Source organism: Erwinia sp. LJJL01 (assembly GCF_047300805.2).
GTDB classification, from domain to species: domain Bacteria; phylum Pseudomonadota; class Gammaproteobacteria; order Enterobacterales; family Enterobacteriaceae; genus Erwinia; species Erwinia aphidicola.
On sequence record NZ_CP178576.1, the window covers coordinates 2178640 to 2236310 of the forward strand.

Sequence of the window (57671 nt, forward strand, 5' to 3'; positions counted from 1 at the left end):
ATCTACCGCATGATGCGTCCTGGTGAGCCACCAACGCGTGAAGCGGCAGAAAACCTGTTCGAGAACCTGTTCTTCTCTGAAGACCGCTACGATCTGTCCGCGGTTGGCCGTATGAAGTTCAACCGTTCTCTGCTGCGTGACGAGATCGAAGGTTCCGGTATCCTGAGCAAAGACGACATCATTCAGGTGATGAAGAAGCTCATCGGTATCCGTAACGGTATTGGCGAAGTGGATGATATCGACCACCTCGGCAACCGTCGTATCCGTTCCGTCGGCGAAATGGCAGAAAACCAGTTCCGTGTTGGCCTCGTGCGCGTAGAGCGTGCGGTGAAAGAGCGTCTGTCCCTGGGCGATCTGGATACCCTGATGCCACAGGATATGATCAACGCCAAGCCAATTTCTGCGGCAGTGAAAGAGTTCTTCGGCTCCAGCCAGCTGTCACAGTTTATGGACCAGAACAACCCGCTGTCTGAGATCACGCACAAGCGTCGTATCTCTGCACTCGGCCCGGGCGGTCTGACGCGTGAGCGTGCAGGCTTCGAAGTTCGAGACGTACACCCGACTCACTACGGTCGCGTATGTCCAATCGAAACGCCGGAAGGTCCAAACATCGGTCTGATCAACTCCCTCTCTGTGTACGCACAGACGAATGAGTACGGTTTCCTTGAAACCCCATATCGTCGCGTGCGCGAAGGTGTGGTGACCGACGAAATTCATTACCTCTCTGCTATTGAAGAGGGTAACTACGTTATCGCTCAGGCTAACACCAACCTCGACGACGAAGGTCACTTCGTGGACGATCTGGTGACTTGCCGTAGCAAAGGCGAATCAAGTCTGTTCAGCCGCGATCAGGTTGACTACATGGACGTTTCCACCCAGCAGGTGGTTTCCGTCGGTGCGTCACTGATCCCGTTCCTGGAACACGATGACGCCAACCGCGCATTGATGGGTGCAAACATGCAACGTCAGGCGGTTCCAACTCTGCGTGCTGATAAGCCGCTGGTTGGTACCGGTATGGAACGCGCGGTAGCGGTTGACTCCGGTGTAACCGCCGTAGCGAAACGTGGTGGTACCGTTCAGTACGTGGATGCATCCCGTATCGTTATCAAAGTTAACGAAGACGAAATGTACCCGGGCGAAGCCGGTATCGACATTTACAACCTGACCAAATACACCCGTTCTAACCAGAACACCTGCATCAACCAGATGCCTTGCGTGAACCTGGGTGAGCCAATTGAACGTGGTGATGTGCTGGCTGATGGTCCTTCAACCGACCTCGGCGAACTGGCACTCGGTCAGAACATGCGCGTCGCGTTCATGCCGTGGAACGGCTACAACTTCGAAGACTCCATCCTGGTCTCCGAGCGCGTGGTACAGGAAGATCGCTTCACGACAATCCACATCCAGGAACTGGCGTGTGTGTCTCGTGACACCAAGCTGGGGCCGGAAGAGATCACTGCCGACATTCCTAACGTCGGTGAAGCTGCGCTCTCCAAACTGGATGAATCCGGTATCGTCTATATCGGTGCGGAAGTGACCGGTGGTGACATTCTGGTCGGTAAGGTTACGCCAAAAGGTGAAACCCAGCTGACGCCAGAAGAGAAACTGCTGCGTGCCATCTTCGGTGAGAAAGCGTCTGACGTTAAAGACTCTTCTCTGCGCGTACCAAACGGCGTGTCTGGAACCATTATCGACGTTCAGGTCTTCACCCGCGATGGCGTGGAAAAAGACAAACGTGCGCTGGAAATCGAAGAGATGCAGCTGAAGCAGGCGAAGAAAGACCTGTCTGAAGAGTTGCAGATCCTCGAAGCTGGCCTGTTCAGCCGCATCAAATACCTGCTGGTTGCTGGCGGTATTGAAGTGGACAAGCTGGACAAGCTGCCACGCGACCGCTGGCTGGAACTTGGCCTGACCGACGAAGAGAAACAGAACCAGCTGGAACAGCTGGCTGAGCAGTACGATGAGCTGAAGCACGAGTTTGAGAAGAAACTTGAAGCGAAGCGCCGCAAAATCACTCAGGGCGATGACCTGGCACCGGGCGTGCTGAAAATCGTTAAAGTGTATCTGGCCGTTAAACGTCAGATCCAGCCTGGTGACAAGATGGCAGGTCGTCACGGGAACAAAGGTGTTATCTCCAAGATCAACCCGATCGAAGATATGCCATACGATGAGAACGGTACGCCGGTCGATATCGTACTGAACCCGCTGGGCGTACCATCACGTATGAACATCGGTCAGATTCTTGAAACCCACCTGGGTATGGCTGCGAAGGGCATTGGCGAGAAGATCAACGCTATGCTTAAGAAGCAGGAAGAAGTGTCCAAGCTGCGTGAGTTCATTCAGCGTGCTTACGATCTGGGTAGCGATCTGCGCCAGAAAGTTGACCTGAACACCTTCACCGACGACGAAGTGCTGCGTCTGGCAGAGAACCTGAAAAAAGGTATGCCAATCGCAACGCCAGTGTTTGACGGCGCGAAAGAGAGCGAAATCAAAGAGCTGTTACAGCTCGGCGGTCTGCCTTCTTCTGGTCAGATTACCCTGTTCGATGGTCGTACCGGTGAGCAGTTCGAACGTCAGGTTACCGTTGGCTACATGTACATGCTGAAACTCAACCACCTGGTTGATGACAAGATGCATGCGCGTTCTACCGGCTCTTACAGCCTTGTTACTCAGCAGCCGCTGGGTGGTAAAGCTCAGTTCGGTGGTCAGCGCTTCGGTGAGATGGAAGTGTGGGCACTGGAAGCATACGGTGCCGCGTATACCCTGCAGGAAATGCTGACCGTGAAGTCTGATGACGTCAACGGCCGTACCAAGATGTATAAAAACATCGTTGACGGCAATCATCAGATGGAACCGGGCATGCCGGAATCCTTCAACGTACTGTTGAAAGAGATCCGCTCGCTGGGTATCAACATCGAGCTGGAAGACGAGTAAGCACTCGAATTTGTACTGGTTACAGGGCGCCCGGGTCACTCCAGGCGTCCCTGAGAAGTCTCACTCCGACGGGAGCTAATCCGTGAAAGACTTACTTAAGTTTCTGAAAGCGCAAACTAAGACCGAAGAGTTTGATGCGATCAAGATCGCTCTGGCATCGCCAGATATGATCCGTTCATGGTCTTTTGGTGAAGTTAAAAAGCCGGAAACCATTAACTACCGTACGTTCAAGCCTGAACGTGACGGTCTTTTCTGTGCGCGTATTTTCGGGCCAGTAAAAGACTATGAGTGCCTGTGCGGTAAGTACAAGCGCTTGAAACACCGTGGTGTGATCTGTGAGAAGTGTGGCGTTGAAGTTACACAGACCAAGGTTCGCCGTGAGCGCATGGGCCACATTGAGCTGGCTTCACCTACTGCGCACATCTGGTTCCTGAAATCGCTGCCTTCGCGCATCGGTTTGCTGCTGGATATGCCACTGCGTGATATCGAACGTGTTCTGTACTTCGAATCCTACGTGGTTATCGAAGGCGGCATGACCAACCTTGAAAAGCGCCAGATCCTGACTGAAGAGCAGTATCTCGACGCGCTGGAAGAGTTTGGTGACGAATTCGACGCTAAAATGGGTGCGGAAGCGATCCAGGCTCTGTTGAAAAACATGGACCTGGAGCAAGAGTGCGAGCAGCTGCGTGAAGAGCTGAACGAAACTAACTCCGAAACCAAGCGTAAAAAACTGACCAAGCGTATCAAGCTGCTGGAAGCGTTCGTTCAGTCTGGTAACAAGCCAGAGTGGATGATCCTGACCGTGCTGCCTGTACTGCCACCGGACCTGCGTCCGCTGGTGCCGCTGGACGGCGGTCGTTTCGCAACTTCAGATCTGAACGATCTGTATCGTCGCGTAATCAACCGTAACAACCGTTTGAAACGCCTGCTGGATCTGGCTGCGCCAGATATCATCGTACGTAACGAAAAACGTATGCTGCAGGAAGCGGTCGATGCGCTGCTGGATAACGGCCGTCGCGGTCGTGCGATCACCGGTTCTAACAAGCGTCCTCTGAAATCTTTGGCCGATATGATCAAAGGTAAGCAGGGTCGTTTCCGTCAGAACTTGCTGGGTAAACGTGTCGACTACTCTGGTCGTTCGGTTATCACCGTAGGTCCATACCTGCGTCTGCATCAGTGTGGTCTGCCGAAGAAAATGGCACTGGAGCTGTTCAAACCGTTCATCTACGGCAAGCTGGAGCTGCGTGGTCTTGCTACCACCATCAAAGCTGCTAAGAAAATGGTTGAGCGTGAAGAGTCAGTCGTCTGGGATATCCTGGATGAAGTGATCCGCGAACACCCGGTCCTGCTGAACCGTGCACCCACTCTGCACCGTCTGGGCATCCAGGCGTTTGAGCCAGTACTGATCGAAGGTAAAGCTATCCAGCTGCACCCGCTGGTCTGTGCGGCATACAACGCCGACTTCGATGGTGATCAGATGGCAGTACACGTTCCGCTGACGCTGGAAGCTCAGCTGGAAGCGCGTGCGCTGATGATGTCTACCAACAACATCCTGTCACCTGCGAACGGCGAGCCAATCATCGTTCCTTCTCAGGACGTTGTACTGGGTCTGTACTACATGACCCGCGACTGTGTTAACGCCAAAGGCGAAGGCATGGTGCTGACTGGCCCGAAAGAAGCTGAGCGTGTTTATCGCGCCGGCCACGCGTCTCTGCACGCTCGCGTTAAGGTGCGTATCACCGAGCACGAGAAAAACGAGCAGGGTGCATGGGTTGCTAAAACCAGCATCATCGACACCACCATTGGCCGCGCCATCCTGTGGATGATCGTACCTAAAGGTCTGCCTTACTCCATCGTCAACCAGGCGCTGGGTAAGAAAGCTATCTCCAAGATGCTGAACACCTGTTACCGCATCCTGGGCCTGAAGCCGACCGTTATCTTTGCTGACCAGACTATGTACACCGGTTTTGCCTATGCGGCACGCTCGGGTGCGTCTGTTGGTATCGACGACATGGTGATCCCAGAGAAGAAAGTGGAAATCATCACCGAAGCGGAAGCCGAAGTGGCAGAGATCCAGCAGCAGTTCCAGTCTGGTCTGGTTACCGCTGGCGAGCGCTACAACAAAGTGATCGATATCTGGGCTGCGGCCAACGAACGCGTTGCTAAAGCGATGATGGAAAACCTCTCTACCGAACTCGTGATCAACCGCGACGGTGTAGAAGAGCGTCAGGTTTCCTTCAACAGCATCTTTATGATGGCCGACTCCGGTGCGCGTGGTTCTGCAGCGCAGATTCGTCAGCTGGCCGGTATGCGTGGTCTGATGGCTAAGCCAGATGGCTCCATCATCGAAACGCCAATCACCGCGAACTTCCGTGAAGGTCTGAACGTACTCCAGTACTTCATCTCTACACACGGTGCTCGTAAGGGTCTGGCGGATACCGCACTGAAAACAGCTAACTCCGGTTATCTGACTCGTCGTCTGGTTGACGTCGCGCAGGACCTGGTGGTGACTGAAGATGACTGTGGTACGCACGAAGGCATCATGATGACCCCGGTCATCGAAGGTGGCGACGTGAAAGAGCCGCTGCGTGAGCGTGTACTGGGTCGTGTGACTGCAGAAGACGTTCTCAAGCCGGGTACTGCTGACATCCTGCTGCCACGCAACACGCTGCTGCACGAACAGCAGTGTGACCTGTTGGAAGAGCACTCTGTTGACAGCCTGAAAGTCCGCTCCGTAGTAAGTTGCGAAACTGACTTCGGCGTGTGTGCACACTGCTACGGTCGCGACCTGGCACGTGGTCACATCATCAACAAAGGTGAGGCCATCGGCGTTATCGCGGCACAGTCCATCGGTGAGCCGGGTACACAGCTGACGATGCGTACGTTCCACATCGGTGGTGCGGCATCTCGTGCGGCTGCTGAATCCAGCATTCAGGTGAAGAACAAAGGTACGCTGAAACTGATCAACGCCAAGTCGGTTACCAACTCCGCCGGCAAGCTGGTTGTTACCTCGCGTAACACCGAGCTGAAGATGATCGACGAATTTGGTCGTACCAAAGAGAGCTATAAAGTTCCTTACGGTTCTACCATGGCGAAAGGCGACGGCGAGCAGGTTGCAGCGGGCGAAACCGTAGCAAACTGGGATCCGCACACCATGCCGGTAATCACCGAAGTGAGCGGTTTCATTCGCTTCACTGACATGATTGATGGCCAGACCATTACCCGCCAGACGGATGACCTGACCGGTCTCTCCTCTCTGGTTATCCTCGACAGTGCGGAACGTACTGCGGGTGGTAAAGATCTGCGTCCAGCCCTGAAAATCGTTGATGCTAACGGTAACGACGTAATGATCCCAGGCTCCGATATGCCTGCTCAGTACTTCCTGCCGGGTAAAGCGATTGTGCAGCTGGAAGATGGCATCAAGATCAGTTCTGGTGACACCCTGGCGCGTGTACCGCAGGAATCTGGCGGTACCAAGGACATCACCGGTGGTCTGCCACGCGTTGCTGACCTGTTCGAAGCCCGTCGTCCGAAAGAGCCGGCAATCCTGGCTGAGATCAGCGGCATCATCTCCTTCGGTAAAGAGACCAAAGGCAAGCGTCGTCTGGTGATCACACCAATCGACGGTAGCGATCACTACGAAGAGATGATTCCGAAATGGCGTCAGCTGAACGTGTTCGAAGGTGAACGCGTAGAGCGCGGTGATGTTGTTTCCGATGGCCCAGAGTCTCCACATGACATCCTGCGTCTGCGCGGCGTGCATGCGGTGACCCGTTACATCACTAACGAAGTGCAGGAAGTTTACCGTCTGCAGGGCGTTAAGATTAACGATAAGCACATCGAAGTCATCGTGCGTCAGATGCTGCGTAAAGCTACCATCGCCAGCGCTGGAGGTACTGACTTCCTCGACGGTGAGCAGGTTGAGTTCTCACGCGTTAAGATCGCTAACCGCGATCTGGAAGCTAACGGCAAAATCTCTGCAACATTTGCACGAGACCTGCTGGGTATCACCAAAGCTTCCCTGGCTACCGAGTCGTTCATCTCTGCGGCATCGTTCCAGGAAACCACGCGCGTACTGACCGAAGCAGCCGTTGCGGGCAAACGCGACGAACTGCGCGGCCTGAAAGAGAACGTTATCGTTGGCCGTCTGATCCCAGCCGGTACCGGTTACGCTTATCACCAGGACCGTATGCGTCGTAAAGCAGCGGGCGAGGCACCCATCGTGCCAGTCGTCACTGCTGACGAAGCGTCGGCCAGCCTGGCTGAACTGCTTAACGCAGGCAACCTGGGCGGTAACGACGAGTAATCGTCAATCGCTTATGGCATAGTAAAACCCCGCTCCGGCGGGGTTTTTTTTGGCCTAAGGAAAAGTGACAGGGAGAAATGATGCAAAGCAAAAGGGGTTTCGTGGCGCTGGCGCTGCTGGTATTTAGCGCGGGGATTCAGGCACAAGAGTGGGTGAATGCGCCGGTACAAAAGGTGTTTAAAAACTGGCAGGTGACCTGCAACAATCTTAACGACTGCGACGTGCGCAATATGGACGAGGGCCTGCGCATCATTATCACGCGCGAGGCGGGCGTCAACGGTAAAGCCTCTCTGGCTTTCCAGGCTTTTGGCGAGCAAAAACCCGAAGGGATCTGGCTGGACGGCAAGCCCTGGCACTCCGATATTCCCATCACGGCGGCGGGTGAAAACGGCGATTTTGGCGGCGGCGGGACCGACAAACTGAGTGACATTCAGCAGTGGGTGCAGGCCAGCAAAAACGCGCTGGAAGTCTCTGTAACCGCTGATTCTGAACAGGGTGCGGCTTCACTGAGCGGATTAAACGCCGCGCTGCTGCTGGTGGACGACCGCCAGGGCCGGCTCAATAATCAGACCGCCTTACTGAAGGTCGGCAACAATGAGCCGGATTTAGTGCCGGCGCGCCCCGATGGCCCGGCATTGAATTTTTCGCCGCCAGCAGTGATGCCGCTAACCAATGAGGCCGCGCTGATTGATGGTGCTATCGCCGCGAACGGCAAGCTGTTGGCAGACCAGTACTGCGATCAGGATCAAGAGACGCGCGCACGCAGTCATGCGCAGCCGCTTAACGATCGTCAGGCGCTGGTTTTGGTCAACTGCGGCCTGGGCGCCTATCAATCTTCCAGCCTGCTGTTCATCAGCGCGCGCGCTAACCCGCAGGATGCAAAACAGCTGACCCTGCCGTTACCGCTCAAAGATGAGCAGGGTCAAGCGCAGATAGAGAGTATGTTTACTGAAGCAGATTATGACCCTAAAACCGGTGAGCTGTTCTTCTCCGGTCGTGGTCGTGGTATCGCTGACTGTGGTGAAAGTGGCGGCTGGAAATATGACGGCAAAACCTTCCATCTGACCCACTATAATAGCCAGCCCAGCTGTAACGGCGGAGAGCCGGGTGACTGGCCGTCGGTCTGGAGCAGCGCCGCGGCGAAATAAGTGCCCGGCAGTTTGTAGGAAATTTCACATATTTAGCCGCGAATTGGTGAGCTGCTGGCGTGGCTGCTATCTTCAGCGGGAATCTCACTATAAGGAAATCCTATGAAAGTCATGAAAGCTGTTTTGCTGGCAAGCCTTGCCGCCTGTTCATTACCGGCATTAGCCGCAGGTGAAGGCGTAAAGAATCCGCTGAGCGTGCACGTACTGAATTTGCAGACCGGCGTGCCGACGGCTGGCGTCACGGTTGAGCTGGAGCAGCAGCAGCAGCAGGGGTGGGTCAAACTGGCGTCTGGCGTAACCGATAAGAATGGCCGTATTGCTGCGCTTTACCCGGAAGGAAAAAGCATGGCAGAGGGTGATTACAAAGTGGTATTCAAAACCGGTGACTACTATAAGCAGCACAGTCAGCCCACCTTCTTCCCGGAGATCCCGGTGATCTTCCACGTGGAGAAAAGCGGTGAGCACTATCATATCCCGCTGCTGCTCAGTCAGTATGGCTACTCGACTTATCGCGGCAATTAAATAAAAAAAGGGCAACGGAGCCAGGACTGCTCCGTTGCCCGGGGTGCGAACGTTCACCCAAGCCACATCACTATAAACGTCGGACATCCTCGCAGGTCAGCCCGATATCTTTCAGCTGCGCAGCGCTCAGCCTTGATAAAATCTGTCGGGTGCAGGCGCGCAGTCGGCGTGCCTGCCAGCGTCGATAAGGCACAATAAAGATCGCTTTAATCAGTGCCCAGCTAAAAGGTTTCACTGCTCTGTTTGCTTCAAACTCCATTATTGCCCCCTCATCAATCCCGTTGTCTGACTGCTATTTTGTCTGTAATGTGATTCAGGATACAGATGCAAAAAACACATTTAATTGACATACAGAATGGGCAAAATTGGCTCTGAATGGTGATTTTCGCCGCCATCTGTACTGGTTTCTGGCGAAGTGATGGGCGAGGTAGGATACGATGACGCGTTATCAACATCTGGCAGAACTGCTGGCCCAGCGTATTGAGCAGGGGTTGTATCAGTCGGGGGAGAGGCTGCCGTCTGTGCGGGCGCTAAGTGCCGAGCACGGCGTCAGTATCAGCACCGTGCAGCAGGCTTACTACCTGCTGGAAGAAAAGCAGCTGATTACCCCGCAGCCGCGTTCCGGCTACTTCGTCACGCCGCGTAAGGCAGCACCGCCGTTGCCACCCATTACCCGTCCGGTACAGCGCCCGGTAGAGATTACCCAGTGGGATACCGTGATGGAGCTGCTTAATGCGCGGCTGGATAATGACGTTCTACAGTTAGGCAGCGGCACGCCAAATATCGACCCGCCAACGCTGAAGCCCCTGTGGAAAATCATCAGCCGCCTTGGGCAGCAGCAGGATCCGCGGCTGCTGAACTATGACAACCTGTATGGCGTGGCCGAGCTGCGTGAACAGATCGCCCGCCTGATGATTGACAGTGGCTGTCAGCTGGTGGCCGATGACGTGATTATCACCACCGGCTGTCATGAAGCACTGTCGGTTTCAATCCGTGCTATCTGTCAGGCTGGCGATATTGTTGCCGTTGAATCTCCGGCGTTTCACGGCACCATGCAAACTCTGCGCGGTTTCGGGATCCGCGCCATTGAGATCCCCACCGATTCCGTCAGCGGTATCAGCCTTGAAGCGCTGGAACTGGCCTTCGAGCAGTGGCCGATCAAAGCGGTAGTGGTGGTACCCAACTGCAATAATCCGCTGGGTTTTGTCATGCCAACCGCGCGTAAACAGGCGCTGCTGTCGCTGGCGCAGCGCTTCGATATCGCGATCATCGAAGATGATGTGTATGGCGAACTGGCGTTTGACTATCCCCGGCCAATAACTATCAAGTCGCTGGATACAGATGGCCGCGTGCTGCTGTGCAGCTCCTTTTCAAAAACGCTGGCACCCGGACTGCGGGTCGGCTGGGTCGTACCGGGGCGCTATTTCGACCGCGTACTGCATATGAAATATATCAGCACCGGCTCGACCGCCACCCAGACGCAGATGGCAGTGGCGGCATTTATTCGTCAGGGCCATTACCAGCCGCATCTGCGGCGGATGCGCAGCTTTTATCAGCGTAACCTGGAGACGTTTACCCGCCGGGTGCGGCACCATTTTCCCTGCGGGATCTGCGTGACGCGCCCGCAGGGCGGTTTTCTTATCTGGGTAGAGCTGCCGGAACCCTTTGATGCCTGGCAACTCAATCAGGATCTGCGCGCTTCCGGCGTTCAGGTCGCGATTGGTTCACTGTTCTCGGCCTCCGGTAAATATCGAAACTGCCTGCGCCTCAGCTATGCCCAGGCTTTCAGTGAACAGATTGAAAAAGCGCTGGAGATACTCGGCGCAGCGGTTGAGCGGGCGATGCTAAGCTGCCTGCCGGCGATGGAGGTGAAGGAAGAGGGCAGGGTCAGCGAGAAGGAACACAGCTGACCCTGGCGGGCGGCGTGAAGGCTGCCCACGCCGCCACTATAGCGCCCGTGCCGCGGGATAAAAGGCCGTGATTTCAACGTTGCGTAACGTCTTCACCGCTTTTCGACGCGGTTGCAGTGGGCGACATTTTATTGCGCGGCGCGCCCCAAATAACCATCCCAGTCTTTCCAGACCGGCTGTAGCCCGGCACGCGCCAGCGCTTCGGCCACCTGCTGCGGAGTGCGCGCATCGTGCGGGGCGAACTGCTCCAGCTCCGGTCGGTTATCGGCGTAGCCGCCCGGCTGCGTTTTCGAAAAGGCGCTGACGCTGTTGATCGCCAGCGGCACCACGCTGTCGCGAAACTGCGGGGATTCCCGCGTCGACAGCGAAAGCTCCACCTCCGGTGCGAACAGGCGGAACGCGCAAATCACCTGCACCAGCTGCGCTTCATCCATCATCGACGCCGGTTCAATGCCGCCCGCGCACGGGCGCAGCCGCGGGAAGGAGATAGAGTAGCGCGTCTGCCAGTAGTGCTGCTGTAGCCACAGCAGATGCTCCGCCAGCATAAAGCAGTCGGTGCGCCAGCTGTCCGACAGCCCAATCAGCGCGCCGAGGCCGATCTTGTCGATCCCCGCCCTGCCTAAACGATCCTGAGTCTCCAGCCGGTAGAAAAAGTCCTGTTTGTTACCCTTAAGATGATGCTGACTATAAACCGCCGGGTGGTAGGTTTCCTGATATACCAGTACCCCGTCAAGGCCCAGCGTTTTCAGCTCGGCATAGTCAGGCTCGTCCAGCGGTTGCACCTCCATCATCAGTGAACTGAAGCGCTGACGAATGGCGGGAAAGTGCTGGCGGAAATAGTCCATGCCGACTTTGGTCTGATGCTCGCCGGTGACCAGCAGCAGGTGATCGAAGCCCATGGCGCGGATCGCCTCGCACTCGCGGACGATCTCTTCGCCGTTCAGCGTCTTACGCTTAATGCGGTTGCTCATCGAGAAGCCGCAGTAGGTGCAGTCATTGGCGCACAGATTAGAGAGATAGAGCGGAACATAGAAGCTGACGGTGTTGCCAAAACGCTGGCGCGTCAGGCGCTGGGCCTTCTGCGCCATCGGCTCAATATAGGCGGCAGCAGCGGGGGAGAGCAGCGCCATCAGGTCTTCGCGGTTCATTTTGGCCGCGTTCAGAGCGCGTTCGACATCGGCGGCTTTTTTGCCGTTGATGCGCATGCGGATATCGTCCCAGTCGAGGGTTTCCCACTGCGATATAAAACTTTTCATGCGCCTGCTCCGGCTGAGAGAAACGCGGTCAGCGGGCTGCTGGCCACCGCCTGCGCCGCGATGCCGCCCAGGCCACTGCGCCGCGCCAGATCACCGGCTTCTACCGCCAGCTTAAAGGCGCGCGCCATCTGCACCGGATCTTGTGCGACCGCAATGGCGGTATTCACCAGCACGGCATCCGCCCCCAGTTCCAGCGCTTCGCTGGCGTGGCTCGGCGCGCCAATTCCGGCATCAATCACCACTGGCACACTGGCCTGTTCAATGATGATGGCCAGGAAATCACGGCTTTTCAGCCCCATATTGCTACCAATCGGCGCGCCGAGCGGCATCACTGCCGCACAGCCCACCTCTTCGAGCCGCTTGCAGAGTACCGGGTCGGCACCGCAGTAGGGCAGCACCACAAAACCCTCTTTAACCAGCTGTTCCGCGGCCTTTAGCGTTTCAATCGGGTCCGGCAGCAGGTAGCGCACGTCGGGGTGGATCTCGAGCTTCAGCCAGTGTGTGCCCAGCGCCTCACGCGCCAGGCGGGCGGCAAAAATGGCCTCTTCAGCGGTTTTTGCCCCGGAGGTGTTCGGTAAAAGCTGCACACCGAGCTGCTGCAACGGCAGCAGAATGCCGTCATCGCCGCCGCGCAGGTCTATCCGCTTCATTGCCATCGTCACCAGCTGCGAGCCGGAAGCGCGGATCGCTTCCAGCATCAGCGCCGGGCTGGCAAACTTTCCGGTGCCGGTGAACAGGCGTGATGAGAACGTTTTATCTGCGATCTGTAACATATTAACCTCCGGCGATGGCCTGAAAAATAACCAGTTCATCGCCCTCCTGTAAGCGGACGAGCGGCCAGCGCTCGCGTGGCACGATAGCCTGATTCAGCGCCAGCGCGGTGCCGGGCTGGTGGCGCTGCAGCTGTTGCAGCAGGTCGTTCAGCGTTTCATCCCCACCCAGCGTCAGGCTTTCATCATTCACCATCACCTTCATGCTGCGACCCCGCATACCGGGCAGCCAGAGCTGCGCGTCAGTACGAGGGTGCGCCAGGTCTGCTGGCGGCCATCGAACAGGCGCAGCTTGCCGTCGAGCGGTGAGGTTTCCCCGGCCAGCATCTTCAGGGCTTCCAGCGCCTGCAGCGTGCCGACGGTGCCAACCACCGGGCCAAGCACCCCAGCGGTGCGGCAGTTGCGCTGCGGTTCGCTGTCATCCGGCCACAGGCAGCAGTAGCAACCGTGGGCAAACGGCGGCGTCAGGACCAGCAGCTGACCGCCAAAGCCAACCGCGCTGCCGCTGATCAGCGCCGTATTGCTGGCAATACAGGCGGCATTCACCGCATGGCGGGTTGGCATGTTGTCGCTGCAGTCGAGCACCAGATCAACGCTGCTCATCAGCCCCGCCAGCGAATCGGCATCCAGCCGCTGGCTGAGGGCAATCGCCTCTATCTGCGGATTCAGCGCCAGCAGGTGATTTTTCGCCAGCTCCGCCTTTGGCTGCCCGGTTTCGCTGCTGCGGTAGAGGATCTGGCGCTGCAGGTTACTTATGTGCAGCTGGTCATCATCGGCCAGTAGCAGCTTGCCGACGCCTGCTGCCGCCAGATAGAGTGCAGCGGGAGCACCCAGCCCGCCGAGACCGACAATCAGCACGCTGGCTGCCTGGAGCTTCTCCTGGGCATCCAGCCCAAACTCTTCCAGCAGCAGCTGGCGGCTGTAGCGCAAAAAATCCTGGTCGCTAAGCATGAGGCGCGCCCTCAGGCTCCGCGAGGTCGAGCAGCCGGCGCGTGGCGTCACGCCAGTCGGCGGCCTGGGTGATTGCGCTAACGACGGCAATACTGCCGACGCCGGTCGCCAGCACCTGAGGCGCACGCGCCAGGCTGATCCCGCCGATCGCCACCGTGGAAATACCGCGCAGCCGCTGAATATGGCGCGTCAGCTCTTCCAGCCCCTGCGGATTGGACGGCATCTCCTTGGTCTGCGTTGGGAAGACGTGGCCCAGCGCGATATAGGAAGGGCGCTCGGCCAGCGCCCGATCCAGCTCGCTATCATCGTGGGTGGAGAGGCCCAGCCGCAGCCCGGCAGCATGAATGGCATCCAGGTCGGCGACATCAAGATCTTCCTGCCCGAGGTGCACGCCATACGCCTGATATTTGATCGCCAGCCGCCAGTAATCGTTAATAAACAGCCGCGCCTGGTAGCGCTTGCCGAGGGCGATCGCTTCGGCAATCTGCTGTTCTACGGCTTCATCCGCACGGTCTTTAATGCGCAGCTGGATAGTGCGGACGCCCGCCTCCAGCAGGCGCGCAATCCATTCCACGGTATCGACAACCGGGTAAAGGCCCAGGCGGGCGGCGGTTGCGGGAAAGGCTTCACGGCTCATATTTTTTCCTCTGATTTCAGGGCATCGGCGCGGTGGTAAAGCTCAGCGCCACGGTGGCGAAACTCTTCTGACATCTGCGCCATACCGACTTCGATCGGCTGCGCTTCAGCCTGCTGGCGTGCGGCGTATTCGCGTACTTCTTGGGTGATTTTCATCGAACAGAATTTTGGCCCGCACATTGAGCAGAAGTGCGCGACCTTACCGGATTCCTGCGGCAGGGTTTCATCGTGGTAGCTGCGTGCGGTATGCGGATCGAGCGCGAGGTTAAACTGATCTTCCCAGCGGAATTCGAAGCGCGCTTTGGACATGGCGTTATCGCGGATCTGCGCGCCGGGATGGCCCTTAGCGAGATCGGCGGCGTGCGCGGCGATTTTGTAGGTGATTAACCCCTGTTTGACATCTTCCTTGTTTGGCAGGCCGAGGTGCTCTTTTGGCGTGACGTAGCAGAGCATCGCGCAGCCAAACCAGCCGATCATCGCGGCACCAATGCCGGAGGTGAAGTGGTCATAACCGGGGGCAATATCGGTGGTCAGCGGGCCGAGCGTGTAGAACGGCGCTTCGTGGCAGTGCTCCAGCTGTTCGGTCATATTGACGCGGATCATCTGCATCGGGACATGACCTGGCCCTTCGATCATCACCTGTACGTCATACTCCCAGGCAATTTTGGTCAGTTCCCCGAGCGTGCGCAGCTCTGCAAACTGTGCTTCATCGTTGGCATCCTGAATTGAGCCGGGGCGCAGACCATCCCCGAGCGACAGCGATACATCGTAGGCCGCGCAGATCTCGCAGATTTCACGAAAATGCTGATACAGAAAACTTTCCTGATGATGTGACAGGCACCACTTCGCCATAATCGAACCGCCGCGTGACACAATGCCGGTCAGGCGTTTGGCGGTCATTGGAACGTAGCGCAGCAGCACGCCAGCATGAATGGTGAAGTAGTCGACGCCCTGTTCCGCCTGCTCCAGCAGGGTATCGCGGAAAATTTCCCAGTTGAGATCTTCCGCCACGCCGTTAACTTTCTCCAGCGCCTGATAGATGGGGACGGTACCAATCGGCAGCGGGCTGTTACGCAGGATCCATTCGCGGGTCTCGTGAATGTAGCGCCCGGTGGAGAGGTCCATCACCGTATCTGCCCCCCAGCGCGCCGACCACACCAGTTTTTCTACCTCCTCTTCGATAGAGGAGCTGACCGCCGAGTTGCCGATATTGGCGTTAATTTTCACCAGGAAATTGCGCCCGATAATCATCGGCTCCGATTCCGGATGGTTGATATTCGCCGGGATGATTGCCCGACCGCTGGCCACCTCCTGGCGCACAAATTCGGCGCTGATATCCTGCGGCAGCTGCGCGCCAAAGCTGTGACCCGGATGCTGTTGGCGCAGCACCTCGCTACGAATGCGCTCGCGGCCCATGTTTTCACGGATGGCGATAAACTCCATTTCCGGGGTAATGATCCCCCGCCGTGCATAGTGCATCTGCGTGACGCAGCGCCCCTTTAGCGCCCGACGCGGGCGTGGAAGGTGATCAAACCGCAGGTGATCCAGCCCCTCATCGGCCAGGCGCTGCTGGGTCCAGGCGGAGCTAAGCTCTGTGACCTCCTGAGAATCGCCACGCTCGGCAATCCAGTTCAGGCGCAGCTTGCTGAGCCCGGCACGCACATCCACCGTTGCCTGCGGGTCGCCGTATGGCCCGGCGGTGTCGTAGACCGGAATCGGCTCGTTGGCTTCGAGTTCAGGGTTATCCTTACTGCCGCCTGACACTGTCGGGCTGAGCTGGATCGCGCGCATCGGCACGCGGATATCGGCACGGGAGCCGGTCAGATAGATACGTTCAGAGTTAGGGAAAGCAGTGCCCTGCAGCGAGTCAATAAACTGCTGTGCGGCGGCGCGTTGTTCACGACGATGGGTTTTTTTAGTAGCAATAGACATAGCAAGTTCCTGTTTCATCGGGAAGTTTGCTTGCCTGGAGGCGGGAGTAATAAGAACGATACGGAAATACGCATCCGTAGCGTAATAACAGATTTACTCTTGTTCCCTTCGCAGGTACTAACCTGATCAGGTTCCGCGGATCCCGAATTAACGGTCTCAGCCCCTTAGGGCACTCCGACAAGATATCGATTGGTTTTCTGGTTACTACGCCAGAATTCCCAATCTCGAATTGACAATACGTAGGGGCGAGGCATGCCTCGCCCTAACCCCTCAAGCATAAAGGGGCTTTTTGCAAACTACAAGAGGATCACATTCTGATAACGTTTCAGGCAGGGCGTGCAAGGGAAGATTGATTGGCAGCAGGTTGAATATCAGAGCCTTTTTCTAAAGCCAGTTTGATGAATTTATCCTCCAGCGTAAATCGCGCCTCCAGGGCTTCACCAACGGTAGAGAGGGCTTGCTGAAATTCCAGGCAGTTATCATGGTCGATAGCCGTTTCCAGATACGAGTCATAGACCTTCATGATCTGTTCGGTATTCGCCTGGAGTGATGGGTAGATCAGCGCGGCTTTTGCCAGCTGCTCAGTCCCATCCATCTCTTGAATAAAACGTTCATAAACGGTGAAATGCCCGGTGGAGAGGTAATCCACAAGGTTCTGGCAAAAGGTATCCAGCGCATTTTCATCAAGCGTAGTCATCGATTCCTTGTTAGGCTTGATGCCAACCATCTGGTAATACGCGACCAGCAACTGCTTACGCGCGTGCAGACAAAAATCGACCAGTTCACTGCAACCGCCGACGCGCGCGGTGAGATTTTCTAACTGGTTAAGCATGTTCAACTCCGTGAGTGTTATTTTTAACGTCTGACCTCAATCCAGTTTAAAACTGAGGATGATGAAAAATTTATGGAACGTGAAATTTTAAGCGTAGACGCTGGCTGGTGGATTGTCAGCCAGGAACACAAAATTTGGTTACCAAAAGGCGAATTACCGTACGGTGGGGCCGTTGAACTGGACCTTGTGGGATCGACAGGATCGATAATTGGTGAGTGGCAGGGTGAACCGGTATGGCTGATCCGTGCCACCCGACCGCAGGAGATGGGATCGTTACGTCAGCTGCTGGATCAGGAGAGTGGCCTGTTCCAACTCGTCGGGCGCGGTATTCAGCTGGCGGAGTTTTACCGCTCGCACCGCTGGTGCGGCTACTGCGGCCATGAAATGCACCACAGCAAAACAGAGTGGGCCTGCCTGTGCAGCCACTGTCGCCAACGCTACTATCCGCAGATTGCGCCGTGCATCATCGTGGCAATCCGCCGTGGCGAAGAGATCCTGCTGGCGCAACATACCCGCCATCGTAACGGCATCTATACCGTGCTGGCCGGATTTGTCGAAGTGGGGGAAACCCTGGAGCAGACCGTGGCGCGTGAAGTGATGGAAGAGAGCGGGATCAAAGTGAAAAACCTGCGCTATGTCTCCTCCCAGCCCTGGCCGTTCCCGCAGTCGCTAATGATGGCGTTTATGGCCGACTACGACAGCGGGGAGATAGTCATCGACCCGAAAGAGCTGCTCGACGCGGGCTGGTATCGCTTTGATGCGCTGCCGCAGCTACCGCCGGCAGGAACCGTGGCACGCCGCCTGATCGAAGATACCGTCGCCTTGTGCCGGGCAGAAGCAGAATCCTGATCACCCCGTTGCTTTATTTCTGCAATAAATTCAAATATTATCGGGCTCAAGGATGAGCCTGCAAATAAATAAGAAAAATCCATAATTAAAAGCGGTTAAACAATACAGCCTCACGTTATTGGATTTTTTTATTTTTATTGGTTTATTTTTTCCAGAAAGTACGTGAATTGTGATACGGCGATTATTCTGCTGAAGATTAACACGTGCCGGGAGCATAAGGATGATGTGTGGGAAAACAGACTGTATTATCAGGTCAGACATGAAAAAAAATTGGCCGCTGTGGGGGGTTTGGATATTCTGGGGATGTGCGATCGTCGCCTTTGCGCTGTCTCAGAAAAGAATCATGTACCTCCTGGCTATCGCCGCAGGACTCTGTATTTTATTTTTATTTATCTTATCTTTGCACAAAAAAAGGATGGTTGCTCACGTGCTTAATTTCTCCAAAAAAGACCGCGATGCAGGCGTAGGTAAAAATGCTCCTGCCCTGAATACTGAACCCGCTAAAGCCGCTACTAGTGAACGTCATGACGACCTGATGATTAAAGAAACGACTATTTCACTCGGCTCGGTATTGCGGGGGGAAATAACCAATGAAAATAATATTACGGTTAATGGTACGGTCGAAGGAAACATTACCAGCCAGAAAATCACGCAGATTGGTAAAGAGGGAAGCGTTGTCGGCACGGTGAAATCCGCAAAGCTCGTCATTAACGGTTTAATTAAGGGAAGCTGCCACGCGGGAAGCGTCACTATTATGTCCCGTGGCCGGGTAGAGGGGGAGATCTACACGAACGAGCTGGCTATTGAAAAAGGGGGGGCCTTTATTGGTATGTCTCATCAGGTTGAAGATGAGATGTCACTAGCCAATAAGAGAGAGAAAAGGCCGACTGAGGCCAGCCATAAAGCCCCTGCTGCGCTGGCTGCCGTTGAAGATAATCCTCTGAGCTCCCAGGCGTTAACCCTCACAAAGTAAGCTGATAACCTGCCTTAACCCTTTGGCTGCACCAAGATTGCACGACTACAGTAGGGGGGAGGCTCTCTTTGCGGTGCATTTTACTGCGCAGCCTCACGGTCAATTCCAGTAAATGTTACACTACAGGCATGACTGGAGAGAGAGCCTTAAGATGAGCGAATTGAAGAACGATCGTTACCTGCGCGCCCTGTTGCGCCAGCCGGTTGATGTGACCCCGGTGTGGATGATGCGCCAGGCCGGCCGTTATTTGCCGGAATATAAAGCCACGCGTGCCGTGGCCGGTGACTTTATGTCGCTGTGCAAAAATGCCGAACTGGCCTGCGAAGTCACGCTGCAACCTCTGCGCCGCTACGCGCTGGATGCGGCGATCCTGTTCTCCGATATCCTGACGATCCCCGATGCGATGGGCCTGGGGCTGTATTTCGAAGCGGGCGAAGGTCCACGCTTCTCTAACCCGATTACCTGCCGTGCCGACGTAGAAAAGCTGCCCATTCCCGATCCTGAGCAGGAGCTGGGTTACGTAATGAACGCGGTGCGCACCATTCGTAAAAACCTCAACGGCGAAGTGCCGCTGATCGGTTTCTCCGGTAGCCCGTGGACGCTGGCGACCTATATGGTTGAAGGCGGCAGTAGTAAGGCTTTCACCAAGCTGAAAAAGATGATGTACGCCGAACCCAAAACCCTGCATCTGATGCTGGATAAGCTGGCGGACAGCGTCACCCAGTATCTCAATGCGCAGATCCGTGCCGGTGCACAGTCGGTGATGATTTTTGACACCTGGGGCGGCGTGCTGACCGGGCGCGATTATCTGGAGTTCTCACTTCACTACATGCACAAAATCGTCGATGGTCTGCTGCACGAGAACGAAGGCCGACGCGTGCCGGTAACGCTGTTCACCAAAGGGGGGGGACAGTGGCTGGAAGCCATGGCGGCGACAGGGTGTGATGCGCTGGGCCTTGACTGGACCACCGACATTGCCGATGCACGTCGCCGCGTAGGCCATAAAGTGGCGCTGCAGGGCAATATGGACCCCTCCATGCTTTACGCATCGCCAGCACGTATCGAACAGGAAGTGGCGGGTATTCTTGAAGGCTTTGGCGAGGGTACCGGCCATGTCTTCAATCTGGGCCACGGCATTCATCAGGATGTTCCACCCGAAAACGCAGGTGTGTTTGTTGAAGCGGTGCATAAGCTTTCGCGCCCTTACCACCTCGGGTAAATCAGCCAGGGGGAGGAACTATGGATATCGCAGCATTACGTGACCAGCAGCGGCAATGCGCTGCTGAGGTGATTGTCCGGGATGATTTTGACGTGATGCCGCCGCGCCTGATTGGCGGGGCAGATGTCGGATTTGAACAGGGCGGTGAAGTGACGCGTGCCGCGCTGACGATCCTCGAATATCCCTCAATGCAGGTCATTGAGCATCGGGTGGCGCGTATTGCCACTACCATGCCCTATATTCCCGGCTTCCTCTCCTTCCGTGAAATGCCCGCACTACAGGCCGCCTGGCAGCTGCTGGAGCATCATCCTGACCTGCTGCTGGTGGACGGTCACGGCATTGCCCATCCGCGCCGCCTCGGCGTTGCCAGCCATTTTGGCCTGCTGGTGGATGTCCCCACCATCGGCGTGGCGAAAAAGCGCCTGTGCGGGAAGTTTACACCGCCCGGTGCTGCGCCAGGCAGCGTGGAACCCCTGATTGATAAAGAGCAGCAGCTTGGCTGGGTGCTGCGCAGTAAGCTGCGCTGTAATCCGCTGTTTATCTCTCCCGGGCATCGCGTCAGTCAGGCCACTGCGCTGCAGTGGGTGCAGAACTGCCTGCGCGGTTATCGCCTGCCGGAACCCACGCGCTGGGCGGACGCTATCGCCTCCCGGCGCCCGGCATTCAGCAAACTCTCCGCAGATTAGCATTCGTGCTGCCCAGTGGCTTTTCAGGTACACTGCGGCAAGCGCATTAATTCTGAGATCCCGATATGTTACGTAACCCGATTCATCTGCGGCTGGAAAAACTCGAAAGCTGGCAGCACGTTACTTTTATGGCCTGCCTGTGCGAACGTATGGCGCCCAACTACCGCGAGTTTTGTCAGCAAACCGGCTTTGGTGATGGCCAGCTCTATCGTCGTATTCTTGATCTGCTGTGGGAAACCCTGGTGGTGAAAGACGCCAAGGTTAACTTCGACAGCCAGCTGGAAAAACTGGAAGAGGCGATCCCCTCTGCCGATGATTACGATCTGTACGGTGTTTACCCGGCAATCGATGCCTGCGTGGCGCTGAGCGAACTGCTGCATTCTCGCCTCAGTGGTGAAACCTTCACCCACGCGGTTGCGGTCAGCGAGACCTCCATCACTACCGTCGCAATGCTGGAAATGACCCAGGCCGGCCGTGAAATGACCGAAGAAGAGCTAAAAGAGAATCCCGCCGTCGAAGAGGAATGGGACATCCAGTGGGAGATATTCCGCCTGCTCGCCGCCTGTGAGGAGCGGGACCTGGAACTGATAAAAGGACTGCGATCTGACCTGCGCGAATCCGGAATCAGTAATATCGGTATAAATTTTCAGCAGTAAGGCGACAAAACGTGACCTCAGGCCCGATTTGTCGCGCCTTTGGGCTTCACATTCGCCCCCAGTCTGGTCTACATTTGGGGGGCTGAAAAATGTGGCTATCGGTGCGTGTATGCAGGAGAGTGCCAGAATCTGGTTTTTCCCTCGCACTCGGTGCTTAGCAAGCGATAAATACACTGTAAGGATAACTTATGAACAAGACTCAACTGATTGATGTAATTGCGGACAAAGCGGACCTGTCTAAGACCCAGGCTAAAGCTGCTCTGGAATCCACCCTGGCTGCGATTACTGAGTCTCTGAAAGAAGGTGATGCTGTACAACTGGTTGGTTTTGGTACCTTTAAAGTTAACCACCGTGCTGAGCGTACTGGCCGCAACCCGCAGACTGGCAAAGAGATCAAAATTGCTGCTGCAAACGTACCGGCATTTGTATCTGGTAAAGCACTGAAAGACGCTGTTAAGTAATCGTCTAACGGTGAAGAGTTTAAACAGGGGGGCGGATTCGCCCCTTTTGTTTATCCTCATTTCAGCCTTCACTGTGTTTTCCCCTGCTGAAGCCTCTTTGCTGGCGCCAGGGTTGTGATACTCTTTTCGTCATGAAACTATCCCTTTGCAAACGCACCCTCTCTTTTGCCATGCTGCTGCTGTTAGCAGGCTGCAGTTCGCACTCCGATCTTCCCGACTTTACCGCCAGCGGCTATCTTGCCGATCGCGGTGCGGTGCGCATCTGGCGTAAAAATCACGACCAGCAGGTCGCCCATCTGATGACGGTGTATACGCCCTTCAGCGGTGGGGCGGTGGAAACCAGCGACTACCTGTGGCAGCAGGGCAAGCTTGTCTCGGTGGAGCGCCACATCATTGGCGCAGCACCTGATGACGTGATGTTGCGCTTTGATCTTGAAGGCAGGCTGAGCTTTATGCAGCGCCAGCTCTCCGGGCGGCGTGAGGCGCTCTCCGCTGATGCGGTGGCGCTGTATCAGTTTGATGCCCAGCGGATGCTGAAAGTCAGCGATGACCTGCTGGCAGGGCGCGTGCTGCTGCGTCAGGGCAGCTGGCAGCCGGATGGTTCGATTAAGACCTGCCAGGGCGCGCAGGCTCGCCCTGAGTTTACCCGTATTGAGCTGGGTTATATCGCCCGCCAGCAGCGTGACAAACCCGGAGCGGTGAGCGTAGCCTGGCTGGAAGCACCGGGCGGCACGCAGCTGTTGCAGGTCGCCAGCGATGACTTCTGCAGCAGTGAGCCGAAGGATGAAAGTTTTTAAGCATGAAAAAGGGGCGGATTAACGCTCCGCCCCTCAGGCTAGCTGGCAGCAGGCGACAGCTTATCGCCCGTTGTTACTATTTACGATTAATCGCGCGATAGCCGATATCTTTACGGTAGAAGCTGCCATTCCAGGAGATTGGCTGTGCCAGCTGATAAGCACGCTTCTGTGCAGCGGCCACATCTTCACCCAGGGCGGTCACGCACAGCACGCGCCCACCGTTGGTCACCACCAGGTCGTCCTGGAGCGTTGTCCCGGCGTGGAACACCTTGCCATCCGCCACTTCTTCCAGCGGCAGACCGTGGATCTGCTCACCGTTGACGTAATCGCCCGGATACCCGCCAGCCGCCAGTACCACACCCAGTGAAGGGCGGGGATCCCAGAACGGAGTCTTTCTCGTTCAGCTTGCCGTCAACGGCAGCCAGGCAGAGATCGACCAGATCCGACTGCAGGCGCAGCATGATCGGCTGCGTTTCTGGATCGCCAAAGCGGCAGTTAAACTCGATGACCTTCGGCTGGCCGCTCTTGTCGATCATCAGACCGGCGTACAGGAATCCGGTGTAGACGTTGCCTTCGCCCGCCATGCCGCGCACGGTTGGCCAGATCACTTCGTCCATCACCTTCTGGTGGATCTCGTCGGTTACCACCGGAGCCGGGGAGTAAGCTCCCATGCCGCCAGTGTTCGGGCCGGTATCACCATCGCCAACGCGTTTATGATCCTGGCTGGTGGCCATCGGTAAGACGTTCTCACCATCAACCATTACGATAAAGCTGGCTTCTTCGCCATCGAGGAACTCTTCCACCACGATGCGGTGACCTGCGTCGCCAAAGGCGTTACCAGCCAGCATATCCTGAATGGCGTCTTCCGCTTCCTGCAGCGTCATCGCGACGATCACGCCTTTACCTGCCGCCAGCCCGTCGGCCTTAATGACGATCGGCGCGCCTTTCTCGCGCACGTAAGCCAGTGCAGGCTCAACGTCCGTGAAGTTCTGGTATTCGGCCGTCGGGATCTTGTGGCGTGCGAGGAAGTCTTTGGTGAACGCCTTCGAGCCTTCCAGCTGCGCAGCGGCCTGAGTGGGTCCAAAGATCTTGAGACCCGCAGCGCGGAAAGCATCAACGACGCCAATCACCAGCGGCGCTTCCGGGCCAACGATGGTCAGGTCGATTTTCTCCTTCTGCGCAAAGCTCAGCAGGCCCTGAATATCGGTTGGGCTGATAGCCACGTTCTGCAACGCGGGTTCCAGCGCAGTACCGGCATTGCCCGGCGCAACAAACACGGTCTCAGCCAGCGGGGACTGAGCGGCTTTCCAGGCCAGCGCGTGTTCACGGCCGCCATTACCAATCACTAAAATTTTCATCTGAGGCTCCGTAATTAATGGCGGAAGTGGCGCATGTCGGTGAAGATCATTGCAATGCCGTGCTCATCCGCGGCGGCAATCACTTCATCATCACGGATCGAACCACCCGGCTGGATCACACAGGTAATACCCACGGCCGCAGCGGCATCAATACCGTCGCGGAACGGGAAGAAAGCGTCTGACGCCATCGCAGAACCTTTCACTTCCAGGCCTTCGTCGGCGGCTTTAATTCCGGCGATTTTCGCGGAGTAAACGCGGCTCATCTGACCGGCACCAATACCAATTGTCACATTGTCGCGTGCGTAGACGATGGCATTCGACTTCACGAACTTCGCCACTTTCCAGCAGAACAGCGCATCACGCAGCTCCTGCTCGGACGGCTGACGTTTGCTGACCACGCGCAGCTGGCTCTCATTCACCATGCCGAGGTCACGATCCTGCACCAACAGGCCGCCGTTAACGCGTTTGAAATCGAGCGCGCTCTGGCGCTGCTGCCACTGACCACAGGTCAGCACGCGCACGTTCTGTTTGGCAGCGGTCACTTTCAACGCTGCTTCAGTGGCCGCAGGCGCGATGATCACTTCCACGAACTGGCGGCTGATGATGGCCTGCGCGGTGGCTTCGTCCAGCTCGCGGTTAAAGGCAATGATGCCGCCGAAAGCAGAGGTCGGGTCGGTTTTGTACGCGCGCTCGTAAGCATCGAGAATGGAAGCGCCAACGGCGACACCGCACGGGTTAGCGTGCTTGACGATCACGCAGGCTGGCTGGTCGAACTCTTTCACGCACTCCAGCGCCGCATCAGTATCGGCAATGTTGTTGTAAGAGAGCGCTTTGCCCTGCACCTGCTGTGCCGTTGCCACCGAAGCTTCAGCAACATTCTCTTCTATATAGAAGGCAGCATCCTGATGGCTGTTCTCGCCGTAGCGCATATCCTGCTTCTTGATGAAGTTCAGGTTGAGGGTACGTGGGAAGCGGCCGGATGGCGCGGTAGTTTCGCCGTGGTAAGCCGGCACCAGGCTACCGAAGTAGTTGGCAATCATGCTGTCGTAGGCGGCAGTGTGTTCGAAGGCTTTAATCGCCAGGTCGAAGCGGGTTTCAAGCGTCAGCGAGTTGTCGTTGGCATCCAGCTCCGCAATGATGGCCTGGTAGTCACTGCTCTTCACCACGATCGCCACGTCTTTGTGGTTCTTCGCCGCAGAGCGCACCATGGTCGGGCCGCCGATGTCAATGTTCTCAACGGCGTCTGCCAGCGAGCAGCCTTCCCGCGCCACGGTCTGGGCAAACGGATAGAGGTTAACGACAACAATATCAATAGGGGAGATGCCGTGCTCAGCCATGATGGCATCATCCTGGTCGCGGCGCCCCAGGATGCCACCATGCACTTTCGGGTGCAGCGTTTTGACGCGTCCATCCATCATTTCCGGGAAACCGGTGTAGTCAGACACTTCAGTGACGGGCAGGCCAGCCTCTGCCAGCAGGCGTGCAGTACCGCCAGTGGACAGCAGCTCGACGCCACGTTGGGAAAGCGCCTGAGCGAATTCGAGGATACCGGCTTTATCAGACACGCTGAGCAGCGCGCGGCGTAGAGGACGACGTTGTTGCATGAGGTTTATCCCTTGGGCTTTGGATCGCATATAAAGAGCGTTATATGAGGCTTAGCGATCTCTTTCTATATATAGAAGAGAAATAAGTCTCAGGTAACGCCCCTGAGGGGGCTTCCGTTTGCGCGGGGCATTGTAGCGAAAACGATTGCGCGATGCTCGTCAAAATTACGCTGTTGCGACGAATGTGGATAAGTTTGTGCATAAGCAGGTATAAAGCAGGCTTTTGCTGGGGATTGCAGCAAACAGTCAAATTATCGCAAATTAGCCCTTGTCACTCGTCAGGATCTCCCTATAATGCGCAACCACTGAGACGGCACAACGGCTTACAGGCCAGCGGCTCAGGAGGTTCAGGAAGTATCTGAACCGCCGGAAAAACTTCTTAAAAGAAGTTGACTCCGAAGGAGGAAAGCGTAATATACGCCACCTCGCGACAGGAAGCTCCGGCACTGCTCGCAACGCTCTTTAACAATTTATCAGACAATCTGTGTGGGCACTCGCAGGATTGATATCAACGTCTCCGGACGTAAAAAATATCAAGCCTCACGAGTGAACACATAATGAAATTCATTATGACGTTTTACAGATGAGCACCGCTGAACTTGTTTCAGCAAATCGAACTTTTAATTGAAGAGTTTGATCATGGCTCAGATTGAACGCTGGCGGCAGGCCTAACACATGCAAGTCGAACGGTAGCACAGAGAGCTTGCTCTTGGGTGACGAGTGGCGGACGGGTGAGTAATGTCTGGGAAACTGCCCGATGGAGGGGGATAACTACTGGAAACGGTAGCTAATACCGCATAACGTCTTCGGACCAAAGTGGGGGACCTTCGGGCCTCACACCATCGGATGTGCCCAGATGGGATTAGCTAGTAGGTGGGGTAACGGCTCACCTAGGCGACGATCCCTAGCTGGTCTGAGAGGATGACCAGCCACACTGGAACTGAGACACGGTCCAGACTCCTACGGGAGGCAGCAGTGGGGAATATTGCACAATGGGCGCAAGCCTGATGCAGCCATGCCGCGTGTATGAAGAAGGCCTTCGGGTTGTAAAGTACTTTCAGTGGGGAGGAAGGCGAAGAGGTTAATAACCTTTTCGATTGACGTTACCCGCAGAAGAAGCACCGGCTAACTCCGTGCCAGCAGCCGCGGTAATACGGAGGGTGCAAGCGTTAATCGGAATTACTGGGCGTAAAGCGCACGCAGGCGGTCTGTCAAGTCGGATGTGAAATCCCCGGGCTCAACCTGGGAACTGCATTCGAAACTGGCAGGCTAGAGTCTTGTAGAGGGGGGTAGAATTCCAGGTGTAGCGGTGAAATGCGTAGAGATCTGGAGGAATACCGGTGGCGAAGGCGGCCCCCTGGACAAAGACTGACGCTCAGGTGCGAAAGCGTGGGGAGCAAACAGGATTAGATACCCTGGTAGTCCACGCCGTAAACGATGTCGACTTGGAGGTTGTGCCCTTGAGGCGTGGCTTCCGGAGCTAACGCGTTAAGTCGACCGCCTGGGGAGTACGGCCGCAAGGTTAAAACTCAAATGAATTGACGGGGGCCCGCACAAGCGGTGGAGCATGTGGTTTAATTCGATGCAACGCGAAGAACCTTACCTGGCCTTGACATCCACGGAATTTGGCAGAGATGCCTTAGTGCCTTCGGGAACCGTGAGACAGGTGCTGCATGGCTGTCGTCAGCTCGTGTTGTGAAATGTTGGGTTAAGTCCCGCAACGAGCGCAACCCTTATCCTTTGTTGCCAGCACGTAATGGTGGGAACTCAAAGGAGACTGCCGGTGATAAACCGGAGGAAGGTGGGGATGACGTCAAGTCATCATGGCCCTTACGGCCAGGGCTACACACGTGCTACAATGGCGCATACAAAGAGAAGCGACCTCGCGAGAGCAAGCGGACCTCATAAAGTGCGTCGTAGTCCGGATCGGAGTCTGCAACTCGACTCCGTGAAGTCGGAATCGCTAGTAATCGTAGATCAGAATGCTACGGTGAATACGTTCCCGGGCCTTGTACACACCGCCCGTCACACCATGGGAGTGGGTTGCAAAAGAAGTAGGTAGCTTAACCTTCGGGAGGGCGCTTACCACTTTGTGATTCATGACTGGGGTGAAGTCGTAACAAGGTAACCGTAGGGGAACCTGCGGTTGGATCACCTCCTTACCTGAAGATACCTTCCCGCGTAGTGCTCACACAGATTGTCTGATGAACGTAACGAGCAAAATGTAGTATCAGAGTCCCCATCGTCTAGAGGCCCAGGACACTGCCCTTTCACGGCTGTAACAGGGGTTCGAATCCCCTTGGGGACGCCATACCGGTAACGAAGTGAAAGTCGTTATCACCGTATCTCAAAACTGACTTTTTGGAGTCACGTTTGAGATATTTGCTCTTTAACAATCCGGAACAAGCTGAAAATTGAAACGACGCGTCGTATTCATTCTCCGTAATAAGAATGAAGTTAACGATGCGTTCGAGTCTCTCAAATGCTCACGACAGCATGCCGTCCTTCGGGACGCTTGTGGGTTGTGAGGTTAAGCGACTAAGCGTACACGGTGGATGCCTAGGCAGTCAGAGGCGATGAAGGGCGTGCTAATCTGCGATAAGCGTCGGTAAGGTGATATGAACCGCAATAACCGACGATACCCGAATGGGGAAACCCAGTGTGATACGTCACACTATCATGTCATGAATACATAGTGGCATGAGGCGAACCGGGGGAACTGAAACATCTAAGTACCCCGAGGAAAAGAAATCAACCGAGATTCCCCCAGTAGCGGCGAGCGAACGGGGAACAGCCCAGAACCTGAATCAGCTTGTGCATTAGTGGAAGCGTCTGGAAAGTCGCAGGGTACAGGGTGATACTCCCGTACACAAAAATGCACTCGCTGTGAGTTCGATGAGTAGGGCGGGACACGTGACATCCTGTCTGAATATGGGGGGACCATCCTCCAAGGCTAAATACTCCTGACTGACCGATAGTGAACCAGTACCGTGAGGGAAAGGCGAAAAGAACCCCGGCGAGGGGAGTGAAACAGAACCTGAAACCGTGTACGTACAAGCAGTGGGAGCACCTTCGTGGTGTGACTGCGTACCTTTTGTATAATGGGTCAGCGACTTATATTCTGTAGCAAGGTTAACCGTATAGGGGAGCCGCAGGGAAACCGAGTCTTAACTGGGCGTTAAGTTGCAGGGTATAGACCCGAAACCCGGTGATCTAGCCATGGGCAGGTTGAAGGTTGGGTAACACTAACTGGAGGACCGAACCGACTAATGTTGAAAAATTAGCGGATGACTTGTGGCTGGGGGTGAAAGGCCAATCAAACCGGGAGATAGCTGGTTCTCCCCGAAAGCTATTTAGGTAGCGCCTCGTGAACTCATCTTCGGGGGTAGAGCACTGTTTCGGCTAGGGGGCCATCCCGGCTTACCAACCCGATGCAAACTGCGAATACCGAAGAATGTTATCACGGGAGACACACGGCGGGTGCTAACGTCCGTCGTGAAGAGGGAAACAACCCAGACCGCCAGCTAAGGTCCCAAAGTCATGGTTAAGTGGGAAACGATGTGGGAAGGCACAGACAGCCAGGATGTTGGCTTAGAAGCAGCCATCATTTAAAGAAAGCGTAATAGCTCACTGGTCGAGTCGGCCTGCGCGGAAGATGTAACGGGGCTAAACCATGCACCGAAGCTGCGGCAGCGGCGCGTAAGCGCTGTTGGGTAGGGGAGCGTTCTGTAAGCCGTTGAAGGTGTGCTGTGAGGCATGCTGGAGGTATCAGAAGTGCGAATGCTGACATAAGTAACGATAAAGCGGGTGAAAAGCCCGCTCGCCGGAAGACCAAGGGTTCCTGTCCAACGTTAATCGGGGCAGGGTGAGTCGACCCCTAAGGCGAGGCCGAAAGGCGTAGTCGATGGGAAACGGGTTAATATTCCCGTACTCGGTGTTACTGCGAAGGGGGGACGGAGAAGGCTATGTTGGCCGGGCGACGGTTGTCCCGGTTTAAGCGTGTAGGCTTGAGTTCCAGGCAAATCCGGAACTCTCTAAGGCTGAGGCGTGACGACGAGGCACTACGGTGCTGAAGTAACAAATGCCCTGCTTCCAGGAAAAGCCTCTAAGCATCAGGTAACATCGAATCGTACCCCAAACCGACACAGGTGGTCAGGTAGAGAATACCAAGGCGCTTGAGAGAACTCGGGTGAAGGAACTAGGCAAAATGGTGCCGTAACTTCGGGAGAAGGCACGCTGTCGTTAGGTGAAGTCACTTGCTGACGGAGCTGAAGGCAGTCGAAGATACCAGCTGGCTGCAACTGTTTATTAAAAACACAGCACTGTGCAAACACGAAAGTGGACGTATACGGTGTGACGCCTGCCCGGTGCCGGAAGGTTAATTGATGGGGTTATCGCGCTGCGAGAAGCTCTTGATCGAAGCCCCGGTAAACGGCGGCCGTAACTATAACGGTCCTAAGGTAGCGAAATTCCTTGTCGGGTAAGTTCCGACCTGCACGAATGGCGTAATGATGGCCAGGCTGTCTCCACCCGAGACTCAGTGAAATTGAACTCGCTGTGAAGATGCAGTGTACCCGCGGCAAGACGGAAAGACCCCGTGAACCTTTACTACAGCTTGACACTGAACATTGAGCCTTGATGTGTAGGATAGGTGGGAGGCTTTGAAGCGTGGACGCCAGTCTGCGTGGAGCCAACCTTGAAATACCACCCTTTAACGTTTGATGTTCTAACCTGGCGCCGTGAACCGGCGTGGGGACAGTGTCTGGTGGGTAGTTTGACTGGGGCGGTCTCCTCCTAAAGAGTAACGGAGGAGCACGAAGGTTAGCTAATCACGGTCGGACATCGTGAGGTTAGTGCAATGGCATAAGCTAGCTTGACTGCGAGAGTGACGGCTCGAGCAGGTGCGAAAGCAGGTCATAGTGATCCGGTGGTTCTGAATGGAAGGGCCATCGCTCAACGGATAAAAGGTACTCCGGGGATAACAGGCTGATACCGCCCAAGAGTTCATATCGACGGCGGTGTTTGGCACCTCGATGTCGGCTCATCACATCCTGGGGCTGAAGTAGGTCCCAAGGGTACGGCTGTTCGCCGTTTAAAGTGGTACGCGAGCTGGGTTTAGAACGTCGTGAGACAGTTCGGTCCCTATCTGCCGTGGGCGCTGGAGAATTGAGAGGGGTTGCTCCTAGTACGAGAGGACCGGAGTGAACGCACCACTGGTGTTCGGGTTGTCATGCCAATGGCATTGCCCGGTAGCTAAGTGCGGAAAAGATAAGCGCTGAAAGCATCTAAGCGCGAAACTTGCCTCGAGATGAATTCTCCCTGGGTCCTTGAGACCCCTGAAGGGACGTTGAAGACTACGACGTTGATAGGCCGGGTGTGTAAGCGCAGCGATGCGTTGAGCTAACCGGTACTAATGACCCGTGAGGCTTAACCTTACAACGCCAGAAGCGTTCTGGTGGCGTTCGAGAGACGCAAAAGAGATTTTCAGCCTGTTTACCGGAATTAAGTCCGAAGTATTTTGCGCTGAGGCAAGGCGGCAAGCGAAGGAAAGGAGGGAGCATACTGAAGTATGTGACTGACTTTACGAGCGCGGCCAACGCAGCATCAGCACAAAAGACACAGGACAGAGCACAAAGAATTTGCCTGGCGGCTTTAGCGCGGTGGTCCCACCTGACCCCATGCCGAACTCAGAAGTGAAACGCCGTAGCGCCGATGGTAGTGTGGGGTCTCCCCATGCGAGAGTAGGGAACTGCCAGGCATCAAATAAAGCAATAACCCCGACCGAAAGGCCGGGGTTTTTTGCGTTTAAAGGGCCGTTAAGCATGCCAGATCCCAAAGGCCAATCGTTGATCGACACGTGCTGATTACTTACTGCGTAAGATCTTCACCAATCCATACATAATGATGAGATAACCCAGGCTCTGAGTGGGCTCTTCAGCAGTATTTTTCAATGCTTCGCTATAATGAATATTCGCAATTCCCTTCCAGACATAGCGGTTGCCAAACAGTCTGGACCACACCAGAACTAAAATAAGACCACAAATCAAGTAGTTATAATCGCTGAATCGGTGCAGCTCGACAAGATTTCTCAAAGCCTTCCTGATGCCTTGCTGAGCCGCCTGCCACAGATAACTCACTGATATTGCGATAGCCAGCCACGACCAGTGAAGCGCTCCGTTAAATAAATCGCGAATATTTTCCCGGTTCTCACGGATAAACATCGCAGCAAAAAGCCCTATAATCAGTAAGATCCCCCCGGACAGGTCTCTGTTATTATCTTTGATTTTATACAGCAGGATTATATTAATAATCAGAAAGACAGAGTGTGAGATGGCGGTTATTGAATGCTTATTAACCTCATTTTTGAAAATATAATTATCAGCCATTACAATCAGATATGGCACGCACATCATCATCGCCAGCGCGAGATATTCCTTTATTTTTTGCATATCCTTGAACACATTATCTGTTTAGAAATGTGCAATCTAACAAAGCCAGGCAGCTCCCGACTTCCCTATTTTAGCTATTATTGACGCACACTGCGGGAACAACACTTTTAGTCCCCAAAGCCAGGCGTGATGAAACATTTTCAACTATTCGATGAATACTCGACATTCGCGGCAGAGCGCGTTATCTTTGGCTGTCTGGATGTCTAAACGTATAAACGTATGTAGTGAGGAAGCAGGTTATGCCGATCAGGGTACCCGATGAATTACCAGCCGTGAATTTTCTGCGCAACGAGAACGTCTTTGTCATGACGTCCACGCGTGCCAGCACGCAGATGATCCGCCCGCTAAAAGTGCTGGTACTGAATCTGATGCCGAAGAAGATCGAAACCGAGAACCAGTTTCTGCGCCTGCTCTCCAACTCTCCCCTGCAAATTGATGTGCAGCTGCTGCGCATCGACAGCCGGGAATCACGTAATACCCCTTCGGAGCATCTGAACAATTTCTACTGTAATTTCGAAGATATTCAGCATGATAACTACGATGGATTGATCGTCACCGGCGCGCCGCTGGGACTGGTCGACTTTAATGATGTGGCTTACTGGCCCCAGATCCAGCAGGTGCTGCACTGGGCGAAAGAACACGTCACTTCCACACTGTTCGTCTGTTGGGCGGTACAGGCGGCGTTAAACATTCTGTATGGCATCCCCAAGCAGACGCGGGAAAACAAGCTTTCAGGTGTGTTTGAGCATCAGATCCTGCATCCGCATGCGCTGCTCACGCGGGGCTTTGACGATACCTTCCTTGCGCCGCACTCACGCTATGCTGATTTCCCAGTGCAGCTACTGCGAGACTACACCGATCTGGAGATCTTCGCGGAATCGGAGCAGACCGGAGCCTATCTGTTTGCCAGCAAGGATAAGCGCCTGGCATTTGTCACCGGCCACCCCGAGTACGATGCCCTGACGCTTTCCGGCGAATATCATCGCGACTACGACGCTGGCCTGCAGCCGGAAGTACCATTCAACTACTTCCCCGATGACAATCCTGAGCTACCGCCGCGTGCCAGCTGGCGTAGCCATGGCAACCTGCTGTTCTCCAACTGGCTCAACTACTACGTTTACCAGATTACGCCATTCGACCTGCGCCATATGAACCCGACGCTCGAATAGTCGCGCTGAACGTAGAAAGCAAAGGGTGGATCCTCGATCCACCCTTTGGCATTTCCACAGCTGTAAACTCCTCCCCATCAAGCTTAATCCTGTCACCCGATCTTACTCACATTACCGATGAAAACACCTTCCTGTTATTGCGATCTTTAATCTCTCTTTAAATCATCAGGTTGAGATAATTCATTAACTAAAATGGAAATAGTTTTTGATTTTAAATTTTAACTGATTATATTTTGATCCTGTAGCTTAAAGATTGCTCAGCGGCAGTACGTCGGATCGCTCAGCCGCCCACCGGTCGATGACAGGAGAAAAAGATGACACAGCAGGTAATCAGCAGCGAACTGACCTTTCAGCGCGCGTTTGGTCAGGCAGAACAACAGATCCTTACCGATTCCGCCGTCGATTTTCTGGCTGAACTGGTGGCACGCTTTACGCCGCGACGTAATGCACTACTGGCCGATCGCCAGCGGGTGCAGCGTAAAATCGATGGCGGAGTACTGCCGGGTTTTATTTCGGAAACGAATTCCATTAAAGATAAAGCATGGAAGATCCGCGGTATCCCAGCCGATTTACAGAACCGCCGGGTAGAGATCACCGGCCCGGTTGAACGCAAGATGGTGATCAATGCGCTCAACGCCAACGTGAATGTCTTTATGGCGGATTTTGAGGATTCGCTGGCGCCCAGCTGGGAGAAGGTGATTGCCGGACAGATCAATCTACGCGATGCGGTAAACGGCACTATCAGCTACCGTAATGAAGCCGGGAAGATCTACCAGCTGAAGCCCGATCCCGCGGTATTGATCTGCCGCGTGCGCGGGCTGCACCTGCCGGAAAAACACGTTACCTGGCGTGATGAGGCGATCCCGGGCAGCCTGTTTGATTTCGCGCTCTACTTCTTTCACAACGTCGACACGCTGCTGGCAAAGGGCAGTGGCCCCTATTTCTACCTGCCAAAAACCCAGTCTTACCAGGAAGCGGCCTGGTGGAGTGACGTATTCAGCTACGCCGAAGATCGTTTCGATCTGCCACGCGGTACCATCAAAGTCACGCTGCTTATTGAAACGCTGCCGGCGGTATTCCAGATGGACGAGATCCTCTATCACCTGCGCGATCACATCGTCGGGCTAAACTGCGGCCGCTGGGATTACATCTTCAGCTACATCAAAACGCTGAAGAACTACCCGGATCGCGTCCTGCCGGATCGCCAGTCGCTTACGATGGATCAGGGGTTTCTTGATGCTTACTCACGACTGCTGATCAAAACCTGCCACCGGCGCGGCGCGTTTGCGATGGGCGGCATGGCGGCCTTTATCCCCAGCAAAGATGCCGGACGCAATCAGTGGGTGCTGGATAAAGTGCAGGCCGATAAGCAGCGTGAAGCCACCAATGGGCATGACGGCACCTGGATTGCACATCCAGGCCTGGCCGACGCCGTGATGGAGATTTTCAATCAGGTACTGGGCGACCGCCCCAACCAGCTACAGGTAATGCGCGTGCAGGATGCCCCGGTTACCGCTGAGCAGCTGCTGGCCCCCTGCGACGGAGCGCGCACCGCGGCGGGCATGCGCGCCAATATTCGCGTGGCGGTGCAGTACATCGAAGCCTGGATTAGCGGCAACGGCTGCGTGCCAATTTACGGTCTGATGGAGGATGCTGCCACCGCTGAGATCTCGCGTACCTCTATCTGGCAGTGGATCCACCATCGCAAAACCCTGCAAAGCGGAGAAGTGGTGACCGAAGCGCTGTTCCGCCAGATGTTGACTGAAGAGATGCAGGTTATTCGCCAGGAGCTGGGCGACACGCGCTATGACAACGGGCGCTTTAACGAAGCCGCCGCGCTGATGGAGCGCATTACCACCGAACCTGAACTGGTGGAGTTTCTGACTCTGCCCGGCTACCGCTTACTCCCCTGAACCCTGACAAGGAGCACCACAATGACTTCTCGTATCCAACAGATTCAGCAGATAGAACAAACCTGGCGTGAAGCTCGCTGGGACGGCATTACCCGCCCCTACAGCGCGGCGGAAGTGGTTAAGCTGCGCGGCTCGGTCAACCCGGTCTGCACCCTGGCCGAAAACGGTGCGCACCGGCTCTGGAAACTGCTTAACGGCGGAGCGAAGAAAGGTTACGTCAACAGCCTGGGCGCCCTGACCGGTGGGCAGGCGCTGCAGCAGGCGAAAGCGGGGATTGAGGCTATTTACTTATCCGGCTGGCAGGTCGCGGCAGATGCTAATCTCGCAGCCAGCATGTACCCGGACCAGTCGCTGTACCCGGCCAACTCGGTGCCGTCGGTAGTGGAACGGATCAACAACACGTTCCAGCGAGCCGATCAGATCCAGTGGTCGAGCGAGATTGAGCCGGGCGACCCGCGCCATGTTGACTACTTCCTGCCGATTGTCGCTGATGCCGAAGCCGGATTTGGCGGCGTGCTGAATGCATTTGAACTGATGAAGTCGATGATCCAGGCTGGAGCCGCCGGCGTACATTTTGAGGATCAGCTGGCCTCGGTGAAGAAGTGCGGCCATATGGGTGGCAAAGTGCTGGTGCCAACCCAGGAAGCGATTCAGAAACTGGTGGCGGCGCGGCTGGCGGCAGATGTGATGGGCGTGCCAACGGTGCTGATTGCGCGTACCGATGCTGACGCAGCGGACCTGATCACCTCCGACTGCGACGAATATGACCGCGAATTTATCAGCGGTGAGCGCACCCCGGAGGGCTTTTTCCGCACCCATGCCGGAGTCGAACAGGCGATCAGCCGCGGGCTGGCTTACGCACCTTACGCCGACGTGATCTGGTGTGAAACCTCGAAGCCGGACCTGGAGCAGGCGCGCCGTTTCGCCGACGCGATACACGCCCGCTTCCCCGGCAAGCTGCTGGCATACAACTGTTCACCGTCATTTAACTGGAAAAAGAATCTCGACGACGACACCATCGCCCGCTTCCAGCAGGCACTGTCTGAAATGGGCTACAAATATCAGTTCATCACCCTGGCAGGGATCCACAGCATGTGGTTCAACATGTTCGACCTCGCGCAGGCGTATGCGCAGGGGGAGGGGATGCGCCACTACGTAGAGAAAGTGCAGCAGCCGGAGTTTGCCGCTATCAAGCAGGGTTACACTTTCTCTTCGCATCAGCAGGAGGTCGGCACCGGCTACTTTGACCATGTCACCACCATTATTCAGGGTGGGGTGTCATCCGTCACAGCATTGACCGGTTCGACGGAAGAAGATCAGTTTTAGCCACAACGCTTCAGGTTTCTCAACAGGGACGGGCATGCCCGTCCCTTCCTGAATCCAGCGCCGGAGGCACACCATGGCCACACTCGAAACCCTGATTGCCCGCACTATCCTGCAGGGATTTGACGCGCAGTATGGTCGCTTTCTTGAGGTTACCGCCGGGGCGCAGCAGCGCTTTGAACAGGCCGACTGGCTGGCGGTGCAGCAGGCGATGAAAGCGCGTATTCACCTCTACGACCATCACGTCGGCCTGGTGGTGGAACAGCTGCGCTGCATCACCGCCTCACAGGCCGACGACCGCGATTTTCTCCAGCGGGTGAAAGCGATCTACACCGATCTGCTGCCGGACTACCCGCGCTTTGAGATTGCCGAAAGCTTTTTTAACTCCGTCTACTGTCGGCTGTTCAGCCACCAGGCATTGACGCCGGAGCGGCTGTTTATCTTCAGCTCGCAGCCCGAACGGCGCTTTCGTACCATTCCGCGGCCGCTGGCCAGGGAGTTCAGCGCTAAGGCCGGCTGGCCGCCGCTGCTGAGCCGTCTGCTGCACGACCTGCCGCTGCGCCTGCCCTGGCAGGATCTGGCGCGCGATATCGGCTTTATCACGGCGCATCTGCACGAACAGTTCAGTGCGGAGGCGCTACAGCAGGCAACGCTACAGGTGGCTAACGAACTGTTTTATCGCAACAAAGCGGCCTGGCTGGTGGCTAAACTGCGCACTCCTTCCGGCATCTGCGCCTTTCTGCTGCCAATCCACCGCAGCGATGAGGGCGAGCTGTTTATCGATACCTGCCTGACCAGCAACCGTGAGGCGAGTATCGTGTTTGGCTTCGCCCGCTCCTATTTTATGGTTTATGCCCCACTGCCGGCGGCGCTGGTCGAATGGCTGCGCGAGATCCTTCCCGGCAAAACCACCGCCGAGCTGTATATGGCGATTGGCTGCCAGAAGCATGGCAAGACTGAGAGCTATCGCGAATACCTCAGCTATATGACGCAAACCCGCGAACAGTTTGTTATCGCGCCCGGCGTACCGGGCCTGGTGATGCTGGTATTTACCCTGCCGGGCTTCGATCGGGTATTTAAGGTGATCAAAGACCGCTTTGCGCCGCAGAAAGAGGTCACGCCGGAACGGGTGCGCGCGTGCTACCAGCTGGTCAAGGAGCATGACCGCGTGGGCAGAATGGCCGACACCCAGGAGTTTGAAAACTTCGCGATCGAGCAGCAGCGACTTAGCCCACAGCTGCTGGCACTGCTGCAGCGCGAGGTGCCGGAGAAACTTCACTATCAGGGCGAGCAGCTGGTCATCAGCCATCTGTATATGGAGCGCCGCATGACGCCGCTCAATATGTGGCTGGAGCAGGCTAATCCGCAGCAGCGGCGCGAGGCAATCGAGGAGTACGGCAACGCGGTAAAGCAGCTGGCGGCGGCCAACATCTTCCCCGGCGATATGCTGTATAAAAATTTCGGCATCACCCGCCACGGGCGCGTGGTGTTCTATGACTACGATGAAATCAGCTACATGACCGAAGTGAATTTTCGCGACATCCCGCCGCCGCGCTACCCGGAGGATGAGCTGAGCCACGAGCCGTGGTACAGCGTGTCGCCGGAGGATGTGTTCCCGGAGGAGTTTCGTCACTATCTGTGTGCCGACCCGGCAATCGCCAGGCTGTTCGATGAGATGCACAGTGAACTGTTTCGCGCCGGGTACTGGCGCGAGCTGCAGCAGCGCATCCGCAATGGCCATATCGAAGATGTGTTTGCTTATCGTCGGCGTCAGCGCTTTTGCCAGCGCTATACCCTTCATACCCTTTAATGCCGCTCCCATTATTTTGGCTATAAATGAGGTTAGCGCCCACCGCCATATTCGCGGGTGATCTCTTTGGCGGCTTTAATCGCCAGCGCACCCAGCTCGGTCACGCGGTCATCGGTAATACGCGAGATTGGGCCGGAGATGGAGATTGCCGCAAACGGTTCGTGGTGCTCATCATAAATGCAGGCGGCCACGCAGCGCAGCCCCAGCGCATGTTCCTCATCGTCGAACGAATAGCCGGTTTTGCGCACCAGCGCGAGATTATCCTTCAGGCTCTGCGGCGACATCAGGGTTTTCGGCGTGTAATAGTGCAGCCCCTTGCGATGCAGCAGTTCCGTTACCTGCTTGTCGTTCAGATTGGCCAGAAACGCTTTACCGGCGCCGGAGGCGTGCATCGGCAGCTTGCCGCCAATCGGTGCCGACATACGCATCAGCTGGGTACACTGCACCTGGTCGATAATCACCGCCTGATGATCGCTGAGGTCCAGTACCGCCAGATTCACCGTCTCTCCCGACTCTTCCATCAGCGAACGCAACATCGGATGCACCAGCGCCAGCAGGTTGCGGCTCTGCAGGAAGCTGCTGCCGACCACAAACGCGTGCGCGCCAATGGTCCATAGCCCTAAGTCGCCCACCTGACGCACAAATCCCTGCTGCTGCATGGTCGTCAACAGACGATGGGTGGTGGAGTTGGGTAAGCCGGCCTGCTGCGCCAGTTCGGTCAGCGCCACGCTGCCGTGCGATTCGGCAATGAATTCAAGCAGCTTAAGGCCGCGGGTTAATGACTGGACCTGCCCGACAGGTGCAGCGGGAGCAGCGGCGGCAGCGCGGGGTTTCTTTCCGCGTTTTGCCGCGACGGGGGTGGCCATACCTGACTCCTTAGTTGTTATGGTTATGGAAATCATTTTCGTTGCATACCCGTCATACTTCAAGCTGCTTCTGCGTTGGCTGCACTTACTCACCCGAATCACTTACCAGAGTAAGCTCATCGGGATTCCCTCGTTTGCCGCCTTGATTCAGCTCGAATTATTTAGGGTAATTACCCGTCATACTTCCAGCTTTTTCTGGCTTTATTAGTGGCTGAAGAACTCTCATATCGCATAACTTTTACCCGCGCAAAAGTTGTGCCAGTATGGCGTGTTGGCGTTGGTGCCTGCGAGTGAAGTGGAAGGGGAAGTGCTGTGAGTAACCGGATTGAAGCGCTGCATCAGCAGCTGAAAAAACGCATTATGCTGCTTGATGGCGGTATGGGCACCATGATCCAGAGCTACAGGCTGGAAGAAGAAGATTATCGCGGTGCGCGTTTCGCCGACTGGCCGAGCGATCTCAAGGGCAACAACGACCTGCTGGTGCTCACCCAACCGGATATAATTAGCGAAATTCACAACGGCTATCTGGCTGCAGGCGCGGATATCCTCGAAACCAACACGTTCAACTCCACCACCATCGCGATGGCCGACTACCATATGGAATCGCTGTCAGCAGAAATTAACTACGCCGCCGCAAAGCTGGCGCGCGCCTGCGCCGATGAATGGAGTGCTAAAACGCCGGATCGCCCGCGCTATGTTGCCGGTGTGTTAGGGCCCACTAACCGTACCTGCTCCATTTCTCCTGATGTTAACGACCCAGCCTTTCGAAACGTCACCTTTAATCAGCTGGTGGAAGCCTACCGTGAATCGACGCGTGCGCTGGTGGAAGGCGGTTGCGATATCATCATGATCGAAACGGTGTTCGATACCCTGAACGCCAAAGCGGCGATCTTCGCCGTCAAAGAGGAGTTCGAAGCCCTCGGCATCGAGCTGCCGCTGATGATTTCCGGCACCATCACCGATGCCTCCGGCCGTACGCTCTCCGGCCAGACTACCGAAGCCTTCTATCACTCGCTGCGCCACGCCGAGCCGCTCTCGTTTGGCCTTAACTGTGCGCTTGGCCCGGATGAACTGCGCCAGTATGTGGCCGAGCTGTCGCGCATCGCCGAAAGCTATGTTACTGCTCATCCGAATGCCGGGCTGCCGAACGCCTTCGGCGAGTACGATCTTGATGCTGACATTATGGCCGAACAGATTGGTGAATGGGCACGCTCCGGCTTCCTCAATATCGTCGGTGGCTGCTGCGGCACCACCCCGCAGCACATTGCGGCGATGGCGCAAGCTATCGACGGCGTCGCCCCGCGCCAGCTGCCGCAATTGCCAGTCGCCTGCCGTCTCTCCGGGCTGGAGCCGCTGACCATCAGCGCGGAAAGCCTGTTTGTGAACGTCGGCGAGCGTACCAACGTCACCGGTTCGGCGAAGTTTAAGCGCCTGATCAAAGAAGAAAAGTATAACGAAGCGCTGGAAGTCGCGCTGCAGCAGGTGCAGAGCGGTGCGCAGATCATCGATATCAATATGGATGAAGGGATGCTCGACGCCGAAGCGGCGATGGTGCGTTTCCTTAACCTGATCGCCGGCGAGCCGGATATCGCCCGCGTGCCGATCATGATCGACTCCTCCAAGTGGGAGGTGATCGAAAAAGGCCTGCAGTGCATTCAGGGCAAAGGGATTGTGAACTCCATCTCGATGAAAGAGGGGGTCGATCAGTTCCTGCGACATGCCCGCCTGGTGCGGCGCTACGGCGCGGCGATGGTGGTGATGGCCTTCGATGAAGTGGGCCAGGCAGACACCCGCGCGCGTAAAATCGAGATCTGCCGCCGCGCTTATCAGCTGCTGACTGAAGACGTGGGCTTCCCCCCGGAAGATATCATCTTTGACCCAAATATCTTCGCCGTTGCCACCGGGATCGAAGAACATAACAACTACGCGATGGACTTTATCGGCGCCTGTGAAGATATCAAGCGCGAACTGCCGCATGCGATGATCTCTGGCGGCGTCTCCAACGTGTCGTTCTCCTTCCGCGGGAACGACCCGGTGCGCGAGGCGATCCACGCGGTGTTCCTCTATCACGCTATTCGCAACGGCATGGATATGGGCATCGTCAACGCCGGGCAGCTGGCAATCTATGACGATTTGCCAGGCGATCTGCGTGAAGCGGTGGAGGACGTTATTCAGAACCGCCGCGACGACGGCACCGAGCGCCTGCTCGACCTCGCCGAGAAATATCGCGGCAGCAAAGCGGAAGATGACAGCACTAAACCCCAGGCGGAATGGCGCAGTTGGGAAGTGGCGAAGCGCCTCGAATATTCGTTGGTGAAAGGCATTACCGAATTTATTGAGGAAGATACTGAAGCCGCACGTCAGCTGGCCGCTCGCCCGATTGAGGTGATTGAAGGGCCGCTGATGTCCGGCATGAATGTGGTCGGCGACCTGTTCGGCGAGGGCAAAATGTTCCTGCCGCAGGTGGTGAAATCTGCCCGCGTAATGAAGCAGGCGGTGGCTTACCTTGAACCCTATATCGAAGCCAGCAAAGAGAAGGGCAGCACCAACGGCAAAATCGTGCTGGCAACGGTGAAGGGCGACGTACACGACATCGGCAAGAATATCGTCGGCGTAGTGTTGCAGTGTAATAACTACGAAATTATCGATCTTGGCGTGATGGTGCCGAGCGACAAAATTCTGAAAACGGCCCGCGAGCACAACGCCGATATCATCGGGCTGTCCGGGCTGATCACCCCGTCGCTGGATGAGATGGTCAACGTGGCAAAAGAGATGGAGCGCCAGGGCTTTACCCTGCCGCTGTTGATTGGCGGCGCGACCACCTCAAAAGCGCACACGGCGGTGAAAATCGAGCAGAACTACAGCGGGCCAACGGTCTACGTGCAGAATGCTTCGCGCACCGTGGGCGTGGTGTCGGCGCTGCTGTCGGCGACGCAGCGCGAAGACTTTGTGGCCCGCACGCGCAAAGAGTATGACACGGTGCGTATTCAGCATGCGCGTAAGAAGCCGCGCACGCCGCCGGTGACGTTGCAGGCTGCGCGCGACAATGATTTTACCTTCGACTGGCAAAGTTATACCCCCCCGCCAGCACACAGGCTGGGTGTAAGCGAAGTAAGCGCTAACATCGAAGTGCTGCGCAACTACATCGACTGGACGCCATTCTTTATGACCTGGTCTCTGGCGGGAAAATATCCGCGCATTCTGGAAGATGAGGTGGTCGGCGAAGAGGCAAAACGCCTGTTCGCCGATGCCAATGCGATGCTCGACCAGCTCAGTCGCGATGGCGCGCTCAATCCGCGCGGCGTAGTGGGGATTTTCCCGGCTAACCGCGTGGGTGACGACATTGAAATCTACACGGATGAATCGCGCTCGCATATTTTGCAAGTGAGTCATCACTTACGCCAACAGACAGAAAAAACGGGCTTTGCTAACTACTGTCTCGCTGATTTCGTCGCACCAAAGTCCAGCGGTAAGGCCGACTGCCTCGGCGCCTTTGCCGTGACCGGCGGGCTGGAAGAGGATGCACTGGCTGAAGCCTGGGATGCTAAGCATGACGACTACAATAAGATCATGGTGAAGGCGCTGGCCGACCGCCTGGCGGAAGGCTTTGCCGAATATCTGCATGAACGGGTGCGTAAGGTAATCTGGGGCTTTGCCGCCACTGAAAACCTCAGCAACGAAGAGCTGATCCGCGAAAACTATCAGGGCATCCGTCCGGCACCGGGCTACCCCGCCTGCCCGGAGCACACCGAGAAAGCCACCATCTGGCAGCTGCTCGACGTGGAAACTCACACCGGCATGCAGCTCACCGAGTCATTCGCCATGTGGCCAGGTGCGGCGGTCTCCGGCTGGATTTTCAGCCACCCGGACAGTAAATATTTCGCCGTGGCTCAGCTGCAGCGTGACCAGATTGAAGACTACGCCAAACGCAAAGGCATGCCGGTCAGCGAAGTCGAACGCTGGCTGGCCCCGAACCTGGGATATGACGCGGAGTGATCCCTCATGGGGGTGTACGCCCCCGCTCCGCGATCTCTGCGCTCTCAGGACGCTGAAGCTTTCGTACGTAATCTGGCGCGGAAAATGCCACTGTATGAGGACCAACTGATGACTATTGCTGAGCAGCTTGAACAGAAAGGCCTTGAGCAGGGTCTTAAAAAAGGTTTTAAAAAAGGTCTTGAGCAAGGTCTTGAGACTGGACGGCAGGAAGGAAAGCGTGAGGTCGCGCGTAATCTGATCCTGAAAGGCATGGAGATGCAATTAGTCAAAGAGCTGACCGGCCTCTCTGACCACGACCTGGCTCAAATCAGTCACTAAACTGCCTTCACTGATGAACCGTCATTCACGCCGCTGACGGTTCATCGCGCTTTATCGATGATTGGCCAGGACGTTATCCCACCTCGTTTACTGCCTGCTTCACCTCTACCGCAATATACAGCGCGTCATAACGCCAGTACTCGCAGTCGCAGTCGATAATCCGGTCGTGCTGGTCGCGGTTAACGCGGGTGATAAACAGTGCCGGACTGCCGGCGGCGACTTTCAGCGCCGGGGCGGCGAAGGCTGGCAGCGGGGCGGGCAGCATGGTGAAGCCGACACGGCCATAGCTGATGCCATACTCCTCCTGATACAGCTGGGTCAGCGAACGCGTCAGGTCAAAGCTCAGCAGCTGAGGAAAATAGCGCGGGTTGAGATAGTGTTCGACATACAGCACCGCCCGGCCATCAATGCGCCGCAGGCGACGAATGCGCACCACCTCTTCCCCCTCCTGCATCTCCAAACGCGTGGCTATCGTCGCGCTGACCGCCACACTTTGCGCATCCAGCACCTGGGTGGCAGCGACGCGCCCCTGGCGTTCGGCCATCGCGTGAAAGTGGCTGCGCAGCAGCGGGTCGTAGGCGAGGCGTGGCGGAGCGATAAACCAGCCGCGCCGCAGTTCGCGATAAATCATTCCCTCGGCTTCCAACTGCCCCAGCGCCTCACGCAGCGTGATGCGCGTGGTGGCGAACTGCTCGCTCAGCACGCGTTCGGCAGGCAGACGCCGACCGGCGGCATAATCCCCCTGACGGATCCTCGCCGCCAGTGTCCTGCTGATTACATCCACCGTTAATGATTTGGTCATCGTTAAGCCTCAATTTGGTGCGAAACTGCACAATAATCGCACCACCGGGGGCGCAAGCCTACGGATACAGCCTGGCAGGAGAGGGTGGACTAGTCCACAGCCCACGGGCGCTGTCATAAAACATTCATCCCACCAGGCTAGATTGGCTCGCATCTTGCTGGACTAGTCCAGAAGGCCACCCCCATTATTCGGAGCATCAACCATGAAATCTTTGTTCGCATCCGTATTAGCCAGTGCCATCGTCCTGTCATTACCGGCCAGCAGCTGGGCTGCCGATACCGCCGCGCTGGAAAAAGCCGCGCAGGCGGAAGGCCAGGTTAACAGCGTTGGCATGCCTGACAGCTGGGCTAACTGGAAAGGCACCTGGGAAGATATCAGCAGCAAATATGGTATCAAGCACAGTGATACGGATATGTCCTCCGCTCAGGAGATTGCCAAGTTCGCCGCGGAGAAAAATAACGCGAGTGCGGATATCGGCGATGTCGGTGCGGCTTTCGGGCCGGTTGCCGTGCAGAAAGGGGTGACGCAGCCCTACAAACCCACCACCTGGGATCAGATCCCGGACTGGGCGAAAGACAAAGATGGCCACTGGGCGCTGGCCTACACCGGCACCATCGCCTTTATCATCAATAAAGACCAGGTCAAAGATATCCCCCACAGCTGGGCCGACCTGAAGAAAGGCAAATATGTGGTGACCATCGGCGACGTCGGCATTGCGGCACAGGCGGCCAACGGCGTGCTGGCTGCCAGCTACGCGATGGGCGGCAACGAGAAGAACCTGACACCCGCGCTGGATTTCTTTAGCGAGCTGGCAAAAGAGGGGCGGCTTGGCGTAACCGATCCGGTGATTGCCAACATCGAGAAGGGGGAGATTCAGGTCGCCGTGGTGTGGGACTTCAACGGTCTGAACTACCGCGACCAGATTGACCCGAAACGCTTTGAAGTGGTGATCCCGTCCGATGGCTCGATCACCTCCGGCTACACCACCATCATCAACAAATATGCCAAACACCCGAACGCCGCCAAACTGGCGCGTGAATATATCTTCTCCGACGCCGGGCAGATTAACCTCGCACGCGGCTATGCCCGCCCAATTCGCGCAGAACACCTGAAACTGCCAGCGGACGTGCAGGCCAAAATGCTGCCGGATGCGGAATACAAAAATGCGCATCCTATCGCCGATACCGCCGCGTGGGATAAAGCGGCAAAACAGCTGCCGCGACTGTGGCAGGAAAGCGTCATCATCAACATGAAGCAATAAGGCAACGTGATGAAAACCATTCTGGTGGTGCTGGACGGCCTGAATTTTCAGGTGGCGCAACACGCGATGGGCTATTTGCAGGCGGAGTGCGCTCAGGGCCACGGGCAGCGCTACCGGATGATCTGCGAGCTGCCTTCGCTCTCGCGCCCGCTGTATGAGTGCATCCTCACCGGCATCACGCCGGTGAACAGCGGCATTATTCACAACGGCGTCAGCCGCCTCAGTAACCAGCGCAGCGTGTTTCACTATGCGCGGGCGGCGGGGCTGACCACGGCTGCAGCGGCCTATCACTGGGTCAGCGAGCTGTATAACCGCACGCCGTTTTCTGCGGCGCGCGACCGTCACACTGAAGCGCCCGAGCTGCCGATCCAGTTCGGGCACTTCTACTCTGATGATGGCTACCCGGACTCGCATCTGTTTGAAGATGCCGAGAGCCTGCGGCTGCGCTATCAGCCGGACTTTTTGCTGATCCACCCGATGAATATCGACGATGCCGGGCACCAGCACGGCTTCTCCTCTGCGCAATACCGCAACCGGGCGCGCATGGCCGACGGCTATCTGTCGCACTGGATGCCGGCCTGGCTGCAGCAGGGTTATCAGGTGATTGTCACCGCCGATCACGGTATGAACGACGATCGCAGCCACGGCGGAATATTGCCGGAAGAGACTCACGTCCCGCTGTTTGTCTTCGGCAGCGCTTTTTCGATGAATGCGGACGCCGTGCCGCAGCAAACCGAACTGTGCGGCACAATCTGCCAGATCCTCGGCGTTGAGCACGATAAACCCTACTGCGCCGCCCTGCTGGAACCCACGCTATGAGAGGGAAATGGCTCGCGCTGCTGTGCCTGCTGCCGTTTGCGCTGTTCTTTATCGCCTTTCAAATTGCGCCGCTGGTGTGGATCGCCATCAACAGCTTCTACAGCGATATCAACGAGGCCTGGGGATGGGCCAACTACAGCGATATCCTCACCTCGCCGTTTTACCAGCAGGCGATCCGTTTCTCGCTCAATATCTCGTTCTGGTCGAGCGTGTACGGCCTGGCGATCGCGCTGTTCGGCGGCTACTCGCTGCACCAGCTCGGCAGCGGCAGGCTGCACCGTTTTCTGATGTCATTTACCAATATGACCAGCAACTTTGCCGGCGTGCCGCTGGCGTTTGCCTTCGTGATCCTGCTGGGGCTAAACGGCTGCCTGACGCTGCTAATGGGTAAATACGGTATCATGCAGGGCTTCAAGCTCTACTCCAGCGACGGGCTGATTGTGGTGTATACCTGGTTCCAGATCCCGCTTGGCATTCTGCTGCTTTACCCGGCGTTCGACAGCCTGAAGAGGGACTGGCAGGAGTCGGCGGCGCTGCTCGGCGCCAGCCGCGCGCGCTACTGGTGGCATATTGGCCTGCCGATCCTGATGCCCGCGCTGATCGGCACCTTTGTTATTCTGCTGGCCAACGCGCTGGGCGCTTACGCCACGATCTACGCGTTGACCACTGGCAATTTTAACGTCATTCCGGTGCGGATTGCCGCGCTGGTTTCCGGCGACATTTCGCTCGACCCCAACCTCGGCAGCGCGCTGGCGATGCTGCTGGTGGTGCTGATGTCGCTGATCACCGTGATCCACCAGTGGCTGGTGCGTAAGAGCTACCAGCACGTCCGCCAGGGGAGCTGACTATGTCGCGCAGTGAATACCTATATCATCGGGTGGTCGTCTGGCTGGTATTTGCCATTCTCGCCCTGCCGCTGCTGGCGACGTTGCTGTATGCGCTGGCAACCCGCTGGGGCGCAACCATTGTGCCTGATGGCTTTACCTTAAAGTGGCTGATCCAGCTGTGGAGCGACCCGCGCTTTCTGACGGCGCTCTGGCATTCGCTACTAATCTGCTTCGGCTCGCTGCTGTTCTCGCTGCTGCTGGTGCTGCCAACGATGTTTGTGATTGCTTACTACTTTCCAAAACTCGATGCGGTGATGAACATCCTGATCCTGCTGCCGTTCGCCATTCCACCGGTGGTCTCTTCGGTCGGGCTGCTGCAGCTCTACTCCGCGCCGCCGCTGATGCTAACCGGTACGCCGTGGATCCTGCTGGGCTGCTACTTCACCATCGCGCTGCCGTTTATCTACCGCGCCATCGCCAACAATATGCAGGCTATCAACCTGCGCGAGCTGATCGACGCCGCACATCTGCTCGGTGCCAGCACCTGGCAGGCGGCGCTGCTGGTGGTACTGCCGAATCTGCGCAAAGGCGCGACCATCGCGGTGCTGCTCTCCTTCTCCTTCCTGATCGGCGAGTTTGTCTTCGCTAATCTGCTGGTCGGCACCCGGTTTGAAACCTTGCAGGTGTATCTCTACAACGTGCGCAACAGCAGCGGCCACTTCAGTAGCGCGCTGGTGATCTCCTACTTCTTTGTTGTCCTGCTGGTGACCTGGCTGGCGAATACCCTGAACCGTGAAAGAGGCTGAGCATGACGTATCTGAGCGTTACCCAACTGAATAAAAGCTACGGTCCAACCCCCATCTTTCAGGATATTGAGTTCAGCGCCAGCGAGGGGGAGTTCGTCACGCTGCTCGGCCCAAGCGGCTGCGGCAAATCGACGCTGCTGCGCTGCCTGGCGGGGCTGACTTCGGTCGACAGCGGGCAGATTATCCTGCAGGGGCAGGACATTGTGCCGCTGGCACCGCAGCAGCGCACCCTTGGCATGGTGTTTCAGAGCTACGCGCTGTTTCCGAATATGACGGTGGAGCGCAACGTGGCGTTTGGCCTGAAAATGCAGAAGCTGGGCGGGGCGGAGATCCAGCGGCGGGTGGCGGAGGTGCTTGAGCTGGTGGAGCTTAATGACTACGCAAAACGCTACCCGCATCAGCTCTCCGGCGGCCAGTGTCAGCGCGTGGCGCTGGCGCGATCGCTGGTGACGCGCCCGCGCCTGCTGCTGCTGGATGAGCCGCTGTCGGCACTGGACGCGCGTATCCGCCGCCATCTGCGCGATCAGATCCGCCGTATCCAGAAAGAGCTTAATCTCACCACGCTGTTTGTCACTCACGATCAGGAAGAGGCGCTGACGCTGTCAGACCGCATCGTGCTGATGAACAAAGGTAAAATCGTGCAGAACGGCAGCGCCGAGTCACTGTATACCCAGCCGGTGAATCTGTTTGCCGCCGGGTTTATCGGTAACTACAACCTGCTGACGCCGGAACAGGCGACGCGCCTGACCGGGCTTGGCTTCAACAGCCAGGTGGCGATCCGCCCTGAGTCACTGCTGTTCTGCGCGCAGCAAGAGGGTATCCCAGCGGAAATCCTCAGCCACAGCCTGCTCGGCAACGTTATCCGCTACCGGGTGAAAGCGCGCGATGTGGAGCTAATGGTCGATGTGCTTAACCATTCGCCAGACGCTCTGCGTCCGGCGGGCCATTCCATCGGGCTGCTGATCAACATACAGACGCTGTGCGAGGTGGCGTAACCCGCCCTTTTATCGCGGGGCTACTTATAACTCACGGTGAAACTGGCTTTGGCATTCGCGCTGCCGGGCTGCGGTTTAGCGCTGGTTTTGATATAGCGCGCGTTGAAGTTGAGCGTCATATCCCCCTTTTCCACCGCTCCGACCAGCGTTGCCTTGCCGAGCGGAAAGGGCGTGACGCCATCTTCTTTCAGTAACTGAATGCCGATGCCGCTGGCTTTGGAACTTTTATCCAGGCCCAGAACGCCATTGCTGGCGTCAGCATTGGTTGACCCCCCGATGCCGTCGAACAGGACCTTAGCGATGTTATCACTGGCGGGCCCGGTGCTGCAGTTGGTCAGCGGGATGCTGAATGGCTGTGCCGGACCGGTGGGGTTAAGGTTGATGATGGAAGCTTCATCCATCACGACCTGAGTGGTGGCGCCCTTATTCGGAATGGAGCAGTTTTCGACAAAAACGCTTAACTTGAAATCAGAGGTCTCGAAAACTTCTCCGCCGGCGCTCAGTGAAGTGGTGCCTGTGACGACGTGGGTTCCGGGGGAAATATCGCCCGTTTTTATTAGTGTCACTCCCAATGGTATTCCTGCTCTAAAACCAGAGGCTGTAGTCATTGGAAGAGTCATGGGGAAGTATTGACCTTTATCCATACCATCTATTTTATATTTTGTTATCATTCCAATGCCGGCGATATTGGTGGGATAGACTTTTCCGGCGGCCTTGGGAAATGCAGGGGGATTCAGTCCACTCACCGGGGCTGCGGCAGAGGTATATTTTGCGGTTATTGTCGCAGATTTTGCGCACTCCAGACCCTCATAGTCCTTGAATTTTTCTGGTGTCAGCAGCAGGGTTTCATCGAGAACCTCACTGCCGACAGCCGCTGAACGCGGGATGGTGCGGGTTCCCCATGTCCGTGTTGCGGCAACCTGATCTGCAGTGTAATCTCTTTTTTTTGAAGAATCTTCTTTAAAAAAATAGCATTTGTCATCCGGTAGCGAGCCAGCAAATCCCGGCGCACTGATGGATAACAGTACGCCTGCCGCGATCAAACCATAACATTTCATCAGATACCTCATATTTTCCCTTAGTGACGACAAATCGCCGTGGTGATAATCAGTCCATCTTCCTGCGGCACTGCGGGTCGGGCTGCCGATCAACAAACAGACGCTGTGCGAGGTGGCGTAACCCGCCCTTTTATCGCGTGACTACTTATAACTCACGGTGAAACTGGCTTTGGCATTCGCGCTGCCGGGCTGCGGTTTAGCGCTGGTTTTGATATAGCGCGCGTTGAAGTTGAGCGTCATATCCCCCTTTTCCACCGCTCCGACCCGCGTTGCCGTACCGAGCGGAAAGGGCGTGACACCATCTTCTTTCAGTAATTGAATGCCGATGCCGCTGGCTTTGGAACTTTTATCCAGGCCCAGAACGCCATTGCTGGCGTCAGCATTGGTTGACCCCCCGATGCCGTCGAACAGGACCTTAGCGATGTTTTCACTGGCGGGCCCGGTGCTGCAGTTGGTCAGCGGGATGCTGAATGGCTGTGCCGGACCGGTGGGATTCAGGTTGATGATGGAAGCTTCATCCATCACGACCTGAGTGGTGGCGCCTTTATTCGGAATGGAGCAGTTTTCGACAAAAACGCTTAACTTGAAATCAGAGGTCTCGAAAACTTCTCCTCCGGCGCTCAGTGAAGCGGTGCCTGTGACGACGTGGGTTCCGGGGGGAATATCACCCGTTTTTATTAATGTCACTCCCAAGTTTATTCCCTTCCTTGTAGAAAAATATGTACCAATAGATAAAGACTGAGAAGAGGGTAAATATGTATCGAAGCTAAGAAGTTTATTTCTTGTTATCATTCCAATGCCGGCGATATTGGTGGGATAGACTTTTCCGGCGGCCTTGGGAAATGCAGGGGGATTCAGTCCACTCACCGGGGCTGCTGCAGAGGTATATTTTGCGGTTATTGTCGCAGATTTTCCGCACCGCAGACCCTCATAGTCCTTGAATTTTTCTGGTGCCAGCAGCAGGGTTTCCTCAAGAACCTCACTGCCGACAGCCGCTGAACGCGGGATGGTGCGGGTTCCCCATGTCCGTGTTGCGGCAACCTGATCTGCAGTGTAATTTTTTACGTTTGAAGAATTTGTTTTATAAAAATAGCATTTGTCAGTCGGTAGCGAGCCAGCAAAGCCCGGCGCACTGATGGATAACAGTACGCCTGCCGCGATCAAACCATAACATTTCATCAGATAGCTCATATTTTCCCTTAGTGACGACAAATCGCCGTGGTGATAATCAGTCCATCTTCCTGCGGCACTGCGGGTCGGGCTGCCGATCAACAAACAGACGCTGTGCGAGGTGGCGTAACCCGCCCTTTTATCGCGGGGCTACTTATAACTCACGGTGAAACTGGCTTTGGCATTCGCGCTGCCGGGCTGCGGTTTAGCGCTGGTTTTGATATAGCGCGCGTTGAAGTTGAGCGTCATATCCCCCTTTTCCACCGCTCCGACCTGCGTTGCCTTGCCGAGCGGAAAGGGCGTGACGCCATCTTCTTTCAGTAACTGAATGCCGATGCCGCTGGCTTTGGAACTTTTATCCAGGCCCAGAACGCCATTGCTGGCGTCAGCATTGGTTGACCCCCCGATGCCGTCGAACAGGACCTTAGCGATGTTTTCACTGGCGGGCCCGGTGCTGCAGTTGGTCAGCGGGATGCTGAATGGCTGTGCCGGACCGGTGGGATTAAGGTTGATGATGGAAGCTTCATCCATCACGACCTGAGTGGTGGCGCCTTTATTCGGAATGGAGCAGTTTTCGACAAAAACGCTTAACTTGAAATCAGAGGTCTGGAAAACTTCTCCGCCGGCGCTCAGTGAAGTGGTGCCTGTGACGACGTGGGTTCCGGGGGGAATATCACCCGTTTTTATTAGTGTCACTCCCAATACTATTCCCTTATATACATAATAATATGAACTACTTGCAACAGAAGAGGGGAAATATGTAGCGACGTCATATTGTTGACTTCTTGTTATCATTCCAATGCCGGCGATATTGGTGGGATAGACTTTTCCGGCGGCCTTGGGAAATGCAGGGGGATTCAGTCCACTCACCGGGGCTGCTGCAGAGGTATATTTTGCGGTTATTGTCGCAGAACTTCCGCACTGCAGACCCACATAGTCCTTGAATTTCTCGGGGGGACGCAGCTGGGTTTCATCGAGAATCTCACTGCCGATAGCCGCTGAACGCGGAATGGTGCGGGTTCCCCATGTCCGTGTTGCGGCAACCTGATCTGCAGTGTAATTTTTTACGTTTGAAGAATTTTTTTTATAAAAATAGCATTTGTCAGCCGGTAGCGAGCCAGCAAAGCCCGGCGCACTGACGGATAACAGTACGCCTGCCGCGATCAAGCCATAACATTTCATCAGATAGCTCATATTTTCCCTTAGTGACGACAAATCGCCGTGGTGATAATCAGTCCATCTTCCTGCGGCAGGCCATTGGCCTTGACCTCGGCACGGCACTGCTGGTCGGATTGCGCGCCCCAGCTGACGTCTACCGACATCTGCTTAGCTTCCTGCTGCAGATTGATCAGCGCCTGGCCAGCCTGGCCAACCAGCGTCAGCTCCCTGCCTGAGGTATCTTTCACCGCGGCGCCAAACGGTACGAAGCTGCCGTCAGGACGGGTAAGCTGCAGCAGCAGGCGCTGGTTTTTGCTGGCGCGGTAGTGGACTTCAACCACCGCACCCTGGCGGGGGTAGACCTGCTGTACACTGCCATCAATATCCACACTGTTATCCACGTTGCGCGTATCCAACAGGATGCGGTTAGCGCGGTAAGGGCGTAGATAGGGCACCAGCGCATAGCCCCGGCTGTTAGTCACCGAGGTGGGAGAGTTCTGGAGTGAGACGTCCGGCGTGCGATCCACATTGACCAGGCCCACGGTATCTCCTAAACGCTGGCTCAGCTCAATACCACCCGCGTGCGCCAGCAGTGAGCCGGAGATCGCGGCATTGGCGCTGCGGTAATCCTTACCGGCCGTGACCCCGCCGTTTAGCTGCGCCCACGGGGTCAGATAGCCAGCCGAAGCCGCGTAGTCGCTGCTGGCGTTGCCCCGCGACTGATTACGCAGGTTTACGTTGTAGTTAAACTGGTTCTTCTCGCCTGCAGTGCCGCTGAGGCCCAGATTCTCACTGTAGCTGTGGCTGGCATCGCGGCTGAGGGTGGCGCTGAACGACGCCCGACCAAACGGAATCGACACCATCATCGAAACCTGCGTTTCCCGATCTTTGCTGTAGCCGCCGTTCTGCGTGGTGCGGCTGGCATAAATCCCGAGGTTTATCCAGTCGATCATCGTGTTAAAGCCGAGTTGAAGCTCGCGGGTTTTACGCGGCGTGTGCCACCAGGTCTGCTGGCTGCCCGTCAGGTAAACCGAGCTGGAGTCGCCGATATTCTGCGTCAGGGTGGCTTCAATCCGGTTGCGCCGGCTTTCCGGCGTGTAGTGATATTGATGGATAAAGCTGCGCTCACTGACCGCTTCGGAAAACGTGCGATAGCCTTCGGTGGAGTAGCGGTAGCCGGCAAAGCGCAGGTCGGTCCCGTTATCAAAGGCTTTACCGTAGCGCAGGCTGTAGCTCTGCCCGGATTGCTGGCGCTCACGATAACGGGTTTGTGACTGCGACATATCCAGCGCCAGCGCACCCAAGCTGCCGAGGCTTTTACCTATGCCCAGCACGCCGGTCTGATACATATTGCTGACGATCAGCCCGCTTGACAGCGTCAGGTCATACGGCAGCCCCAGCGCGCCGGATGCCTGCAGGAAACGCGGTGTCACCGTGTAGGATGCGTTCGACGCCCGGTATTCACCGGCGGCAATATTGTAGCGCCAGGTACCAAGGCGCAGCAGGTTGCCCAGCGTGGCATAGGGCTGGGTAAAGCGGCGCTGGGTGCCATCCGCTTCGGTGATGACCACTTCCAGATCGCCGTTACCGGAAGCCGTGTTCAGATCGCGAATTTCAAACGGGCCAGGTGCAACCCAGGTGGTGTACAGCGCGTAGCCGTGCTGGAAAATCTCAACTTTGGCCTGCGTATTCGCCATGCCGCGAATTACCGGGGAGTAACCCTGTAAGGAATCTGGCAGCATCTGCACCACCGATCCAGCCTGAATGCCGCGGAACGGGACGCTGTCCAGCACATCGCCCCCGGTAAACAGTTCACCCGCCTGCACGTTACCCAGCGTTCCCGGCAGATCCCGCTCGACATAGGTGTTATAGGTCTGCCAGCTGTCCCCTTTTCGCCAGGATGCCGACGAGCGCAATCGGAAGCCCAGCAGATTGATGCCGCCTTCGAGATATATATTTGAGGTGGAGGTGCTGCGGCTGTGGCGAACGCTGCGCGCGCCGGAAGCATTATAATTAAGGATCAGCGCGGGAATGCCTGCATCCCACTTTTTCGGGTCGATATACCCCTGCGCCGTCTGGTCCAGATTTTCCTGCGGGATCATGATGTGCAGCGTCAGTTTTTTACTATTGAAGGCGACGCTGGCGTGTTCAATGGTGCGGCTGACGTTGATGCACGATGCACCGTCTGCTGACGCTAACGCGCTCTCCCTGACGCCGGCTTCACGCAGCAGGCTGACGGGAACGCACGGCACCAGCGCATCCCCAACCAGCTTAAATTCCAGCGACTGCTGGCCATAATCCTGTTTGTTAATCAACAGGGTAACCGGGTAGTTACCCGGCGGCAGGCTTTTTTGATTTAAAACGGTGTTAATATCCAGGCCTGAAGCAGGCAGGCTCATAAAATCCTGATCAAAGCTGTCGTTGTCGGCCGCGCATCCTGCCTTCGTGGCGAGGCAGATCGCAAGCGCCATAACAGAGTATCGAAAAACTGGCGACATCATTGTCTTTATTCTTCCGTTTTGTTAGTGCAGTGAAATATCCGGCTGCTGCTTAATACCGCCGTAATCGTTAATGGTGGTAAAACTAACCTTACCCTGTTGGCCCATATCGTGGCCCGGTAGGAGGTAATCCTGATGGCTGAATGGGGCCAGCATATCCGCATCGTTGACTGTTGATGTCCGTCCAGCGTGGATAAAGCTTATGGTCGAAAATGAGATGTGCCACGGCGTGTTATTGGTGGCTCGCAGCCAGGACTTACCGTCGCGATCCACGCGCTGCCAGCCAATCTGGCTGATGGCCCCTTCCGCTGTACCGGGCAGTCCCGTCGGGCGGTAGAACAGCTTGATGCGCGTGCGCACGGCAATGGTAAGCTTGTTCTCCGAGCGATTTTTATCCAGGGCCGGGATCTCCTGCGCATTAAAATAAAACACGGATTCCCGGTCGACGGGTAAAGAAGAGGCCGACAGCGCGATAATTTTAACTATCTGGTCTTCGCCAGGACCAACGCGCGCCAGCGCTGGAGTCGCAATAAACGGAACCTGTTCATCACTGCGATCGCTGGCACCGTTAACCCAGACCTGTACGGCATAATTATCTTTAGTAATATTGCTCAGCGTCGCGCTGGCGCTTTTATCTTTCGCATTATAGATAATGCGGGTTTTATTGATCATTACCGCCGCTGTGGCTGGTAATGCGAAAATGGCTAACAGCATCAGGGGAAAAATGCCGTGAATAAATTTATTTTTCGTCAACATCCATTATTCCGAGGGTTATTTATAGCAATGTATTAGGAATAAGCGAAGAGCTACTGATAGGAGAAAATGCCCGAATAATAATTATTCAGGCATAGTTTTATCATGGGTTATTTGTAGTTAATAACGAAACCTGCTTTCGCGCCAGCATCACCTGCAGTTGCCTGGCCGAGGGCAATATAGTCAGCTGTAAAGCTAATCGGCTTTGTCAAATCGTAGGCGGTGGCTGTATCCGTACCAACTGGCACCACGTTGTTGTTCTGGTCGAGAATACGGATAGCCACGTTTTGTGCTCCGCCCGCTTTCACCGCCAGATACTGCTGTTTGTCGCCAGCGGTACCGCTCATCGGAACAAAACGCACGGTACCGGTTTTACCGGTCAGGTCGCAGTTGCCACCCGTTTGTGCAGAATCCTGAATTTGCAGAGTGAAAGTTGCTCCCCCTGCGGTTTTATTCATTGCGCTCAGGCTGTTGGCCTGCACTTCACCCAAATTGATAGTCGGATTGGAGTTACCATCGCTCACACCGACCGAACAGGTGCTATCGTTAATTTTTCCGGTAAATTCAATTGTGCCGTCTATGGCCATTGCCTGCAGGGAAAACAAGCCGGTGGAAGCCACCAGTAATGAAGCTAGAGTTAATTTCATGGTAATCCTTACCTTTGCTGATTGATCGTATAACAGGCTCTATTTAGAGCCCTAAGTTCTTTGTGTTGATCTGCGCCATGAATTCTATGTTTTTTTTAAAAAAAATAAAACAAGGAAATGATAAGGTTTGAAAGCGACCCTATTTAAATGAATTTAAAGATCGCTATTTTTTATTAATTGAGTTTTTTTGTCGCGGATTTATTATTTAAGATGAAGTGCGATATTTTTATCTAAATAATTAATTTTTTAGGTTGACTGTGCTAGTGTGGGGAGCAGCAATACACGCATTTTTCTTCCTGAAATAAAAATTATCTCTATGATTTAAAATAGGATTACACTTAGTTCACTACCTACGGCCACCTTACGCTGTTGACTCTAAGGGGAGTGTACTTTGTGTTAACCTTGTTAAATCTTCTGTCTGCCGTGGCGCTGCTGGTGTGGGGAACCCATATTGTCCGCACCGGCGTTATGCGCGTTTACGGTGCCGATCTGCGCCGGGTACTGAGCCGCAGCGTGGCGAAAAAACCGATGGCGTTCCTTGCCGGAATTGGCGTCACCGCGCTGGTACAGAGCAGTAATGCCACCACCATGCTGGTTACGTCGTTTGTCGCGCAGGAGCTGGTCGGGCTAACGCCTGCGCTGGTGATTATCCTGGGTGCTGATGTGGGTACGGCGCTGATGGCGCGTATTCTGACCTTTGATCTCTCCTGGCTGTCGCCGCTATTTATCTTCTTTGGCGTGGTGTTTTTCCTCGGGCGCAAGCAGACCCGCGCCGGTCAGCTGGGGCGAGCCAGCATCGGGCTGGGGCTGATCCTGCTGGCGCTCCAGCTGATTGTTGCCGCCGCCACGCCGATCACCCAGGCAGCTGGCGTGAAGGTGCTGTTTTCCTCACTGACCGGCGACGTAATGCTCGACTCACTGATCGGCGCGCTGTTCGCCATTATCAGCTACTCCAGCCTGGCTGCGGTGCTGCTGACCGCGACGCTGACCGCCACCGGGGTGATCTCCTTTAAGGTGGCGCTGTGCCTGGTCATCGGGGCGAACCTCGGCAGCGGCCTGCTGGCGATGCTGAATAACAGTGCGTCGAACGCCGCCGGAAAGCGCGTGGCGCTGGGCAGCCTGCTGTTTAAATTTATTGGCTCGCTGCTGGTGCTGCCGTTTATCGACTCGCTGGCGGCGCTGCTGGAAAAGCTGCCGGTCAACGACGAAGAGCTTGTTATCTTCTTCCACGTT

General features: G+C 56.0%; 42 protein-coding genes, 1 tRNA gene, 3 rRNA genes, 1 pseudogene and 1 riboswitch (2 of these 48 only partly in view). Of the genes and pseudogenes, 28 read left to right on the top strand and 19 right to left on the bottom strand.

Annotation, left to right across the window (positions count from 1 at the left end; all coding sequences use genetic code 11):
• From rpoB to uraH, 4 genes are all read left to right on the top strand, one after another.
• A protein-coding gene (rpoB, locus tag ACLI4M_RS10970) for a DNA-directed RNA polymerase subunit beta (protein WP_048914312.1) crosses the window boundary here: on the top strand, positions 1 to 2934 show its 3' portion. Its footprint begins 1095 nt before the window's first position; 2934 of the gene's 4029 nt are visible here — the last part of the coding sequence; the start codon falls outside the window, past its left edge; it ends in the stop codon at positions 2932 to 2934.
• 82 nt (positions 2935 to 3016) lie between these two features.
• A complete protein-coding gene (gene rpoC / locus ACLI4M_RS10975; protein ID WP_133622230.1) occupies positions 3017 to 7240 on the top strand; it encodes a DNA-directed RNA polymerase subunit beta' in 4224 nt (1407 codons plus the stop codon).
• Between the two features lie 77 nt (positions 7241 to 7317).
• Complete coding sequence (locus tag ACLI4M_RS10980) at positions 7318 to 8388, top strand: DUF1176 domain-containing protein (protein ID WP_413449790.1); 1071 nt, start codon at positions 7318 to 7320, stop codon at positions 8386 to 8388.
• A 102-nt stretch (positions 8389 to 8490) separates the two neighbouring features.
• Positions 8491 to 8910, top strand: coding sequence for a hydroxyisourate hydrolase (uraH, locus tag ACLI4M_RS10985; protein WP_048914314.1), 420 nt, complete (start codon positions 8491 to 8493; stop codon positions 8908 to 8910).
• A gap of 70 nt (positions 8911 to 8980) precedes the next feature.
• On the opposite strand, the gene ACLI4M_RS10990 is transcribed toward uraH, so the two are convergent.
• A complete protein-coding gene (locus tag ACLI4M_RS10990; RefSeq protein ID WP_133622229.1) occupies positions 8981 to 9169 on the bottom strand; it encodes a DUF1127 domain-containing protein in 189 nt (62 codons plus the stop codon).
• A 178-nt stretch (positions 9170 to 9347) separates the two neighbouring features.
• On the opposite strand from ACLI4M_RS10990, the gene ACLI4M_RS10995 reads away from it, so the two are divergent.
• Positions 9348 to 10820 (top strand): PLP-dependent aminotransferase family protein, encoded by a 1473-nt coding sequence (locus tag ACLI4M_RS10995; protein ID WP_133622228.1) that lies wholly within the window; start codon positions 9348 to 9350, stop codon positions 10818 to 10820.
• 128 nt (positions 10821 to 10948) lie between these two features.
• Here the strand turns inward: ACLI4M_RS10995 and thiH are convergent, their stop codons facing one another.
• The 7 genes from thiH to ACLI4M_RS11030 all read right to left on the bottom strand — a co-directional run bounded on the left by thiH (position 10949) and on the right by ACLI4M_RS11030 (position 17197).
• Complete coding sequence (gene thiH, locus ACLI4M_RS11000; RefSeq protein WP_133622227.1) at positions 10949 to 12076, bottom strand: 2-iminoacetate synthase ThiH; 1128 nt, start codon at positions 12074 to 12076, stop codon at positions 10949 to 10951.
• Positions 12073 to 12849, bottom strand: coding sequence for a thiazole synthase (locus ACLI4M_RS11005; RefSeq protein ID WP_133622226.1), 777 nt, complete (start codon positions 12847 to 12849; stop codon positions 12073 to 12075). The genes thiH and ACLI4M_RS11005 overlap by 4 nt, the downstream gene beginning before the upstream one ends.
• Position 12850: 1 nt before the next feature.
• Positions 12851 to 13051 carry a sulfur carrier protein ThiS gene (thiS, locus tag ACLI4M_RS11010; protein ID WP_133622225.1) on the bottom strand — a complete coding sequence of 67 codons (201 nt, stop codon included), beginning with the start codon at positions 13049 to 13051 and terminating at the stop codon, positions 12851 to 12853.
• Positions 13048 to 13797: a HesA/MoeB/ThiF family protein gene (locus tag ACLI4M_RS11015; protein WP_133622224.1), complete on the bottom strand. Its 750-nt coding sequence runs from the start codon at positions 13795 to 13797 to the stop codon at positions 13048 to 13050. Before ACLI4M_RS11015 ends, thiS begins: the two co-directional genes overlap by 4 nt.
• Positions 13790 to 14434, bottom strand: a complete 645-nt coding sequence (thiE, locus tag ACLI4M_RS11020; RefSeq protein WP_099755100.1) for a thiamine phosphate synthase — start codon at positions 14432 to 14434, stop codon at positions 13790 to 13792. Before thiE ends, ACLI4M_RS11015 begins: the two co-directional genes overlap by 8 nt.
• Positions 14431 to 16365 (bottom strand): phosphomethylpyrimidine synthase ThiC, encoded by a 1935-nt coding sequence (thiC, locus tag ACLI4M_RS11025; RefSeq protein ID WP_133622223.1) that lies wholly within the window; start codon positions 16363 to 16365, stop codon positions 14431 to 14433. The genes thiE and thiC overlap by 4 nt, the downstream gene beginning before the upstream one ends.
• A gap of 86 nt (positions 16366 to 16451) precedes the next feature.
• A riboswitch (TPP riboswitch) is annotated at positions 16452 to 16552 on the bottom strand.
• Between the two features lie 138 nt (positions 16553 to 16690).
• A complete protein-coding gene (locus ACLI4M_RS11030; protein ID WP_048914323.1) occupies positions 16691 to 17197 on the bottom strand; it encodes an Rsd/AlgQ family anti-sigma factor in 507 nt (168 codons plus the stop codon).
• A gap of 72 nt (positions 17198 to 17269) precedes the next feature.
• Between ACLI4M_RS11030 and nudC the strand changes: the two genes are divergently transcribed.
• From nudC to ACLI4M_RS11065, 7 genes are all read left to right on the top strand, one after another.
• Positions 17270 to 18046 carry an NAD(+) diphosphatase gene (gene nudC / locus ACLI4M_RS11035; RefSeq protein WP_133622222.1) on the top strand — a complete coding sequence of 259 codons (777 nt, stop codon included), beginning with the start codon at positions 17270 to 17272 and terminating at the stop codon, positions 18044 to 18046.
• A 259-nt stretch (positions 18047 to 18305) separates the two neighbouring features.
• Positions 18306 to 19019 (top strand): bactofilin family protein, encoded by a 714-nt coding sequence (locus ACLI4M_RS11040; protein WP_166643133.1) that lies wholly within the window; start codon positions 18306 to 18308, stop codon positions 19017 to 19019.
• Between the two features lie 151 nt (positions 19020 to 19170).
• Positions 19171 to 20238 carry a uroporphyrinogen decarboxylase gene (hemE, locus tag ACLI4M_RS11045; RefSeq protein WP_133622220.1) on the top strand — a complete coding sequence of 356 codons (1068 nt, stop codon included), beginning with the start codon at positions 19171 to 19173 and terminating at the stop codon, positions 20236 to 20238.
• A 20-nt stretch (positions 20239 to 20258) separates the two neighbouring features.
• Positions 20259 to 20924: a deoxyribonuclease V gene (nfi, locus tag ACLI4M_RS11050; RefSeq protein WP_133622219.1), complete on the top strand. Its 666-nt coding sequence runs from the start codon at positions 20259 to 20261 to the stop codon at positions 20922 to 20924.
• Positions 20925 to 20989: 65 nt separating this feature from the next.
• Entirely contained in the window at positions 20990 to 21580 is a 591-nt protein-coding gene (locus tag ACLI4M_RS11055; protein ID WP_048914328.1) for a YjaG family protein, read from the top strand.
• 188 nt (positions 21581 to 21768) lie between these two features.
• Positions 21769 to 22041 (top strand): nucleoid-associated protein HU-alpha, encoded by a 273-nt coding sequence (gene hupA, locus ACLI4M_RS11060; protein WP_002438605.1) that lies wholly within the window; start codon positions 21769 to 21771, stop codon positions 22039 to 22041.
• Between the two features lie 131 nt (positions 22042 to 22172).
• The gene (locus tag ACLI4M_RS11065) at positions 22173 to 22838 is read left to right on the top strand and encodes a DUF1481 domain-containing protein (RefSeq protein WP_133622218.1); all 666 of its coding nucleotides are present in this window, start codon (positions 22173 to 22175) and stop codon (positions 22836 to 22838) included.
• Positions 22839 to 22914: 76 nt separating this feature from the next.
• On the opposite strand, the pseudogene purD reads toward ACLI4M_RS11065, so the two are convergent.
• Positions 22915 to 24196 (bottom strand): annotated as a pseudogene (purD, locus tag ACLI4M_RS11070) (phosphoribosylamine--glycine ligase).
• 14 nt (positions 24197 to 24210) lie between these two features.
• Positions 24211 to 25800 carry a bifunctional phosphoribosylaminoimidazolecarboxamide formyltransferase/IMP cyclohydrolase gene (gene purH, locus ACLI4M_RS11075; protein WP_048914331.1) on the bottom strand — a complete coding sequence of 530 codons (1590 nt, stop codon included), beginning with the start codon at positions 25798 to 25800 and terminating at the stop codon, positions 24211 to 24213.
• A gap of 621 nt (positions 25801 to 26421) precedes the next feature.
• On the opposite strand from purH, the gene ACLI4M_RS11080 reads away from it, so the two are divergent.
• The 4 genes from ACLI4M_RS11080 to rrf all read left to right on the top strand — a co-directional run bounded on the left by ACLI4M_RS11080 (position 26422) and on the right by rrf (position 31558).
• Positions 26422 to 27962, top strand: a 16S ribosomal RNA gene (locus ACLI4M_RS11080).
• A 73-nt stretch (positions 27963 to 28035) separates the two neighbouring features.
• Positions 28036 to 28111, top strand: a tRNA-Glu gene (locus ACLI4M_RS11085).
• Between the two features lie 217 nt (positions 28112 to 28328).
• Positions 28329 to 31235, top strand: a 23S ribosomal RNA gene (locus ACLI4M_RS11090).
• A gap of 207 nt (positions 31236 to 31442) precedes the next feature.
• A 5S ribosomal RNA gene (gene rrf, locus ACLI4M_RS11095) occupies positions 31443 to 31558 on the top strand.
• Together the 16S, 23S and 5S rRNA genes with 1 tRNA gene alongside form the textbook arrangement of a ribosomal RNA operon.
• A gap of 106 nt (positions 31559 to 31664) precedes the next feature.
• Here rrf and ACLI4M_RS11100 read toward each other — a convergent pair.
• Entirely contained in the window at positions 31665 to 32249 is a 585-nt protein-coding gene (locus ACLI4M_RS11100; RefSeq protein WP_133622217.1) for a hypothetical protein, read from the bottom strand.
• A gap of 239 nt (positions 32250 to 32488) precedes the next feature.
• Here ACLI4M_RS11100 and metA point away from each other — a divergent pair, with 239 nt between their 5' ends.
• The 4 genes from metA to aceK all read left to right on the top strand — a co-directional run bounded on the left by metA (position 32489) and on the right by aceK (position 38464).
• Positions 32489 to 33418 (top strand): homoserine O-acetyltransferase MetA, encoded by a 930-nt coding sequence (metA, locus tag ACLI4M_RS11105; protein ID WP_133622216.1) that lies wholly within the window; start codon positions 32489 to 32491, stop codon positions 33416 to 33418.
• A 314-nt stretch (positions 33419 to 33732) separates the two neighbouring features.
• Positions 33733 to 35331 (top strand): malate synthase A, encoded by a 1599-nt coding sequence (aceB, locus tag ACLI4M_RS11110; protein ID WP_133622215.1) that lies wholly within the window; start codon positions 33733 to 33735, stop codon positions 35329 to 35331.
• Between the two features lie 21 nt (positions 35332 to 35352).
• Positions 35353 to 36657 carry an isocitrate lyase gene (aceA, locus tag ACLI4M_RS11115; protein WP_133622214.1) on the top strand — a complete coding sequence of 435 codons (1305 nt, stop codon included), beginning with the start codon at positions 35353 to 35355 and terminating at the stop codon, positions 36655 to 36657.
• A 73-nt stretch (positions 36658 to 36730) separates the two neighbouring features.
• Positions 36731 to 38464: a bifunctional isocitrate dehydrogenase kinase/phosphatase gene (gene aceK, locus ACLI4M_RS11120; protein ID WP_133622213.1), complete on the top strand. Its 1734-nt coding sequence runs from the start codon at positions 36731 to 36733 to the stop codon at positions 38462 to 38464.
• Between the two features lie 32 nt (positions 38465 to 38496).
• On the opposite strand, the gene iclR is transcribed toward aceK, so the two are convergent.
• Positions 38497 to 39330 carry a glyoxylate bypass operon transcriptional repressor IclR gene (iclR, locus tag ACLI4M_RS11125; RefSeq protein ID WP_133622212.1) on the bottom strand — a complete coding sequence of 278 codons (834 nt, stop codon included), beginning with the start codon at positions 39328 to 39330 and terminating at the stop codon, positions 38497 to 38499.
• A gap of 312 nt (positions 39331 to 39642) precedes the next feature.
• Between iclR and metH the strand changes: the two genes are divergently transcribed.
• Together metH and ACLI4M_RS11135 are read left to right on the top strand one after the other, a co-directional pair.
• The gene (gene metH, locus ACLI4M_RS11130; protein WP_133622211.1) at positions 39643 to 43326 is read left to right on the top strand and encodes a methionine synthase; all 3684 of its coding nucleotides are present in this window, start codon (positions 39643 to 39645) and stop codon (positions 43324 to 43326) included.
• Between the two features lie 108 nt (positions 43327 to 43434).
• Positions 43435 to 43644: a hypothetical protein gene (locus ACLI4M_RS11135; protein ID WP_133622210.1), complete on the top strand. Its 210-nt coding sequence runs from the start codon at positions 43435 to 43437 to the stop codon at positions 43642 to 43644.
• 73 nt (positions 43645 to 43717) lie between these two features.
• Here ACLI4M_RS11135 and ACLI4M_RS11140 read toward each other — a convergent pair whose 3' ends face one another.
• Positions 43718 to 44446 (bottom strand): UTRA domain-containing protein, encoded by a 729-nt coding sequence (locus tag ACLI4M_RS11140; RefSeq protein ID WP_133622209.1) that lies wholly within the window; start codon positions 44444 to 44446, stop codon positions 43718 to 43720.
• A gap of 202 nt (positions 44447 to 44648) precedes the next feature.
• On the opposite strand from ACLI4M_RS11140, the gene ACLI4M_RS11145 reads away from it, so the two are divergent.
• Genes ACLI4M_RS11145 through ACLI4M_RS11165 form a run of 5 tightly spaced genes read left to right on the top strand, consistent with a single transcriptional unit; the run spans position 44649 to position 49154 of the window.
• Complete coding sequence (locus ACLI4M_RS11145) at positions 44649 to 45707, top strand: ABC transporter substrate-binding protein (protein WP_133622208.1); 1059 nt, start codon at positions 44649 to 44651, stop codon at positions 45705 to 45707.
• A 9-nt stretch (positions 45708 to 45716) separates the two neighbouring features.
• Complete coding sequence (locus ACLI4M_RS11150) at positions 45717 to 46526, top strand: alkaline phosphatase family protein (RefSeq protein ID WP_048917600.1); 810 nt, start codon at positions 45717 to 45719, stop codon at positions 46524 to 46526.
• Entirely contained in the window at positions 46523 to 47371 is an 849-nt protein-coding gene (locus ACLI4M_RS11155) for an ABC transporter permease (RefSeq protein ID WP_133622207.1), read from the top strand. The genes ACLI4M_RS11150 and ACLI4M_RS11155 overlap by 4 nt, the downstream gene beginning before the upstream one ends.
• Positions 47372 to 47373: 2 nt before the next feature.
• Positions 47374 to 48159 (top strand): ABC transporter permease, encoded by a 786-nt coding sequence (locus ACLI4M_RS11160; protein WP_133622206.1) that lies wholly within the window; start codon positions 47374 to 47376, stop codon positions 48157 to 48159.
• A 2-nt stretch (positions 48160 to 48161) separates the two neighbouring features.
• Positions 48162 to 49154 carry an ABC transporter ATP-binding protein gene (locus ACLI4M_RS11165; RefSeq protein WP_133622205.1) on the top strand — a complete coding sequence of 331 codons (993 nt, stop codon included), beginning with the start codon at positions 48162 to 48164 and terminating at the stop codon, positions 49152 to 49154.
• Between the two features lie 20 nt (positions 49155 to 49174).
• On the opposite strand, the gene ACLI4M_RS11170 is transcribed toward ACLI4M_RS11165, so the two are convergent.
• From ACLI4M_RS11170 to ACLI4M_RS11195, 6 genes are all read right to left on the bottom strand, one after another.
• Complete coding sequence (locus tag ACLI4M_RS11170; RefSeq protein WP_435581194.1) at positions 49175 to 50212, bottom strand: fimbrial protein; 1038 nt, start codon at positions 50210 to 50212, stop codon at positions 49175 to 49177.
• 141 nt (positions 50213 to 50353) lie between these two features.
• Positions 50354 to 51403: a fimbrial protein gene (locus ACLI4M_RS11175; protein WP_133622203.1), complete on the bottom strand. Its 1050-nt coding sequence runs from the start codon at positions 51401 to 51403 to the stop codon at positions 50354 to 50356.
• Positions 51404 to 51532: 129 nt separating this feature from the next.
• A complete protein-coding gene (locus tag ACLI4M_RS11180) occupies positions 51533 to 52576 on the bottom strand; it encodes a fimbrial protein (RefSeq protein ID WP_133622202.1) in 1044 nt (347 codons plus the stop codon).
• Between the two features lie 8 nt (positions 52577 to 52584).
• Complete coding sequence (locus ACLI4M_RS11185) at positions 52585 to 55041, bottom strand: fimbria/pilus outer membrane usher protein (RefSeq protein WP_133622201.1); 2457 nt, start codon at positions 55039 to 55041, stop codon at positions 52585 to 52587.
• A 21-nt stretch (positions 55042 to 55062) separates the two neighbouring features.
• Positions 55063 to 55794: a fimbrial biogenesis chaperone gene (locus tag ACLI4M_RS11190; protein ID WP_133622200.1), complete on the bottom strand. Its 732-nt coding sequence runs from the start codon at positions 55792 to 55794 to the stop codon at positions 55063 to 55065.
• A gap of 107 nt (positions 55795 to 55901) precedes the next feature.
• Positions 55902 to 56438: a fimbrial protein gene (locus tag ACLI4M_RS11195; protein WP_133622199.1), complete on the bottom strand. Its 537-nt coding sequence runs from the start codon at positions 56436 to 56438 to the stop codon at positions 55902 to 55904.
• A gap of 393 nt (positions 56439 to 56831) precedes the next feature.
• Between ACLI4M_RS11195 and ACLI4M_RS11200 the strand changes: the two genes are divergently transcribed.
• Positions 56832 to 57671 carry the 5' portion of a Na/Pi cotransporter family protein gene (locus ACLI4M_RS11200; RefSeq protein WP_133622198.1) on the top strand. 786 nt of this gene lie beyond the right edge of the window, so 840 of the gene's 1626 nt are visible here — the first part of the coding sequence; it begins with the start codon at positions 56832 to 56834; its stop codon lies beyond the right edge, outside the window.

Excerpts from the sequence above, each read along its gene's own strand:
- ACLI4M_RS11145 (WP_133622208.1), top strand. The coding sequence starts at position 44,649 with ATGAAATCTTTGTTCGCATCCGTATTAGCCAGTGCCATCGTCCTGTCA.
- ACLI4M_RS11100 (WP_133622217.1), bottom strand. The coding sequence starts at position 32,249 with ATGCAAAAAATAAAGGAATATCTCGCGCTGGCGATGATGATGTGCGTG.
- ACLI4M_RS11030 (WP_048914323.1), bottom strand. The coding sequence starts at position 17,197 with ATGCTTAACCAGTTAGAAAATCTCACCGCGCGCGTCGGCGGTTGCAGT.
- thiE (WP_099755100.1), bottom strand. The coding sequence starts at position 14,434 with ATGAGCCGTGAAGCCTTTCCCGCAACCGCCGCCCGCCTGGGCCTTTAC.
- ACLI4M_RS11065 (WP_133622218.1), top strand. The coding sequence starts at position 22,173 with ATGAAACTATCCCTTTGCAAACGCACCCTCTCTTTTGCCATGCTGCTG.
- thiH (WP_133622227.1), bottom strand. The coding sequence starts at position 12,076 with ATGAAAAGTTTTATATCGCAGTGGGAAACCCTCGACTGGGACGATATC.
- ACLI4M_RS11165 (WP_133622205.1), top strand. The coding sequence starts at position 48,162 with ATGACGTATCTGAGCGTTACCCAACTGAATAAAAGCTACGGTCCAACC.
- ACLI4M_RS10990 (WP_133622229.1), bottom strand. The coding sequence starts at position 9,169 with ATGGAGTTTGAAGCAAACAGAGCAGTGAAACCTTTTAGCTGGGCACTG.
- ACLI4M_RS11170 (WP_435581194.1), bottom strand. The coding sequence starts at position 50,212 with ATGAAATGTTATGGTTTGATCGCGGCAGGCGTACTGTTATCCATCAGT.
- ACLI4M_RS11005 (WP_133622226.1), bottom strand. The coding sequence starts at position 12,849 with ATGTTACAGATCGCAGATAAAACGTTCTCATCACGCCTGTTCACCGGC.
- ACLI4M_RS11040 (WP_166643133.1), top strand. The coding sequence starts at position 18,306 with ATGAAAAAAAATTGGCCGCTGTGGGGGGTTTGGATATTCTGGGGATGT.
- ACLI4M_RS11150 (WP_048917600.1), top strand. The coding sequence starts at position 45,717 with ATGAAAACCATTCTGGTGGTGCTGGACGGCCTGAATTTTCAGGTGGCG.
- aceK (WP_133622213.1), top strand. The coding sequence starts at position 36,731 with ATGGCCACACTCGAAACCCTGATTGCCCGCACTATCCTGCAGGGATTT.
- ACLI4M_RS11055 (WP_048914328.1), top strand. The coding sequence starts at position 20,990 with ATGTTACGTAACCCGATTCATCTGCGGCTGGAAAAACTCGAAAGCTGG.
- nfi (WP_133622219.1), top strand. The coding sequence starts at position 20,259 with ATGGATATCGCAGCATTACGTGACCAGCAGCGGCAATGCGCTGCTGAG.
- ACLI4M_RS11135 (WP_133622210.1), top strand. The coding sequence starts at position 43,435 with ATGACTATTGCTGAGCAGCTTGAACAGAAAGGCCTTGAGCAGGGTCTT.
- uraH (WP_048914314.1), top strand. The coding sequence starts at position 8,491 with ATGAAAGTCATGAAAGCTGTTTTGCTGGCAAGCCTTGCCGCCTGTTCA.
- ACLI4M_RS10995 (WP_133622228.1), top strand. The coding sequence starts at position 9,348 with ATGACGCGTTATCAACATCTGGCAGAACTGCTGGCCCAGCGTATTGAG.
- thiS (WP_133622225.1), bottom strand. The coding sequence starts at position 13,051 with ATGAAGGTGATGGTGAATGATGAAAGCCTGACGCTGGGTGGGGATGAA.
- aceA (WP_133622214.1), top strand. The coding sequence starts at position 35,353 with ATGACTTCTCGTATCCAACAGATTCAGCAGATAGAACAAACCTGGCGT.
- ACLI4M_RS11140 (WP_133622209.1), bottom strand. The coding sequence starts at position 44,446 with ATGACCAAATCATTAACGGTGGATGTAATCAGCAGGACACTGGCGGCG.
- iclR (WP_133622212.1), bottom strand. The coding sequence starts at position 39,330 with ATGGCCACCCCCGTCGCGGCAAAACGCGGAAAGAAACCCCGCGCTGCC.
- thiC (WP_133622223.1), bottom strand. The coding sequence starts at position 16,365 with ATGTCTATTGCTACTAAAAAAACCCATCGTCGTGAACAACGCGCCGCC.
- nudC (WP_133622222.1), top strand. The coding sequence starts at position 17,270 with ATGGAACGTGAAATTTTAAGCGTAGACGCTGGCTGGTGGATTGTCAGC.
- ACLI4M_RS10980 (WP_413449790.1), top strand. The coding sequence starts at position 7,318 with ATGATGCAAAGCAAAAGGGGTTTCGTGGCGCTGGCGCTGCTGGTATTT.
- purH (WP_048914331.1), bottom strand. The coding sequence starts at position 25,800 with ATGCAACAACGTCGTCCTCTACGCCGCGCGCTGCTCAGCGTGTCTGAT.
- metA (WP_133622216.1), top strand. The coding sequence starts at position 32,489 with ATGCCGATCAGGGTACCCGATGAATTACCAGCCGTGAATTTTCTGCGC.
- hupA (WP_002438605.1), top strand. The coding sequence starts at position 21,769 with ATGAACAAGACTCAACTGATTGATGTAATTGCGGACAAAGCGGACCTG.
- ACLI4M_RS11195 (WP_133622199.1), bottom strand. The coding sequence starts at position 56,438 with ATGAAATTAACTCTAGCTTCATTACTGGTGGCTTCCACCGGCTTGTTT.
- ACLI4M_RS11155 (WP_133622207.1), top strand. The coding sequence starts at position 46,523 with ATGAGAGGGAAATGGCTCGCGCTGCTGTGCCTGCTGCCGTTTGCGCTG.
- ACLI4M_RS11185 (WP_133622201.1), bottom strand. The coding sequence starts at position 55,041 with ATGATGTCGCCAGTTTTTCGATACTCTGTTATGGCGCTTGCGATCTGC.
- aceB (WP_133622215.1), top strand. The coding sequence starts at position 33,733 with ATGACACAGCAGGTAATCAGCAGCGAACTGACCTTTCAGCGCGCGTTT.
- ACLI4M_RS11175 (WP_133622203.1), bottom strand. The coding sequence starts at position 51,403 with ATGAGCTATCTGATGAAATGTTATGGTTTGATCGCGGCAGGCGTACTG.
- hemE (WP_133622220.1), top strand. The coding sequence starts at position 19,171 with ATGAGCGAATTGAAGAACGATCGTTACCTGCGCGCCCTGTTGCGCCAG.
- ACLI4M_RS11190 (WP_133622200.1), bottom strand. The coding sequence starts at position 55,794 with ATGTTGACGAAAAATAAATTTATTCACGGCATTTTTCCCCTGATGCTG.
- ACLI4M_RS11180 (WP_133622202.1), bottom strand. The coding sequence starts at position 52,576 with ATGAGCTATCTGATGAAATGTTATGGCTTGATCGCGGCAGGCGTACTG.
- ACLI4M_RS11015 (WP_133622224.1), bottom strand. The coding sequence starts at position 13,797 with ATGCTTAGCGACCAGGATTTTTTGCGCTACAGCCGCCAGCTGCTGCTG.
- ACLI4M_RS11160 (WP_133622206.1), top strand. The coding sequence starts at position 47,374 with ATGTCGCGCAGTGAATACCTATATCATCGGGTGGTCGTCTGGCTGGTA.